We start from the raw sequence: 57,671 nt of genomic DNA, 5'->3' as shown, positions 1-57,671 counted from the left end.
TTCCGAGGCAAAATCATCAATCAGGTACAGGCAGCGTCGCCCACTCTCACGGGTTAAAAACTCGCCCTGCGCCAGGCGCAGCGCACACATCAGGAGTTTGAGCTGCCCGCGTGATAAGGTGTCTTCTACCGGCGCACCGTCGGCACGAATGCGGAAATCCGCCTTGTGCGGGCCGTGTGCCGTGTAGGTCAACATGCGATCGCGCTCGAAGCTTCGCTCCAGCACCTCGGCATAGTCGGTCTCCTTCTCCCAGCCGCGCTGGAAGGAGAAGCTTAAAGAGAACTCGGGTAAAAACTGTTGGCAGGTATCTGCCATATCCTGCGCGATCCCGGCGCTGTACTCGGCGCGCCAGCGGCTGATCTGCTCCGCCAGTGGGATCAGCTCTTTGTCCCACGCCCGCAGTTGGGCATAGCGGGTTACCTGGCGTAGCGCGGCATTGCGCTGCTTGAGCAGCCGTTTAAGGTTGCTCCAGGCGGTAAAGAAGCCTGCTTCGTTATGGAAGCATCCCCAGTCGAGGAAGGCTCTTCTGTATTTGGGGCCGCCGTTGAGTAAAGTAAACCCCTCGGGGGTGATCAGCTGCATCGGCATCATCAGTGCCAGTTCGGCCACTTTGTGCCCGTCGGTGCCGTCGATGCGCACCTTGCTGTCGCCATGCTTGTCTTTGGTCAGACCGATAGCCGTTTCGTGATCCTGGCCCTGCAAACGCCCATGTAAAATGAACGCTTCCTGCTCGTGGCGAATGACGCGGCCAATCTGCAAACTGCGAAACGCCCGACCATGGCCGAGCGTATAGATGGCTTCCAGGACGCTGGTTTTGCCGCTGCCGTTGGCGCCAACCAGGAAATTAAAGCCGGGAGATAAAGCAAGATCCGCGCTTTCGATATTGCGGAAATCTTTAATTAAAAGGCGCGTCAGTGACATATCTGGGTTTCTTCGGCCAGGGCGTAATCGGCGCAGCCAGTTTCAACGCGGACTGCGCACAGACCCTGAAGCGTACACGGAGTACGTGACAGGGGCGAGCACAGCCCAGGTTGAAAGTGGCAAGTAAGATAGCCCGATAGTTATCACTACAGTCTCATTGGCATGACAACATAAGCAGCCGACTGTGATGCGGCATCTTCAATCTGTACGCTCGACACGGAATCCGTCAGCAGAATACGCACGTTTTCGCATTTCAGTGCGTTCAGCACATCCAGCACGTAACTGACGTTAAAGCCGATTTCCATTTCGGTGCCCGCCGCATAGGTGACATCGAGGATCTCTTCGGCTTCTTCCTGCTCCGGGTTGTTAGCCGTAATCTTCAGCTGGTTTTCGCTGACATACAGACGCACGCCGCGGAACTTCTCGTTAGAGAGGATCGCCGCACGAGCAAAGGCCTGCTTGAGAATATCGCAGCCCGCTTCCAGCGTTTTGTCCGGGTTCTTCGGCAATACGCGGCGATAGTCCGGGAAGCGACCATCCACCAACTTAGAGGTGAAGATAAAGTCACCGACATGCGCGCGAATGTTGTTGCTCCCAATCTGCACGCGCAGCGGGGTTTCGCCGCCGTCGAGCATACGCATCAGCTCAATCACGCCTTTACGAGGCACGATCACCGAATGGTTCGGCAAGCTCACGCCAATCGGCATGGAGCAGACCGCCAGACGGTGGCCGTCGGTGGCGACGGTACGCAGCTCTTCACCTTCGGTTTCGAACAGCATGCCGTTTAAGTAGTAGCGAACGTCCTGATGCGCCATCGAGAACTGGGTGGCTTCAATCAGGCGCTTCATGGTTGCCTGCGGCAGGGTGAATTCGACTTCGCTCTGCCAGTCATCGAGGTTCGGGAAGTCGATAGCCGGGAGCGTGGAGAGCGAGAAGCGGCTGCGGCCGGAGCGCACCAGCATGCGATCGCCTTCCAGCTGCACGGCAATCTCTGCCCCTTCAGGCAGGCCACGGCAGATATCAAAGAACTTACGCGCTGGAACAGTGGTAGCGCCCGCTTCGTGAGGCTGAGAAAGCGTCACGCGTGCGACCATTTCCATCTCGAGATCGGTGCCGGTCAGCGACAGCGTGCCGTCTGCGACCTGTAGCAGCAGGTTACCGAGAATAGGCAGCGTCGGGCGGCCGCCTAAGGGGCCACTCACCTGTTGCAGCGGTTTTAATAAGTGTTCACGTTCAACGGTAAATTTCATAGCGTCACGAAGATAATGTTCTGATTAAATTGGAGAAGTCTTCTTTTATGTCGTGGCTTTCTTCACGCAGCTGCTCGATCTTACGACAGGCGTGCAGCACGGTGGTATGGTCACGGCCACCAAAGGCATCACCGATTTCCGGCAGGCTGTGGTTGGTGAGTTCCTTTGCCAGCGCCATCGCCATCTGACGCGGTCTCGCCACCGAGCGGGATCGACGTTTGGACAGCAAATCCGCCACTTTAATTTTGTAGTACTCCGCCACCGTCTTCTGAATATTGTCGATGGTGACCAGTTTTTCCTGCAATGCCAGCAGATCGCGCAGCGCTTCACGCACGAAATCGATGGTGATCGCCCGTCCGGTGAAGTTGGCATTGGCGATGACGCGGTTCAGTGCGCCTTCCAGCTCACGAACATTGGAACGCAGACGCTTGGCAATAAAGAACGCCACCTCACCCGGCAGACGAATGTCGTTCTCGTCGGCCTTTTTCATCAGGATCGCCACGCGGGTTTCCAGTTCCGGCGGCTCGATCGCCACGGTCAGGCCCCAGCCGAAGCGGGATTTCAGACGATCCTCAACCCCGTTGATCTCTTTCGGATAACGATCCGAGGTCAAAATGATCTGCTGATTGCCTTCCAGCAGGGCATTGAAGGTGTGGAAAAACTCTTCCTGAGATCGTTCTTTATTAGCAAAGAATTGAATGTCATCGATCAGCAGCGCATCAACGGAGCGGTAGTAGCGTTTAAACTCTTCGATCGCGTTGTTTTGCAGGGCTTTAACCATGTCCTGAACGAAGCGCTCGGAGTGCATATACACGACTTTGGCATTCGGCTTACGCGCCACGATGCCATTGCCAACCGCGTGCAACAGGTGCGTTTTACCCAGACCGGTGCCGCCATAGAGGAACAGCGGGTTATAGGCGCCGCCCGGGTTATCCGCCACCTGACGGGCCGCCGCGCGCGCCAGCTGGTTCGATTTACCCTCGACGAAGTTATCGAAGGTGTGTTTGACGTTAACGTTGGAGCGGTATGTCGGCTCCGCCGGGGCCGGCACGTTGTCCCAGCCTGAACGCGGCGCTGGGGCGACGCGCGGCATGTGAACCTGCGCGGTTTGCGCGGGTGCTGCGGCGACGTTAACGGTCTCTTTAAGGGTTTGGGTGACCGGCTTTGTGCCCACTTCAAAACGCAGCTGTGGGGCATCGGTACCGCAAAATTCGTTCAGCAGTCCATTGATGTTATTAAGGTATTTGTCCCTTACCCAATCGAGCACAAAACGGTTTGGCGCATACAAAGCCAGCGTGTTATCGCTCAGCTCCGCCTGCAACGGGCGGATCCACATACTGAATTCTGTGGCTGGTAACTCATCCTGCAATCGGGCAAGACACTGCTGCCAAAGCGAAAGTGACACGGCGGACTCCACTCGAACATAAAAAGAAAGCTATTGAATAGTCATGATTGTAGACACACGTCGAAAAGACCCGGCGTTAAGGGGGACGTGCGAACCGCTATTTGCGGTTTTTGCCCGACCAGGATCCTGGGATCCGATCAGGACCGCGGATCATAGCTTAAACTGAGCCAGAGATCTTCTGTTTCTCACAGTTTCTTCCCGATTTATCCACAGGAGGATCGAAACGGGGTAAGTGTAAACGATCCTGAGGATACGCCCCCACGATTTAGGCCGCATATTGGAAAAATTAATGAGTAAAGACGATTTTTTGCTGAAATGATCTAACGAAGATCCTGGACGATCCTTGCGATTTGCCCTGGAGGCCGTATAATTCCCCACCCGGCGCGTGGGACTCTAAGACCTGCGTCTGACGCTGTTCAATTTGCACGCTAAAAACGTGCGGAAAGACGCGGGAAATAAGGAAAGAGAATTGACTCTGGAGTGTACAATTATTACAATCCGGCCTCTTTAATCACCCATGGCTTCGGCGTCCATTGTTCGTTATTCGTTCGGACTCCACAAAAAGTCATTGAATTTATTCAAGTTTAGGTAGAAATCGCCATGAAACGCACTTTTCAACCGTCTGTACTGAAGCGCAACCGTTCTCACGGCTTCCGTGCTCGTATGGCTACTAAAAATGGTCGTCAGGTTCTGGCACGTCGTCGTGCTAAAGGCCGTTCACGTCTGACCGTTTCCAAGTAATTAAGCTAACCCCTGCGTGGTTAAGCTAGCATTTCCCAGGGAGTTACGTTTGTTAACTCCCACTCATTTCACTTTCGTCTTCCAGCAGCCACAACGGGCTGGCACGCCGCAAATCACCATCCTCGGCCGCCAAAATTCGCTGGGGCATCCCCGTATCGGTCTCACTGTCGCCAAAAAAAATGTTAAGCGTGCGCATGAACGCAATCGGATTAAACGTCTGACGCGTGAAAGCTTCCGTTTACGTCAACATGAACTGCCTTCAATGGATTTCGTGGTGGTGGCAAAAAAAGGGGTTGCCGACCTCGATAACCGTGCTCTCTCGGAAGCGTTGGAAAAATTATGGCGCCGCCACTGTCGCCTGGCTCACGGGTCCTGATCGGCCTTATCCGGGTCTATCAACGCCTGATTAGTCCGCTACTCGGGCCACACTGCCGTTTCACGCCAACATGCTCAAGCTACGGAATTGAGGCATTGCGCAGGTTTGGAGTGATAAAAGGCAGTTGGTTGACGGTGAAACGCGTATTAAAATGCCACCCTTTACACCCAGGTGGAGACGATCCCGTCCCTCCAGGACCTTTTGATACCAGAGAACACTAACGATGGATTCGCAACGCAATCTTCTTATCATCGCTTTGTTGTTCGTGTCTTTCATGATCTTCCAGGCTTGGGAGCAGGATAAAAATCCTCAACCTCAGCAGCAGGTCACGCAGACAACGACCACCGCAGCGGGTAGCGCCGCCGACCAGGGCGTACCGGCCAGTGGCCAGGGTAAACTGATTACGGTTAAGACCGATGTGCTTGAGCTGACTATCAACACCCGTGGTGGTGATGTTGAGCAGGCGCAACTGGTAACTTACCCGAAAGAGCTCGGTTCTAACGAGCCGTTCCAGTTACTGGAAACCACGCCGCAGTTTATCTACCAGGCACAGAGCGGCCTGACCGGTCGTGATGGCCCGGATAACCCGGCTAACGGCGCACGTCCGCTGTATAACGTCGATAAAGATGCGTTTGTGCTGGCTGATGGCCAGAACGAACTCGCGATCCCGATGACTTACACTGATGCTGCGGGCAACACCTTCACCAAAACCTTCACCCTGAAACGCGGTGAGTATGCGGTGAACGTGGGCTATAACGTGCAGAACGCCAGCGCGAAACCGCTGGAAATCTCCACCTTTGGCCAGCTTAAGCAAACCATCGATCTGCCGTCGCACCGTGACACCGGAAGCAACAACTTCGCGTTGCATACCTTCCGTGGCGCAGCGTACTCCACGCCAGATACTAAGTACGAGAAATACAAATTCGACACCATTGCCGATAACGAAAACCTGAACGTCAGCTCAAAAGGCGGTTGGGTGGCAATGCTGCAACAGTATTTCGCGACTGCATGGGTGCCAAATAACGCCGGTTCCAACAACTTCTATACCGCAAACCTGAACGGCGTTGCCGCTATCGGCTATAAGTCTGAGCCGGTTCTGGTTCAGCCGGGTCAAACCGGTACGCTGGGCAGCACCCTTTGGGTCGGCCCGGAAATCCAGGACAAGATGGCCGCTGTAGCACCGCACCTGGATCTGACCGTAGATTACGGTTGGTTGTGGTTCATCTCCCAGCCGCTGTTTAAGCTGCTGAAGTGGATCCACAGCTTCCTGGGTAACTGGGGCTTCTCCATCATTGTTATCACCTTTATCGTTCGTGGCATCATGTACCCGCTGACCAAAGCGCAGTACACCTCCATGGCGAAGATGCGTATGCTGCAGCCGAAGATTCAGGCTATGCGTGAGCGTCTGGGCGATGACAAACAGCGTCAGAGCCAGGAGATGATGGCCCTGTATAAAGCCGAGAAAGTGAATCCACTGGGTGGCTGCTTCCCGCTGCTGATCCAGATGCCAATCTTCCTTGCGCTGTACTACATGCTGATGGGTTCCGTTGAGCTGCGCCATGCGCCGTTCGCCCTGTGGATCCATGACCTGTCTGCACAGGACCCGTACTACATCCTGCCGATCCTGATGGGCGTGACGATGTTCTTCATCCAGAAGATGTCACCAACCACCGTGACCGACCCGATGCAGCAGAAGATCATGACCTTTATGCCGGTCATCTTCACCGTGTTCTTCCTGTGGTTCCCGTCAGGTCTGGTGCTGTACTATATCGTCAGCAACCTGGTCACCATCCTTCAGCAGCAGCTGATCTACCGTGGTCTGGAAAAACGTGGTCTGCATAGCCGCGAAAAGAAAAGCTCCTGATTCTGAGTAGGCCGGGTAAGCGAAGCGCCACCCGGCAAAAAGAGCAGTGATGACAGGGCGGTCTATTGACCGCCTTTTTTATTGCATTTAGAAGAGATAAACCATGAGCCATAACGACACTATCGTCGCCCAGGCAACCCCACCGGGACGCGGTGGTGTGGGCATTCTGCGTATCTCCGGCCAGAAGGCGCGCGAGGTGGCAGAAGCGGTGCTGGGTAAACTGCCAAAGCCGCGCTACGCCGACTATCTGCCGTTTAAAGATACTGACGGAACTGCGCTGGATCAGGGCATCGCGCTGTGGTTCCCCGGCCCGAACTCCTTCACCGGCGAAGACGTGCTCGAATTGCAGGGCCACGGCGGGCCGGTGATCCTCGACCTGCTGCTGAAACGCATTCTGACTTTGCCAGGGCTGCGTATTGCCAGGCCGGGCGAGTTCTCCGAGCGCGCCTTCCTGAACGATAAGCTCGACCTGGCGCAAGCCGAGGCGATTGCCGACCTGATCGACGCCAGCTCCGAGCAGGCCGCACGCTCCGCCCTGAACTCACTGCAGGGTGCTTTTTCCGCCCGCGTGAATCATCTTGTGGAAGCACTTACTCACCTGCGCATCTACGTAGAAGCGGCGATTGATTTCCCGGATGAGGAGATCGACTTCCTCTCCGATGGCAAAATCGAAGCCCAGCTTAACGCCGTGATGAGCGATCTCGACGCGGTACGCGCCGAAGCGCGTCAGGGCAGCCTGCTGCGCGAAGGGATGAAAGTGGTCATTGCCGGGCGTCCAAATGCCGGGAAATCGAGCCTGCTGAATGCTCTGGCGGGTCGCGAAGCCGCAATTGTGACCGACATTGCCGGCACCACTCGCGATGTACTGCGGGAACATATTCATATCGACGGTATGCCGCTGCATATCATCGACACCGCGGGCTTACGCGATGCCAGCGACGAAGTGGAGCGCATCGGTATCGAGCGCGCCTGGCAGGAGATCGAGCAGGCTGACCGCGTGCTGTTTATGGTAGATGGCACCACTACGGCGGCGGTCGACCCGGCGGCGATCTGGCCGGACTTTATTGCCCGTCTGCCAGCCAATCTGCCGATCACCGTGGTACGTAACAAAGCCGACGTCACCGGTGAAACGCTGGGCCTCAGCGATGTGAATGGTCACTCACTTATTCGCCTGTCGGCGCGTACCGGCGAGGGCGTAGATGAGCTGCGCGACCATCTGAAGCAGAGCATGGGCTTTGATACCAGCATGGAGGGCGGTTTCCTTGCCCGTCGTCGCCATCTTCAGGCGCTGGAAGAGGCGGCACAACATCTGGATCAGGGCAAAGCACAACTGCTTGGTGCCTGGGCCGGAGAACTGCTGGCGGAAGAGCTGCGTCTGGCGCAGCAGGCGTTAAGCGAGATCACCGGGGAGTTCACTTCGGATGATCTGCTGGGCCGCATTTTCTCGAGCTTCTGTATCGGGAAATAAGCCCGTTTTGCCAGCTGTTAAAAAGCCGCATAACACTCCTGTTATTGTGGCTTTTTCTTTTTTATATTCTCTGAATAAATAGTAAATATATCGGTTATATTCTCTGTGATTACAATCACAATTAATATCTCTGCACATAGACAAATATTCTCATTAGAATAGTGTAGTAACGTGTCTAATGAGGATAAATCAATGATGATTATCTTAAATACATACATCACGTCTAAGTGGTTCAATATTGACAATAAAATTGTCAATCACCATCCGTAATCTCCCTTCGCCTCTTTTTCTCTATGCAACCTGAACAGACTCATAGTCTGTTTATCCGGTATGCCTGAAATCATTGCGCTTATAAAACCGCAATAGTGCCTCTGCACGCCTCTGTTGTGAGAATTAATCTCGCGACTGCGTGGCGTTATAAATGGCTCAGGTTTGCCGCTTTTTATGGTTATTAAAAATAACCACCAGCATCGCTGCGATAAAAACAGGAATTATATAATGGAAAACTTCAAACATTTACCAGAACCCTTTCGCATCAGAGTTATTGAGCCGGTTAAGCGCACTACAAGGGAGCATCGCGAAAACGCGATTATTCAATCAGGCATGAACCCCTTCCTGCTGGATAGCGAGGACGTGTTTATTGATTTACTGACCGACAGCGGCACCGGCGCAGTCACTCAAAATATGCAGGCCGCTATGCTGCGCGGTGACGAAGCCTACAGTGGAAGCCGTAGCTACTATGCACTGTCCAACGCCGTGAAGGAGATTTTCGGCTATCAATATACCATCCCAACACACCAGGGACGCGGCGCTGAGCAGATCTATATTCCTGTCTTAATCAAAAAACGCGAACAGGAAAAAGGCTTAGATCGCACGAAAATGGTCGCCTTCTCAAACTACTTCTTTGATACCACCCAGGGTCATAGCCAGATAAATGGCTGCACCGTGCGCAACGTCTATATTAAGGAAGCGTTTGATACCGGCGTCCGTTACGATTTTAAAGGCAATTTTGACCTACAGGGACTGGAAAACGGCATCGAGGAAGTGGGTGCGAGCAATGTGCCTTATATTGTCGCGACTATCACCAGCAACTCTGCCGGTGGGCAGCCGGTGTCACTGGCGAACCTGAAGGCGATGTATGCGATTGCCAGAAAATACGATATCCCGGTCGTCATGGATTCCGCGCGCTTTGCAGAGAACGCCTACTTTATTCAAAAACGTGAGGCGGAATATAAAGACTGGAGCATTGCAGAAATCACCCGCGAGACCTACAAGTACGCGGATATGCTGGCCATGTCGGCGAAAAAGGATGCCATGGTGCCGATGGGTGGGCTGCTGTGCATCAAGAATGACGATTATTTCGATGTTTATACCGAGTGCAGAACCTTGTGCGTCGTCCAGGAAGGCTTCCCGACTTACGGCGGCCTGGAAGGGGGTGCCATGGAACGCCTGGCTGTCGGCCTGCATGACGGCATGGGCCAGGACTGGCTGGCATACCGGATTAATCAGGTGCAATACCTGGTCGATGGCCTGGAAGCAATCGGCGTAGTTTGCCAGCAGGCGGGCGGCCATGCTGCCTTTGTGGATGCGGGCAAGCTTTTACCGCATATTCCAGCGGAGCAGTTCCCGGCGCAGGCGCTGGCCTGTGAGCTTTATAAAGTCGCAGGCATTCGCGCAGTGGAAATTGGTTCATTCCTGTTAGGCCGCGATCCGAAAACGGGCAAGCAGTTACCTTGCCCCGCAGAATTACTGCGTTTAACCATTCCACGCGCAACCTATACGCAATCCCATATGGATTTCATCGTCGAAGCCTTTAAGCACGTCAAAGAAAATGCGATGAATATTAAAGGATTAACCTTTACCTACGAACCAAAAGTATTACGCCACTTCACTGCCAAACTCAAAGAAGTTTAACTTCACTCCCTGGGTGGCTAAATAATTTTAGCCACCCGAAAAAAACTATATCAACAACATCAAGCTTGCCACATTGATGGGGGCACCATGGAACAAAGTTTAGAGTTAGAAACTAAACACTCCTCGGTATGGGGTGTCATGGTTATAGCAGGTACAGTTATTGGCGGGGGGATGTTTGCTTTACCCGTAGATTTGGCAGGGGCATGGTTTTTTTGGGGCGCGTTTATTTTAATTATTGCCTGGTTTTCAATGCTTCACTCCGGGCTGTTATTACTGGAAGCTAATTTAAACTATCCTGTCGGTTCCAGTTTTAATACGGTTACAAAAGATCTGATTGGTAACAGATGGAATATCGTAAGCGGTCTAACGGTTGCATTTGTTCTTTATATCCTGACGTATGCCTATATCTCCGCCAACGGCGCAATAATAAGTGAAACTATCGCCATGAATCAGGGGACGCACGTCAATCCCCGCATCGTGGGTGTGTGTACAGCGCTGTTTGTCGCGGCCGTGTTGTGGTTTAGCTCATTAGCCGCCAGCAGAATTACCTCGCTGTTTTTAGGCATTAAGATCATCGCCTTTATCGTTGTATTTGGATCATTCTTCTTTCAGGTTGATTACGGCATATTAAGAGATATCAACGTCACATCAGCCAGCCATACCACCTACTTCCCCTATATCTTCATGGCCTTGCCCGTCTGCCTGGCATCGTTTGGTTTTCACGGCAACATTCCCAGCCTCATCATCTGCTATGGGAAGCGGAAAGATAAGCTGATTAAAAGCCTGGTGTTTGGCTCCCTGCTGGCGCTGTTTATCTATCTGTTCTGGCTGTATTGCACGATGGGGAACATTACCCGCGACAGCTTCAACGAGATCATCTCGTCAGGGGGGAACGTCGATTCACTGGTAAAATCCTTCCTCGGCACCCGGCAGCACGGCGTTATCGAATTTTGCTTACTGGTTTTCTCTAATCTAGCCGTGGCCAGCTCCTTCTTTGGCGTCACACTGGGGTTGTTCGACTATCTTGCCGACCTCTTTAAGCTCGACAATTCACCGTCCGGTCGTCTGAAAACGATCATGCTGACCTTCCTGCCCCCCACGATCCTCTATCTGATCTTCCCGAATGGGTTTATCTACGGCATTGGCGGTGCAGGACTGTGTGCGACCATCTGGGCGGTGATTATTCCTGCGGTTCTGGCGTTGAAAGCGCGGAAGAAATTCCCGAATCAGATGTTCACCGTCTGGGGCGGCATGATGATCCCCTCGCTGGTGATCCTGTTTGGTGTCGCGGTCATTATTTGCTGGTTCGGGAATATCTTTAATTTCCTGCCGCGCTTTGGTTGAGCCAGCCTGACGTTTACACGCGGTCTATTCTGAGGTGATTTCCTGTAAGGAAATCACCTTTGTCCAAATGGCAACTCGCCACATTTCCTTTCTCCCCCTATGCTTCATGCCTGTCTTTATGGGGGTGTTATGGCTCGTTTTCTGTTTTGTAGTTTTGCGCTGGTGCTGCTTTATCCATCAGGCATTGATATGTATCTGGTGGGGTTGCCGCACATCGCCCGCGATCTGGGCGCCAGCGAGGCGCAGCTGCATATCGCGTTTTCGGCCTACCTCGCGGGGATGGCGTCGTCGATGGTGTTTGCCGGGAAGGTTGCTGACAAAGCCGGGCGGCAGCCGGTCGCCATTACCGGGGCAGTGATTTTTGCGCTCTCCTCCGTGCTGTGCTCGCTGGCAGAAGAGAGTTCGCTGTTCCTCACCGGGCGCTTTATCCAGGGTGTCGGCGCGGGCGGGTGCTACGTGGTGGCCTTTGCGATCCTGCGCGATACCTTAAGCGCCCAGCGCCGCGCCAAAGTGCTCTCCATGATGAATGGCATCACCTGTATTATCCCGGTGCTTGCGCCAGTGGTGGGCTACCTGATCATGCTGAAATTCCCGTGGCAGAGCCTCTTCTGGACGATGGCGGCGATGGGAATGCTGGTCTTTATCCTGTCGATCACGGTACTGAGAGAAACCCATCCCGGGGCACAAAACAGGGGTCATACCGCGTCGATTCCCCCGGACGAAAAGCTGCTCAACCGCTTCTTTATCAGCCGGTTGTTGATCACCACCCTGAGCGTGGCGGTGATCCTCACCTATGTAAACGTTTCCCCGGTGTTGCTGATGGAGACCTTGGGCTTCGATCGCGGGGAGTATTCCATGGTGATGGCCTTAACCGCGCTGGTCAGTATGGCCGTGTCGTTCTCGACCCCCTTTGCCCTGAATCTCTTTAAACAGCGTACATTGATGCTCACTTCACAGGTGCTGTTCCTGGTGGCCGGGGTGATTCTGGCGACGGCGAGTACCCACGCCCTGATGCTGGCGGGTATTACGCTCATCTGCGCCGGGTTCTCGGTAGGCTTTGGTGTGGCGATGAGCCAGGCGCTTGGCCCGTTCGCCCTGCGCGCCGGGGTGGCAAGCTCGGTGTTGGGTATCGCCCAGGTCTGCGGCTCTTCGCTGTGGATTTGGCTGGCGGCCATAATGGGACTCAATGCGCTGAATATGCTGATCGGGGTGCTGATTGGTTGTAGCATGCTCTGCATTCTCCTCCTTTTGCTTATCCGACCGGCAGCGCATCATGAAGAAGCCCCTCAGCAGTCTCGATCTTAATCTCCTGTTGTGCCTGCAGCTGTTGCTGCAGGAACGCAGCGTAACGAAAGCCGCGAAACGGATGAACGTCACCCCGTCCGCGGTGAGTAAATCGCTGGCGAAGCTGCGCGACTGGTTTGACGATCCGCTGTTTGTGAAGACCCCGCTGGGGCTGCTGCCAACACCGCTGACGGTAAGCCTGGAGCAGGACCTGGCCGACTGGATGCAGATTGGCAACCAGATCCTCGATAAATTCCACCATGACTCTCCCGGCGGCCTTACCTTTGAGCTGGCGGCAGAAACGCCGTTAATGCTGATCCGTTTTAACGCCCTGCTGGCGCAGGTGAACCAGCGTTATCCGCAGGCCACGGTAAAGATGCGCCACTGGGATTACGATTCGCTGGACGCCATCACTCGCGGAGAAGTCGATCTCGGTTTTACAGGGCGCGAAACGCACCCCCGCTCCCGGGAGCTGTTAAAGCTCATGCCATGGTTTATCGACTACGAAATTCTGTTCAGCGACCGCCCCTGCGTCTATCTGCGTGAAGACCATCCCGCGCTTCAGGAGGAGTGGAACCTCGAAACTTTTCTGCGTTACCCGCATATCAGCATCTTCTGGGAGCGCAGCGACACCTGGGCGCTGGATGAAGTGCTAAGAGAGATGGGGCGAACCCGTAATATCGCCATGAGCCTGCCCGGATTCGAGCAGTCCATGTTTATGGCGGCGCAGCCGGGTCATAACTACATTGCCACTGCCCCGCACTACTGCCATCACTACAATCAGCTCCACCAGCGAAAGCTGGTCACCCTGCCGATCCCCATTGATGAAGCGCAGGCCCAGAAACTTACCGTGCCTTTTACGCTGATCTGGCATAAGCGGAATAGCCATAACCCGAAAACGCTCTGGCTGAGAGAGACGATCAAGACGCTGTATAGCCCGCCGCTACGCCAGGCACCTGTTTTCGCCTGAGAAAATGTAAAGTTCCGCCGCAAAACTTTCCTTACTTCCATTTAGCCATTAAAACAATAAGTGAGTTAAGCGATAATGATGTAACCGTTTAACCTAACCACTGACCATTATCATGGAGCGAAAAATGGCTACGCATTTTGCACGAGGGACACTGACCGAGGGGCTGCAGATTTCATCCAGACTCTCTTCATCCTGTCATAACGAAGCGCGGAAGCTTCCTGAACATCGCCGAACACGATTTTTGGCTTCCCGGGCGCTGCTCGCTGAACTCTTGTTTATGCTTTATGGCACCAGCGAGCTGCCGAAGGTGATAACCGAACCCGAGGGTCGCCCTGTTTTTGCCGATCCCGAGCTTCCCCGTTTTTCCATTGCCTATGCCGGCAATATCGTGGGCCTGGCGCTGACGACAGAGGGCGATTGTGGTCTGGATATGGAACTACAACGCGCGTTTCGCGCCCCGGATGGATCCCATGCCCATGACGTCTACCCGCTCTCCAGCAACGAGAACTTATGGGTGCGTAACCAGAACGATCCCTACGAAGCCAGAGCGCAGCTGATCACCCTGCGTCAGAGCATACTTAAGCTTTCAGGCGAGGCCAGTGATTGCGCCAGCCTGCTGCAACTGTTACCTGGCTCCGGCCGTCTGCGGGCCTCCAGAGCCGGACAGGTAGAAGCTTTAAGCGACGCCGAAGACTTCCTGATCTGGTCTATCGCCGTTACTCCGGGCATTGAACGGTTAAAAATTTGGGAGTTTGACAGCCGCCTCGGATGGCACAGCCTGCCGGACGTTCCCGCCCGGGCGAACGAACCGGCCGCACGCCTGATGCGTCTGACCAGTCTTCCGGCAGAAAAAGCCATTATTCTCACCTGACCTTTCATAAAGGAGTCGTGATGTCTGATACGTTGAAGGTTGTTACGTTACTGGGAAGCCTGCGCAAGGGTTCATTTAACGGGATGGTTGCCCGCACGCTGCCGAAACTGGCGCCTGAGGGCATGGAAGTTACCGCCCTGCTGTCGATTGGCGATATTCCACTGTATGACGCGGATGTGCAGCAGGAAGAGGGTTTCCCGGCTGCCGTAGAAGCGCTGGCAGCGCAGATCCGCGAAGCGGACGGCGTGGTGATTGTCACCCCGGAATATAACTACTCGGTGCCGGGTGGCCTGAAGAACGCCATTGACTGGCTTTCTCGCCTGCCAGAGCAGCCGCTGGCCGGTAAACCGGTGCTGATCCAGACCAGCTCAATGGGGGCGATTGGTGGCGCGCGTTGTCAGTATCATCTGCGCCAGATCCTGGTGTTCCTGGATGCGATGGTGATGAACAAGCCGGAATTTATGGGCGGCGTGATTCAGAACAAGGTGGACCCACAGACGGGTGAAGTGATCGATCAGAGCACCCTGGACCATCTGACCGGTCAGCTGAGCGCGTTTGGGAAGTATATCCAGCGGGTTAAAGCGTAGGGGAAGAGTTCAGGGTGAGTGCGGCTGACGCCCTCACCCCGGTCCTCTCCCATAGGGAGAGGATGCAAACACTAAAAACAGCAACCTAAGTTGCTGTTTTTATTTTTTATTATGCATCAATAAACGCAATTTTCAGCACGAACAGCAGCGCAACAACCATCACGCACGGGCTGATTTCACGCCAGCGTCCGGTGCCCGCCTTCATCACGCAGTAAGAGATAAAGCCCAGCGCAATCCCTTCGGTGATGGAGAAGCTAAACGGCATCATCACGGCGGTAATAAATGCCGGAACCGCTTCGGTCAGGTCGTCCCACTTCACGCGCGACAGACTGGAGGTCATCAGCACGCCCACGTAGATCAGCGCGCCAGCGGCCGCATACGGCGGCACCATGCCCGCCAGCGGTGAAAGGAAGATCACCAGCAGGAACAACAGACCCACGACCACCGCGGTCAGACCGGTACGGCCACCAACGGAAACCCCGGAAGAGGACTCGATATAGGCGGTCACGGACGAGGTGCCGATAAAGGAGCCGGTTACGGAAGAGATACTGTCCACGAACAGCGCCTGCTTCATGCGCGGGAATTTGCCCTTCTCATCCGCCAGACCGGCTTTGTCGGTCACACCAATCAGCGTCCCGGAGGAGTCAAACAGGTTTACCAGCATGAAGGAGAAGATCACCCCGGCCAGGCCCAGGTTCAGCGAACCTGCCAGATCGACATGGCCAATCACGGTGGTCACGCTTGGCGGCGCAGAGACAATGCCGTTGTAGTGCACATCGCCCAACATCCAGCCCAGAAGGGTGGTAACGATAATGGAGACTAAAACCGCCGCGTGGATATTGCGTGAGGCCAGAATCGCAATGATAAAGAAGCCCAGCACGCCCAGCAGCACGCTGTGAGAGGTCAGTTTACCGATGCTGACCAGCGTTTCCGGGTTTGCCACGATCACACCGGCATTTTTCAGCCCCATCATGCCAATGAAAAGACCGATACCGCTGGTGATGCCCACACGCAGGCTAACCGGGATATTGGCAATCATCCAGTAACGCACGCGGAAAATGGTCAGGATCAGCAGGCCAACCGCGCCCCAGAAGATCGCGCCCATACCCACCTGCCACGGCAGGCCCATAGCCTGCACCACCACGAAGGCGAAGAAAGCATTCAGACCCATCGCAGGTGCCAGAGCAACCGGCAGGTTAGCGAACAGCCCCATCAGGATGCTGCCGAAGGCGGCGATCAGACAGGTAGTCACGAAGACGGCGCTGGTATCCATGCCAGCAACGCCCAGAATTTGTGGGTTCACGAAAACGATATAGACCATCGTCAGGAAGGTAGTGAAACCCGCGATCACTTCGGTGCGTGCCGTTGTGCCGTGTTCGCGCAGTTTAAACACGCGCTCAAGCAAACCCGCGCCAGAAGACTGGGTAGTGTGTTGTTGACTCATTATCTATTTCCGAACAAGGAGGGAAAATCCGTCGCTATCCTATACCAAAATGCGACAATAGGGGTGGTTGAGAAGCACTTTTTTTCATTGAATTTGCTTATACGGCAACGATTGCGTCTCAACGTAATGCGGTACGTAAACGTTAAACTTGTTAAGAAAGGGAAATGCATGTCTCAGATTGATGCGGTATTTTTCGACTGCGACGGTACGTTGGTCGACAGTGAGGTCATCTGTTCCCGGGCGTATGTCACTATGTTCCAGGAATTTGGTATCACGCTCGATCTCGAAGAGACGTTCAAACGTTTTAAAGGCGTGAAGCTCTACGAAATCATCGACATTATTAACGCCGAACACGGCGTCAGCCTCGCGAAAGCGGATTTGGAGCCTGTTTACCGCGCCGAGGTCGCACGCCTCTTCGACTCAGAACTGGAAGCAATCGCCGGGGCCAGCGCCTTACTGGATGCTATGGCTGTGCCGATGTGCGTGGTCTCTAACGGCCCGGTGAGCAAAATGCAGCACTCCCTTGGCAAGTTACAAATGCTGCACCACTTCCCGGAAAAACTGTTCAGCGGCTACGATATCCAGCGCTGGAAACCCGATCCGGCCATGATGTTCCACGCGGCGAAAGCCATGAACGTTAACGTGGAGAACTGCATCCTGGTGGATGACTCCAGCGCAGGGGCGCAGGCGGGGATCGCGGCGGGCATGGAGGTGTTTTACTTCTGCGCCGATCCGCACAACCCGCCGCTCGACCATCCGAAAGTGACCACCTTTACCGATCTGGCCCAGTTGCCAGAACTGTGGAAAGCACGCGGCTGGCACCTTACCCGCTAAAACGAATAAGCCGTAAAGCGACTCGCTTTACGGCTTTTTGCTATTTAAACAGCTTCTGGACAAATTCCGCGTAGGCAGGTCGCCAGACATCCATCTCATGGTTCAGACCCGGATACTCGTGATAATCGAATGCAATCTGGCGTTTCTCCAGCTCCTGCTTCAGCCCGGCGATATCCTTACCCGTCACCACATCTTTCTCGCCCACCACGACGGTGAAATTGCGTAGCTGCTTATTGATGGCCTGGGGATCGTTAAGTCGTGCGCTGACCCCCGCATCCGGCACCGTAGTGGTGGTCACGCCGCTAAACGTGGCCAGCCAGCCAAAGTGTTCAAGATGATTCATCCCGGAAACCAGCGCCTGATATCCACCCTGCGACAGTCCCGCCAGCGCGCGCCCTTCGGCATCATCGCGCACGTTAAACCGCTGGCTTATCAGCGGAATGATGTCGTTCATTAGCTCCCGATCGGCAGCCTGAGCATTTAGCGGGTAGAACGCTTTGCGACGCTCATTCGGTACGAAGGTTTCAGGAACAATCCCTTCAGCATCGGTTTCCGTGTCCGGTACCACCACCAGCATTGGTTTAATCTTTCCGGCCGCGAGCAGGTTATCCATGATCTGCGCGATACGACCCTGATCGATAGCCGAACGTCCCGTATCACCGAAGCCATGATAGAAATAGAGCACCGGCAGCGGCTTTTCTTTTCCGCTGTAACCCGGCGGCGTCCAGACGAACAGCTGACGCTCCGACTTGAGCGCCGACGAATGATAGGTCAGGGTAATCAGATCGCCATGCGGCACCGGGTTAACATCCAGAATACCGCCCGGTACCAGCACCATGCTGGTGTTCACCTGGCGCTGCGGCTTGGTCATCGCCGTGCCAGTATCAATGCTGCGCACGCCGTCGACGTTGAAGAAGTATTCATACAGATTGGGCTGCATTACCGGTCCTTGCCAGCTCCAGAGCCCCGAGGCGTCTTTGGTCATCGGATGGATATTTTCCGGGGTCGGAACACCCACCACCACCGATACGCTTTTTGCCATCGGAGCGAAGTAGCGAAACGTCACCGTATTGTCGGCATTAACCTGAGTGACATACTGGCTCAGTGGATGAGCAGGATCCGGAGCGGCGGGGAGATCTGCCGCAAACGCCGATGGCCCAAGAGATAAACAGAGCGTAATAACAGATAAAGCTGTTTTCATGCGTTTCATTAATAAATTCCTTAATGCGATCCGGTTACCACCAGATTTCAGCCTGCGCGCCAATGGCAAACTGATCCTTTTTTTGGTCTTCAAAGGTGAAATTATCTAAATCCGTCTCGTCCGCTTTAATATACGTTCCATAAAAACGCAGTTCCGGGCGGGAGGTCAACATACTGGTATTTACTTTGAAGGTATGGAACAGCGTGGCTTTATAGCCTGACTCATAATATTTATTGCCGGTCAGATCGGTATTTTGCTGTCTGAAATAACCCAGCTCAACGCCGGTTTGATTATATTGATCCCAGATATAGGCCGGGCGAACAACGGCGCGAATGGACTCGAAATCGGAATGGGCACCGGTTTCATAGCTGTAAATGTCATTGCCGAAGGAGTAGACCAGCGCATTGGCCATGATGATGTTATCCCGCAGATACATCTCCCCCTGCGAGGCTACCCGTACCGCCGTCCCGTTGGTATGATCGCCGTAATATCTGCCGTTGAAAGTGGTAAAGGGACTGGAACCGGCATAACGCGAGAAGCTGCTGGCAATGGAGTTATTCGCCAGCAGGACGGAAAACTCGTTGAAACCGCCCGTATCCAGTTTTTGCGTTAAGGTGGTGCCGACCATCCAGGTATCTTTCCACGGATAATAGCCGTTATTGTCCTGATTATACTTCTCGCTGGAGCTTTGATTGGCCGCGACGTAGCGCCCGCTGACCATCAGCGAGGCTTTGTCCCACAGCGGCAGCTCCTTATAACGCAGGTCGATGGTATTTGTATTCAGCTGCTGCTTGTTTTTAAGCTGACGGTCATAGTCATCCACGTCTTCACGCACCAGCGCAATATCCACCTTGCCTGGACCCACTTTCCAGTTTTCCAGCCCGACGCCCGCAGCGGCATCCGTTCGTTGGGTTTTCCAGTCCAGCATCTGGATTTCGATCTTCGGCGCGCCATGCTTCCCGACCCAGAAATCCGCCTCCGGGGCAAACGGCAGGAAGCCCTGGGTGGTGACGTACATATCGGAGAATTGCAAATAGTTCTCTCCGCCCGCGTTATCGCCAAACCAGCCGGTGGAGTACTGCTGACTCACGTTGCCATCCAGCATCACAATAGCATCGACGCGTTTATTGCCTTCGTGATAGACCCGCTGCTTAAGCTGTAAGTCGAACCAGCCGGAATATTCGTTGCCCAATCGCCCCAGCGAGCCAATAGCCCAGGATTTTGGGGCGCCATGGGATGCGGTGCCCCAGCCGGAGCGGAAGTAGCCGTTATAGCTGAAGCCAATTTCATCCTTCACGAATTTACTGAAGTCTTTCAGGGTGACAGAGGAATAACTATCCCCGGTATGGGTGTCCTCCGTTTTAACCAGTACGGCATCGGGCTTTTTCGCCGGGCTGGTGGCCTGTGTTTTGACGATCTCCTTATCCTTATATTGCTGAAGCTCTGCCTGGGTCTCTTTTAACGCCTTTTCCAGCAATTCAAGGCGCTGCTCCACCGTTAACGACGCCGCGCCAGCCTGAGCGAGAGGGGTCATCATTAAAATGGCCGAGGTAATAAGGGTTCTCCTGAACATAATACGCGTTCCTGTTTATTTATTTTAAAAATAAAAAAACCTGAAAGCGATTTACCTCCGCATGGAGATAATCACTTTCAGGTTTTGCCCGCTTAATAGCGGTAACAATCCAGTTTTGCTTAATAACGTAATTAGCGCATTAACGTATTTCTGGGGCTTGCGTTAACGTCGGAATGTTTTAAGGGAGAAGAGAAAAGAAAACAACCGGAAAAATATTGAAATGTGACTGTCGGCAATATTATTGCACGAGAGAGAAAAGAGTTATTCGCAGGGGAAATATTTAGATATTTAAATATAACGCCAGCTTAGCTGGCGTTACGGGAGGCATTACTCTTTCGGATCTTTTCCGGCGAGCATTTTGTCCAGTTCATCCCCGCCAACGTGACGGAAATCCTGGCCCTTCACGAAGTAGAAGATGTATTCGCAAATGTTCTGGCAACGGTCACCGATACGCTCGATAGAGCGGGCGCAGAACAGAGCAGTCAGGACGCTTGGAATGGTGCGCGTGTCTTCCATCATGTAGGTCATCAACTGACGCACAATGCCTTCGTACTCCTGATCGACCTTCTTGTCTTCACGATAGATACGTATGGCTTCATCCAGATCCATACGCGCAAAGGCATCCAGCACGTCGTGCAGCATCTGCACGGTGTGACGGCCCAGCGACTCCAGACTCACCAGCAGCGGCTGGTGCTGCTGGGAGAACTTCTCCAGCGCGGTGCGGCAGATTTTGTCCGCCACGTCGCCAATACGTTCCAGCTCGGCGATGGTTTTGATGATCGCCATGACCAGACGCAGGTCGCTCGCCGTCGGCTGACGCTTGGCGATGATGCGTACGCAGGCTTCGTCAATCGCCACTTCCATCATGTTGACGTGTTTGTCGCCTTCCACCACACGCTTCGCCAGCTCGCTGTCCTGGTTGTGCATCGCGGTGATGGCATCAGAAAGCTGCTGCTCTACCATTCCGCCCATGGTCATCACCTGGGTGCGGATACTTTCCAGCTCTGCGTTGAACTGGCCGGAAATGTGTTTATTAAGATTGAGATTATCCATTGCGCACTCCTGAATCAGCCGTAGCGTCCGGTGATGTAGTCTTCTGTTTGTTTCTTCGCGGGCTTGGTGAACAGATCGTCCGTGTTACTGAACTCAATCAACTCGCCCAGGTACATAAACGCCGTATGGTCTGAACAACGCGCAGCCTGCTGCATGTTGTGGGTAACGATCACCACGGTGTAATCCTGTTTTAACTCGGTGATCAGCTCTTCGATACGACCGGTAGAGATCGGATCCAGCGCTGAGCACGGCTCATCCAGCAATAACACTTCCGGGCGAATGGCGATACCACGCGCAATGCACAGACGCTGCTGCTGACCACCGGAGAGAGAGTATCCGCTCTGGTGAAGTTTATCTTTGGTTTCGTTCCATAATGCGGCCTTGGTCAAAGCCCACTGTACACGCTCGTCCATGTCGGCACGGGAGAGCTTCTCAAACAGGCGCACGCCAAAGGCGATGTTGTCATAGATGGACATCGGGAACGGTGTCGGTTTCTGGAACACCATACCCACTTTCGCACGCAGTAGGGCGATATCCTGGGTATTAGTCAGAATGTTGTCGCCATCGAGCAGGATTTCGCCTTCGGCGCGCTGCTCTGGGTAGAGCGAATACATCTTGTTAAAGGTACGCAGCAGCGTGGATTTCCCGCAGCCCGACGGACCGATGAATGCCGTGACCTGGTTCCTGGCGATATCCAGGTTGATGTTTTTCAGGGCATGGAACTTGCCGTAGTAGAAGTTCAGATCACGAACCGAAAGAATACCTGGGGCAGTATCGACCATACTCATTGACTCATTTCCTCATCCGGCGCCGCTGAGTGCCACGCCGTCAATAATTAACCGTGTTTCTTCTTCGCGAAAATAACGCGCGCCAGAATGTTCAGTAACAGTACGCACAGGGTAATAATCAGTACCCCGGCCCAGGCCAGTGACTGCCATTCGGCAAACGGGCTCATCGCAAATTTAAAGATCGTCACCGGCAGGTTGGCGATCGGCTGCATCATGTCCGTGCTCCAGAACTGATTGGAGAGCGCGGTAAAGAGCAGCGGTGCGGTTTCACCGGCAATACGGGCCACGGCCAGCAGTACGCCGGTCAGGATCCCGGAAACGGACGCTTTCAGGGTGATGGCAGAAATCATCTTCCACTTTGGCGTACCCAATGCGTAGGCCGCTTCACGCAGGCTGTCCGGCACCAGTTTCAGCATGTTCTCGGTAGTACGGATGACGATAGGCACCTGCAGCAGCGCCAGCGCAATCACCCCAGCCCAGCCGGAGAAGTGTTCCATCTGTGCCACCACGATGGTGTAGACGAACAGACCGACCACAATCGAGGGGGCAGAGAGCAGAATGTCGTTAATGAAGCGAATCACTTCTGCAATCCAGGACTTACGGCCGTACTCCGCCAGATAGATCCCCGCCATGATGCCCAGCGGCGTACCGAAAACTGTCGCCCACAGGATCAGCAGGCCGCTGCCCGCCAGGGCGTTTGCCAGACCGCCGCCCGCCGTGTTCGGTGGTGGGGTCATCTCCGTGAACAGCGCCAGCGACATGCCGTCGATACCGCGCGTCACGGTGGAGAACAGGATCCAGATCAGCCAGAACAGACCAAATGCCATGGTTGCCATCGACAGCGTCAGGGCGATGCGGTTTTTCATGCGCCGTCTGGCCTGCATTTTGCGGCGAGATTCTGCCAGCTCCACGGTGTTTTGCATTTCAAGCGTTGCCATTAGCGTGCCCCCTCATTTTTCGCGAGGCGCATGATCATCACTTTGGAGATCGCCAGCACGATGAAGGTGATAACAAACAGAATTAAGCCCAGTTCCATCAGCGCGGCAACGTGCAGGCCCGATTCCGCTTCAGCGAATTCGTTAGCCAGCGCCGAGGTAATGCTGTTACCCGGCATGTAGAGCGAGGCGCTGTCGAGCTGGTAGGTGTTACCGATGATAAAGGTCACGGCCATGGTTTCACCCAGCGCACGACCCAGGCCCAGCATAATGCCGCCAATCACCCCATTTTTGGTGAACGGCAGAACGATGCGCCAGATAACTTCCCAGGTGGTGCAGCCGATGCCGTAGGCCGACTCTTTCATCATCACCGGGGTTTGTTCGAAGACATCGCGCATTACCGCCGCGATGTACGGAATAATCATGATGGCGAGGATCACGCCTGCGGCCAGAATCCCGATACCGAATGCCGGACCGGAGAAGAGGGCGCCCACAAACGGGATGGCGGAAAGGACGTTGCCTACCGGCTCCTGGAAGTAAGTCGCGAACAGCGGCGCAAAGATAAACAGGCCCCACATGCCGTAAACGATACTCGGGATCGCAGCCAGCAGCTCGATGGCGATACCCAGCGGACGTTTCAGCCAGTTTGGTGCCAGTTCAGTCAGGAACAGGGCGATACCAAAGCTCACCGGTACGGCAATCAGCAGGGCGATAAATGAGGTCACCAGCGTGCCGTAGATCGGCACCAGCGCACCGTAGATATCGTTCGGCGCATCCCACTCTTTGGTCCACAGGAAGGAGAAACCGAATTTCTGGATGCTTGGCCAGGAGGAGAAAATCAGAGACACGATAATGCCGCCCAGCAGCAATAGCACAATCAGCGCAGCCAGTTTTACCAGCGCGCTGAAAATCATGTCACCTTTTTTACCCGGAGGGTTAAATGCAGGCTTGGTTGCAGCCATAAATTACTCTTCTGTTTGAGACGTCTTACGAATATGCCCGGTGGCGCTAACGCTTACCGGGCCTACAGGTGGAGCCGTAGGGCGGGTTAGCGCCAGCGCCACCCGCCATCTTCGTCAAAAATATCCTGTTAGTACAGCGCTTTACCGCTGCTGTCTTTCACGTTGGTTTTCCATGCAGCACGAATCTGCTCAACCACGCTGTCCGGCAGGCTCGCGTAATCCAGGTCGTTAGCCTGTTTGCCGCCATTTTTGTATGCCCAGTCGAAGAACTTCAGCACTTCAGTGCCCTGCTCTGGTTTCTTCTGATCTTTGTGAACCAGGATGAAGGTGGTGGAGGTGATTGGCCACGCGTCGTCACCTTTCTGGTTCGTCAGGTCCTGAGCGAAAGATTTGCTCCAGTCAGCGCCTTTAGCGGCGTTGGCAAAGTTCTCTTCCGTCGGGCTTACCGGTTTGCCATCAGCAGAGACCAGCTTGGTGTACGCCAGGTTGTTCTGCTTAGCGTAAGCGTATTCTACGTAGCCGATTGAGCCAGGCAGACGCTGTACGAAGGCGGCGATACCGTCGTTACCTTTACCACCCAGACCGGTTGGCCAGTTAACGGTAGAGCCGGAACCGACTTTGGATTTCCACTCTTCGTTCACTTTCGCCAGGTAGCTGGTGAAGACGAAGGAGGTACCGGAACCGTCAGCACGACGAACCACAGCGATGTTCTGCGAAGGCAGTTTCACGCCCGGGTTCAGTTTAGTGATGGCTTCGTCATCCCATTTCTTGATTTTTCCGAGGTAGATATCACCCAGAGTTTTGCCATCCAGCACCAGCTCGCCGGACTTCAGGCCAGGGATATTCACGGCCAGCACAACACCACCGATAACGGTCGGGAACTGGAACAGGCCTTCCTGCGTCAGTTTTTCATCAGACAGCGGAGCGTCAGATGCACCGAAATCAACGGTATTTGCGGTAATTTGTTTAACGCCACCGGAGGAGCCGATACCCTGGTAGTTCACCTTGTTACCAGTCTCTTTCTGGTAGGTATCAGCCCATTTGGCATACACCGGCGCAGGGAAGGTTGCACCAGCACCAGTCAGGCTTGCCTCTGCAAACACAGAGAACGCGCTCATCGATAAGGTCGCGGCGACAACAGTTGCGACAGTGGTACGCATAACTTTCATAATGTCTCCTGCAAGATTTTCGTAAATCATTGTTTAGTGGCTACGATGAGCAAAATAGGACAAACAGGTGACAGACAAATGTACGAAATATGACAGTTTTATGACAGTGAAATTTGCACCAGGAATTTAGCAAAATAAAGATTTAATATCAGCAAGTTAGATAACAACATGACAGATTTTTTTCAGAAAAATTTTCTTTCTGTGACAAAGCAAAAAGTAGCTGAAGATGACGGATTGTCATATACGGAAGCGGGAAAAAACGGATGAAAAAGCGAGCGGGGGCAGGTTAAAAAAGCTCCACCCGAAGGTGGAGCCTGAGGGGATTACTCTACGGTAACGGACTTCGCCAGGTTACGCGGCTGGTCAACGTCGGTGCCTTTAATCAGCGCCACGTGGTACGCCAGCAGTTGCAGCGGTACGGTATAGAAGATTGGCGCAATCACCTCTTCTACATGCGGCATCTCGATGATGTGCATGTTGTCGCTGCTGGTAAAGCCGGCATCCCGATCGGCGAAGACATACAGCACACCGCCACGGGCGCGCACCTCTTCGATGTTGGATTTCAGTTTTTCCAGCAGTTCGTTGTTAGGTGCCACCACGATAACCGGCATATCCGCGTCGATCAGCGCCAGCGGGCCGTGTTTCAGCTCGCCTGCGGCGTAGGCTTCCGCGTGAATGTAAGAGATTTCTTTAAGCTTCAGCGCGCCTTCCAGTGCGATTGGGTACTGATCGCCACGACCGAGGAACAGGGCGTGATGCTTGTCGGAGAAATCTTCCGCCAGCGCTTCAATGCGTTTGTCCTGAGAGAGCATCTGCTCAATACGGCTCGGCAGTGCCTGCAGACCGTGAACGATGTCGTGCTCAATCGCCGCATCCTGGCCTTTCAGACGAGCCAGTTTCGCCACCAGCATCAGCAGAACCGTCAGTTGGGTGGTGAACGCTTTAGTTGAGGCCACACCGATTTCGGTGCCCGCTTTGGTCATCAGCGCCAGATCGGATTCACGCACCAGTGAGGAACCTGGTACGTTACAGATCGCCAGCGAACCGAGGTAACCCAGCTCTTTGGACAGACGCAGTGCCGCCAGGGTGTCAGCGGTTTCGCCGGACTGGGACAGGGTGATCATCAGGCTGTTACGGCGCACAGCCGATTTGCGATAGCGGAATTCAGAGGCGATTTCCACGTCGCACGGCACGCCAGCCAGCGCTTCAAACCAGTAGCGAGAAACCATACCGGAGTTGTAAGAGGTGCCGCAGGCCACGATCTGAATATGCTCGACGTTAGCCAGCATCTCGTTGGCGTTTGCCCCCAGCTCGCTCAGATCCACCTCACCATGGCTGATGCGCCCAGTCAGGGTGTTTTTGATGGCGTTAGGCTGTTCGTAGATCTCTTTCTGCATGTAGTGACGGTAAGCACCTTTGTCACCCGCATCGTACTGCAGGCTGGATTCGATATCCTGACGCTTCACCGGCTCGCCTGCTTTATCAAAGATCGTCACGTCGCGGCGGGTCACTTCGGCAATGTCGCCCTCTTCCATGAAGATAAAGCGACGGGTCACCGGCAGCAGCGCCAGCTGATCGGAGGCGATAAAGTTCTCGCCCATTCCCAGACCGATAACCATCGGGCTGCCCGAACGGGCTGCCAGCAGGGTGGACGGGTCGCGGCTGTCCATGATCACGGTGCCGTAGGCGCCGCGCAGCTGAGGGATAGCACGCAGTACGGCTTCACGCAGCGTACCGCCCTGCGCCAGTTCCCAGTGAACCAGGTGGGCGATCACTTCGGTGTCAGTTTCAGAAACGAAGGTGTACCCGCGTGCAGTGAGTTCTTCGCGCAGCGGCTCGTGGTTTTCGATGATGCCGTTATGCACCACCACAATGTGTTCAGAGACATGCGGGTGCGCGTTGCCTTCCGAAGGTTCACCGTGGGTCGCCCAACGGGTATGGGCAATGCCTGTGCCGCCGTGCAGCGGGGTTTCTTCCGCGGCTTGTGCCAGCATGTTTACTTTACCGAGGCGACGCAGACGGGTCATGTGCCCTTCTGCATCGACCACTGCCAGACCGGCAGAGTCATAACCACGGTATTCCAGACGACGTAACCCTTCGAGAAGGATTTCAGCAATATCACGCTGCGCGACTGCGCCAACAATTCCACACATAGTTTTAGATTCCGAATAGAGGCTTTCGCCTGCGTTGTCGCTGACCTGTATGTGCCCTTTTTGGGCGCCCCGAGCCTTGTAGAGAGTGGGGTTATATTTATTAGATACTGCCTTTGGGCGGGGGATTATGTTATCCCCTCGCCCCAAACACCGCACGATCCCCCCTCCCCTTTGGGGAGCGAGTTAAGGTGAGGGGTAAATCTCTTACTTCTTCTTCACAGGGCGTTTCCAGCCTTGCTTATGAACCTGCGGCACACGGCTGATGACCAGTTCGTTTTCCGCGACATCGCGCGTAACGGTAGTGCCTGCGGCAATGGTTACACCGTTGCCGATAGTCACCGGCGCCACCAGCTGCGAATCAGATCCCACAAACACGTCGTCACCAATAATGGTTTTAAACTTGTTCGCGCCATCGTAGTTGCAGGTGATCGTACCGGCACCGATATTTACGTTGTCGCCAATCTCTGCATCGCCCAGATAGGTCAGATGCCCGGCTTTAGAGCCTTTGCCCAGACGCGCTTTTTTCATTTCGACGAAGTTGCCGACGTGTGCGCCTTCCAGCAACTCTGCCCCTGGGCGCAAACGGGCGAATGGCCCGATCGTGCAGGCGGCTTCAAGGTGGGCATCTTCTACCACGCTGTAAGGGCTGATTTCACAATCGTCGCCAATCACGCTGTTTTTGATCACGCAACCGGTGCCAATTTTGACGCGGTTACCCAGCGTGACGTTGCCTTCCAGAATAACGTTAGTATCGATCTCGACGTCGCGCCCATGATTGAGCACCCCACGCAGATCGAAACGCGCCGGATCGCGCAGCATCACGCCCGCCAGCAGTAATTTTTCTGCCTGCTCGGCCTGATAAATACGCTCCAGGCGGGACAGCTGCAGACGGTTATTCACGCCATCCGTTTCGCTGATACGCGCCGGATGAACGGCAGCAATTTCACGCCCTTCCTGATACGCCATCGCGATGATGTCGGTGATGTAGTATTCGCCCTGCGCATTGTTGTTGTTCAACTGCGAGAGCCAGCGTTTCATGTCTGCGCCATTGGCGATCAGAATACCGGTATTAATTTCCTGGATTTCACGCTGTGCGTCGGTCGCATCTTTATGCTCAACGATGCCCGTCACTTTGCCGTTTTCACGGGTGATACGGCCATAACCGGAAGGATCGTCCAGCTTAACGGTCAGCAGACCAATACCGCCCTGCGGCTTCGCAGCACGCAGACGGGCCAGCGTCTCGACGGAGATCAATGGCACATCACCGTAAAGCATCAGGATATCTTCATCGTCGGAGAAGAACGGGGCCGCCTGCTGCATAGCGTGACCGGTACCCAGCTGTTCTGCCTGTAGCACCCAGTTAAGATTGTCGTCACGCAGCGTCTGCTTCAGCAGATCGCCACCGTGGCCGTAGACCAGGTGGACCTGACTGGCACCCATTTCATTAGCTGCATCAATAACATGCTGCACCATCGCTTTCCCTGCCAGGGTGTGCAGCACTTTTGGAAGATCGGAATACATGCGGGTGCCTTTGCCTGCGGCAAGAATGACCACGCTCATTGCATTGTTCAACATACACGTCCTGACTGTAATTTGAGTGAAAAGTAAAACCCTTTGGCGTTGAAAATTCTACATATTTTGCGCCATAAAATGGAGAGGCGGTAAAACAGGCAACCTCACCGGTTGCGGGCAGTTTAACGGTTCTTTTTACAGCAGAGTAAAGGACTTTGCCTATGGAATATAGCGTCCTTTAGAGAAGTCTCCAGCCCACACAGCATGTTAGCTGTTCTTTCGCGTCATGAATAAAGCCCTTCCTAATCAAAACGCTGTTTTAATTATTGAAATATGTGACATGTAAAAAAGAAACACCGTTTTATTCTGATGATAATAGCGCTCAATTATTACTCAGGAGAATAAGATGAAGTCTAAAATACCTCTGGCCCTGATGATGTGTAGCGCCTTTTCCGCAACGGCTAACGACCAGCCTCATATCTGGAAAGCCATTGCATTTGGGCAATCAACCGATGTGAATTTTTCTTCCAACGTGCTGCCCGAAAAAATTGGCGTCAATAATGTCACTATCGACGGCAAAAAACTTCTGCCGCAGGAGAGTGCCGATCTGGCAAAAGCGATTACGCTGGAAAGTCGTGGTGGAAAAATAGCTAACTCCCACGACGGATTAACCTTTTTCTATACCGAGCTACCGACAGACGAGAATTTCGTTTTACAGGCCAACATCCGGGTCGATCAGTTTGGACCTGAGAATGGCGCAAAACCCGCTGCACAGGAAGGTGCCGGGCTGCTGGTGCGCGATGTTCTCGGCAACCCGCGTCAACAGCCGCTGAAAACCGGTTATGAAGAGTTCCCGGCGGCGTCGAACCTGGTGATGAACGCTATCATGACCCAGGATAAAAAAGATCATCAGCGAGTGAAAATGCAGGCCATCACCCGCGAGGGGATTCGCCATCCGTGGGGCGATGCCGGGGCTGCGATTAAAAAACAGAGTTATAAAGAAGAGGTGGATCTGAGCCAGACCCCCGAGTTTCGCCTCAAACTCCAGCGAACGGACGACGGGTTTATTACCGCGTGGGCACCGCTGGGCAGCGACAACTGGGTGAGTAAAAGCGTGCCACGCGCCGATCTGATTTCAGTGCAAAACCAGGAGCACTATTACGTCGGCTTCTTCGCATCACGTAATGCCAAAATCACGGTCACCCAGGCCTCGCTGACGACAACCCCTGCCCATACCGTGCCTTCAACGCCGTGGCAGGCAGAGCCGCTGCCGCTCCTGGTGCAGCTGGCTTCCGGTAACGTCAGCGCTTCCGGGGATTACCTGTTGCAGGCGCGCGCCAATGAAGACGGGGTATTCAGCGTCCGGCAAAACGAAGTGGTGATCGGTAATGAGAAAGCGGTAAAAGCAGGAGAGATGTACACCCTGCCCACCCGTCTTGAGCAGACCAGCACCTTTACGGTGGCCTTTACCCCCTCTCAGGGCACGCCGGTAAATCAGCAGCTTACCGTGGAACGCGTCGCGAACAGGAATACGGCGCTTCTCTATGCCGCACCAGACGGCAAAGCAGATGCGAAAGGCACACCCGATGCGCCGCTGGATCTCGCCACTGCCATCGCGCTGCTGGCCCCTGGCGGTAAGCTGGTGCTGAAAAGCGGCGATTACCCTCGCAGCGAGATCCCACTCTCTGCCAGCGGCAGCCGCGATAAGATCAAAACGCTGCAGGCTGAGGGTAAAGTGGTGATCCATGGTCTGCTGCTCGACGCCAGTTACTGGCACATCGAGGGAATCGATGTCACGGACAAAAGCCTGCGGGTCCAGGGTAGCCATAACCTGATCGCGCGCGTCACGGCGTATCGCAATGACGACACAGGCATCCAGATATCATCCCCTGAGAAGATCGGTCGCCCGTTGTGGGCAAGCTATAACCGGGTGGTGGATTCTGAATCATATGCCAATGAAGATCCCGGCAAGATTAACGCCGATGGCTTTGCGGTGAAGATGCGGGTGGGGGAAGGTAACCGGCTGGAGAATTGCTATGCCCACGACAACGTCGACGACGGTTTTGATCTGTTTAATAAGATTGAAGATGGGGCAAACGGCGTGGTGGTGATTGAGAACTCGGTCGCCAGCAACAATACCAGTAACGGCTTCAAGCTTGGCGGGGAAGGGCAGCCAGTGGCACACCAGATCCGCAACAGCAAAGCGACGGGCAATCATCTGGACGGCTTCACCGATAACTTTAACCCGGGCAAGCTGGTGGTGGAGAACAACCTTGCGGTGGATAACCAGCGCTTCAACTATATCTTCCGCCCGAGTCCTTACGGAGACGTAACAACACAGGGGACGTTTACCGGCAACCTGTCGATCCGTAATCAGCCAGGTGAGTATGATGATGCGGTCGTGGGAAACATTGATAACACGAATTACTTTATCGTGAAGGGTAAAAGCGTGAATACAGACGGGAAGGTGTTAGACAAGACCCAGGTTAAGGCCCTGTAACCTGAGCGGCGCTTCGCTTATCGCACTACAGTAAGCGTGGCGCCACCCGGCAGGTCAGCAATTACAGATTGAACGTGCCGAAAGAGACGTTCATGTTGCTGAAGAGGGCGATGATTTTGTTGATGGTTTTCATGATGGCATCCTGATGTTTTTGGAGTTCAGTTATGTGACATTCATCACAAAAACGAGTCTACTCCTCAACATTTTGCCGATCAATCTTTTTGTGAGCTAAATCACAAAATAATAAAACACCGTTTTAGTTTCATTTTTAGTGAAACAGAGCCATAAAAAAAGCCAGCCTGGGATCCAGACTGGCTTTCGTACTTTCAAGCCGGTGTTACATCGCTTTTTTGGTCAACTCGATAACGCGCAGTTTCGCGATCGCTTTGGCCAGCTCTGCAGACGCCTGAGCGTAATCCACGTCGCCATGAGAGCTCTTAATGTGCTCTTCTGCTTTACGCTTCGCTTCCAGAGCTCGCGCTTCGTCGAGATCCTGGCCACGAATTGCGGTATCAGCCAGTACGGTCACGCTGCCAGGTTGCACTTCAATAATGCCACCAGACAGATAGATAAACTCTTCATGACCGAACTGTTTAACGATGCGGATCATACCAGGCTTAATGGCGGTGAGCAGCGGGGCGTGTCCCGGGAAAATACCCAGTTCACCTTCGCTACCCGTTACCTGGATTTTTTCGACCAGACCAGAGAACATTTGTTGCTCTGCGCTGACGACGTCCAGGTGGTAAGTCATTGCCATATCACCCTCCGATTAAGGCGTTAAAGTTTTTTGGCTTTTTCCACGGCTTCGTCGATGGAACCCACCATATAGAACGCCTGCTCCGGCAGGTGATCGTATTCGCCTTCCATGATGCCTTTAAAGCCACGGATGGTGTCTTTCAGCGCAACGTATTTGCCCGGGGAACCGGTAAATACTTCTGCTACGAAGAATGGCTGGGACAGGAAGCGCTGGATCTTACGTGCGCGTGCTACCACCAGTTTGTCTTCTTCAGACAGTTCATCCATACCCAGGATGGCGATGATGTCTTTCAGTTCCTGATAACGCTGCAGCAGGGACTGTACGCCACGCGCGGTGTCGTAGTGTTCCTGACCTACTACCAGTGGATCCAGCTGACGGCTGGTGGAGTCCAGCGGGTCAACGGCCGGGTAGATACCCAGAGACGCGATCTGACGGCTCAGTACCACGGTTGCATCTAAGTGAGCAAAGGTGGTGGCTGGTGATGGGTCAGTCAAGTCATCCGCAGGTACGTATACCGCCTGAACGGAGGTGATAGAACCGGTTTTGGTAGAGGTGATACGTTCCTGCAGAACACCCATCTCTTCCGCCAGGGTCGGCTGGTAGCCTACTGCTGATGGCATACGACCCAGCAGTGCGGATACTTCCGTACCGGCCAGGGTGTAACGGTAGATGTTGTCAACGAACAGCAGTACGTCACGACCTTCGTCACGGAACTTCTCAGCCATGGTCAGGCCGGTCAGCGCAACGCGCAGACGGTTTCCTGGTGGCTCGTTCATCTGGCCGTAAACCAGGGATACTTTGTCCAGAACGTTGGAGTCGGTCATTTCGTGGTAGAAGTCGTTACCCTCACGAGTACGCTCACCCACGCCTGCAAACACGGAGTAACCGGAGTGCTCGATCGCGATGTTACGGATCAGCTCCATCATGTTTACGGTTTTACCTACACCCGCACCGCCGAACAGACCAACTTTACCGCCCTTCGCGAACGGACACATCAGGTCGATAACTTTGATGCCGGTTTCCAGCAGTTCCTGAGAGCTGGACAGCTCTTCATAGGAAGGTGCTGAACGGTGGATAGCCCAACGTTCTTCTTCGCCGATGTCGCCTTTCATGTCGATCGGCTGACCCAGGACGTTCATGATACGGCCCAGGGTTGCTTTACCTACTGGTACTTCGATTGGGTGCTCGAGGTCTTTAACTTCCAGACCACGACGCAGACCGTCGGAAGAACCCATGGCGATGGTACGCACAATACCGCCGCCGAGCTGCTGCTGAACTTCCAGCACCAGGCTCTCATTACCATTCTGAACCTCAAGAGCATCGTACACGCGCGGTACGGCATCCTGAGGGAATTCGACGTCAACCACGGCGCCGATTACCTGGACAATTTTTCCAGTAGCCATCTTGAATCCTCTACGAATTAACCTGGTTATACCGCGGATGCACCACCGACGATCTCGGTGAGTTCCTGAGTAATGCTGGCCTGACGAGCTTTGTTGTATACCAACTGCAGCTCTTTAATCAGGCTGCCGCCATTGTCGGTCGCGGCTTTCATCGCCACCATACGTGCGGCCTGCTCGCTGGCCAGGTTTTCTACCACGCCCTGATAAACCTGGGATTCAACATAACGACGCAGCAGGGTATCCAGCAGCGGTTTTGGATCCGGTTCATACAGGTAATCCCAGGCTTTATGCTTCAACTCTGGCTCGTCTGATGCCGGTAATGGCAGCAGCTGAGTGATGGTTGGAGCCTGAGACATGGTGTTAATAAATTTGTTGCTGACAACGTACAGCCTGTCCAGACGGCCTTCATCATAGGCCTGCAACATCACTTTTACCGGGCCGATCAGCTCGGACAGGGACGGGTTATCACCCATACCGGTCACCTGGGCGACAATATTGCCACCTACGGAATTGAAGAAAGAGACGCCCTTAGAGCCGATCATCGCGATATCGCTCTGAACGCCTTTATCGGACCATGCTTTCATATCCGCCAGCAGCTTTTTGAACAGGTTAATGTTCAAGCCACCGCACAAACCACGGTCGGTAGACACCACCAGGTAGCCCACGCGCTTAACGTCGCGTTCTTCCAGGTAAGGGTGCTTATATTCCAGATTACCGCTCGCAAGGTGACCAATCACTTTGCGCATGGTATCTGCATAAGGACGGCTGGCCGCCATACGCTCCTGCGATTTACGCATTTTGGAAGCGGCGACCATCTCCATCGCTTTAGTGATCTTTTGCGTGTTCTGGACGCTTGCGATCTTACTACGTATCTCTTTTGCGCCGGCCATGAGCTTCTCCTCAATGCCTTGCGGTCTGCCCTAAGACAGACCGCCAGACGTTACCAGGACTGGGTTGCTTTGAAGGAATCGAGCAGGCTCTTCAGCTTGCCTTCGATTTCATCGTTATAGCCACCGGACTGGTTGATCTCTTGCATTAACGGAGCGTGGTCACGGTCAGCGTAAGCCAGCAGAGCGGCTTCGAAGCTACCGATTTTCGCCAGTTCTACATCTCCCAGATAACCACGTTCTGCTGCGAACAGTACCAGACCCTGCTGTGCTACTGACATAGGGGCATACTGTTTCTGTTTCAGCAGTTCAGTCACTTTCTGACCGTGGTCCAGCTGTTTACGGGTTGCATCGTCAAGGTCGGATGCAAACTGGGAGAACGCTGCCAGTTCACGATACTGTGCCAGCGCGGTACGGATACCACCGGACAGTTTCTTGATGATCTTGGTCTGCGCTGCGCCACCAACACGGGATACAGAGATACCCGGGTTAACTGCCGGACGAATACCGGAGTTAAACAGGTTGGTTTCCAGGAAGATCTGACCATCGGTAATAGAGATTACGTTGGTCGGAACGAACGCAGAAACGTCACCCGCCTGGGTTTCAATGATTGGCAGTGCGGTCAGAGAACCGGTCTGGCCTTTCACTTCACCTTTAGTGAAGTTCTCAACGTATTCCGCGTTAACGCGGGATGCACGCTCCAGCAGACGGGAGTGCAGATAGAATACGTCGCCCGGGAATGCTTCACGTCCTGGTGGACGACGGAGCAGCAGGGAAACCTGACGGTATGCAACGGCCTGTTTAGACAGGTCATCATAAACGATCAGTGCATCTTCACCGCGGTCACGGAAGTATTCGCCCATTGCGCAACCGGCATACGGTGCCAGGTATTGCAGTGCAGCAGATTCAGAAGCGGTTGCCACAACAACGATGGTGTTAGCCAGCGCGCCGTGCTCTTCCAGTTTACGAACCACGTTAGAAATGGTGGACGCTTTCTGGCCGATAGCCACGTACACACATTTGATGCCGGAATCACGCTGGTTAATGATCGCATCGATTGCCATCGCGGTTTTACCGGTCTGACGGTCACCGATAATCAGCTCACGCTGGCCACGGCCGATTGGGATCATGGCATCAACAGATTTATAACCGGTCTGCACAGGCTGGTCGACGGACTGACGGTCGATTACGCCCGGTGCGATAACTTCGATTGGCGAGAAGCCATCGTTATCAACCGGACCTTTACCGTCGATTGGCGCACCCAGGGTGTTCACCACGCGACCCAGCAGGCCGCGGCCAACTGGAACTTCAAGAATACGGCCAGTACACTTAACCTTCATGCCTTCGGCGAGGTCAGCGTAAGGACCCATCACAACTGCACCTACGGAGTCGCGCTCCAGGTTCAGTGCGATAGCGTAACGGTTACCCGGCAGGGAGATCATTTCACCCTGCATACAATCGGCCAGGCCGTGGATGCGGATAACACCGTCGCTTACAGAAACAATAGTACCTTCGTTGTGAGCTTCACTCACAACACTGAACTGAGCAATGCGCTGCTTGATCAGTTCGCTGATTTCGGTGGAATTCAGTTGCATGCTCCAGTCCCCTTAAGACTGCAAGACGTCTGCAAGGCGCTCAAGACGGCCGCGTACGCTGCCATCAATGACCATATCACCCGCACGGATGATTACGCCCGCCATTACAGACTTATCGATATTGCAATTCAGCTTCACTTTGCGTGACAGACGTTTTTCCATCGCGGCGGTGATTTTCGCAAGCTGTTCGTTACTCAGCTCAGTCGCAGAAGTTACGTGAACTTCAACGGTGGCTTCACTGAGGGCACGCAAGTGCTCGAACTGCTCAAGAACATCCGGGAGCGCTTTCAGACGACCATTTTCTGCCATAACCCGAATCAGGTTCTGACCGTTGGTGTCCAGCTGCTCACCGCAAATGGCGATGAACGAACTGGCGAGGGTTTCCGGTGCCAGTGCACCCGAAAGCATCTCAGCCATATGTTCGTTTTTCGTTACCTCAGCGGCAAACGCCAGCATGTTCTGCCAGCGATCGACATTTTGGTGTTCGATAGCAAAGTCAAAAGCTGCTTTGGCGTAGGGGCGAGCTACCGTAACAAATTCAGACATCAGCCCCTCCCTCCTTACAGTTCAGCGACAAGTTTGTCCACGATGTCGCTGTTAGCAGCTTCATCCACGGAACGTTCGATGATCTTCTCGGCGCCAGCAACAGCCAGAATCGCGACCTGCTTACGCAGCTCTTCGCGAGCACGTTTACGCTCGGCATCAATTTCTGCCTGCGCTTGCGTCACGATTTTAGTACGTTCCTGTTCTGCTTCAGCTTTCGCTTCGTCCAGGATCTGAGAACGACGTTTGTTCGCCTGTTCGATGATTACCTGAGCTTCCGCTTTCGCTTTTTTCAGCTGGTCGGTCGCGTTGGCCTGTGCAAGGTCCAAATCTTTCTTAGCGCGTTCTGCAGAAGCCAGTCCGTCAGAAATTTCTTTCTGACGTTTTTCGATGGCTGCCATTAAAGGCGGCCATACGTACTTCATGCAGAACCAGACAAAGATAACAAACGCGATGGCCTGGCCGAGGATTGTTGCGTTCATGTTCACAGCACAATACCTCTTTAAATTTACAACTGTGGCTTAGGGTTTAAATCTACTTACTACGCGACAGCAAACATCACGTACAGACCCAGACCTACAGCGATCATCGGGATAGCATCCACCAGACCCATAACGATAAAGAACTGAGTACGCAGCAGAGGAATCAGATCCGGTTGACGCGCTGCGCCTTCCAGGAATTTGCCCCCGAGGATGCCGATACCGATCGCAGCACCGATCGCCGCCAGACCCATCATCACAGCGGCAGCCATGTACAGCAGATCCATATTCAGGTTTTCCATGACAGTCTCCAGTTTGTTTCAGTTAAAACGTAGTAGTGTTGGTAAAGAATCAGTGCTCTTCAGACGCCATCGACAGATAGACAATCGTCAGAACCATGAAGATAAAGGCTTGCAGCGTAATGATCAGGATGTGGAAAATGGCCCATGGCACATTCAGAACCCACTGTGACCACCACGGCAGAAGACCCGCGATCAGAATGAAAATCAGCTCACCCGCATACATGTTGCCGAACAGTCGCAGACCGAGAGAAATCGGTTTGGACAGCAGGCTAACGCCTTCCAGGATCAGGTTGATCGGAATAAACGCCCAGTGGTTGAACGGCTGCAAAGTAAGCTCTTTCACGAAGCCGCCTACACCTTTCATTTTGATGCTGTAGAAAAGAATCAGGATGAATACGCCCAGTGCCATAGACAGGGTGATGTTCACGTCAGCAGACGGCACCACACGCAGGGCAGGCAGACCGAAGATATGCTCGCCGATAAACGGCAGCAGGTCGATCGGCAGCAGGTCCATCAGGTTCATCAGGAAGACCCATACAAAGACGGTCAGCGCCAGCGGTGCAATCACCTTGCTCTTGCCGTGGTACATGTCTTTGACGCTGCCATGGACGAAGCCAATGATCATTTCGATGAAGGTCTGGAATTTTCCTGGAACGCCGCTGGTTGCACGTTTGGCAACGCCGCGGAAAATGGCCAGGAACAACAGACCCAGTGCCACCGAGAAGAACATGGAGTCGATATTGATCGTCCAGAAGGTGGCTGGGGGGTTATGCGGATCCACCAGCGAGAATGTACGCAGGTCCAACTGAAGGTTGTTCAGATGGTGACCTATGTAATCCTGCGGCGTCATATTTTCTGAAGCCATGATGCCTTTTACCCTTTGTTATTGATTACAGCTGGCGCCAGAACTTGTACCACCAGCACCAAAACCCACGTCACTATCAGCGGCAGAAATACCACTTTAAAAACAGCCAGCGCCATCACCAGAAGGACAAAGGTCAGCAACACCTTACACACTTCGCCCAGAGCGAAGGACCAGGCCATGCGGCCTTTGGCAGGTGTATGCGCCTGATGACGCCAGGCAAAAATCATAAACAACATATTCGGCACAACGACTGCCAAACCTCCGCTTACCGCAGAGATGCCCCAGAAGGGGTCTTTGAGGCAGAACAGCAATCCGCTTGCTATCACCGCCAGAAACTGAATGAACAGAAGCTTACGAGCAACGTTTCGACTCAAGAGCGACACAGACATCACGTTTTTACTCCTGCTCACTTCGAGGTATGTCGCGTGTCGTATAAAACTTCCTTTAAGGCTCAGAGTCAAGCAGCAAAAAGCGGTCAAATTATACGGTGCGGCCTCGTGATTTCAAACAATAAGTAGCGAAAAGGTGAATAAATGTTTAAATATTTTTCCCCGGCGCTATTTCTTAACTTTTCGTCAAACTGTGAATGACTCGTCAAAACTGCAAACCACGCGGAAACGTTGGCGATAAAGCGTGCACGAGATCACAAAATACACATTTACGATAAGGTTGAATAAATTAATTCAGTAAATCGTTATATTTCATCTTTTTGATATTACAGAGTAATTTCGGTAACTATTTTCAAAACAGCCCTGTATACATCGGAAACCTTTTATTGACATTTATAATAAATATTTAACATTGCAATCTGGTTACCCGATCCTACTTTTAGCAAGCTGATATTTTCAAAGTTTATTATATTGTGGGTTAACTACACCCTCACGTTAACCCAAAGAAAATCCATAGTAAAAAAGCGGTTAAATTAAGACTGGCTATTTCTTAATCGACCGCCCGCTTTTTAACATACTATGAACAGCACAAATTCCACATTTTTTATTATTATTTTAAAAATTGTTTGGCTTAACGATCACCAGGTGGCGCTCACCTTCCAGCTGTGGAACACGCAATTTGATGGCAGACTCCACGGTGAACCCTTCCGGCAATTGCGCGATTTCGTCTTCCGGCAGTATCCCTTTCAGGGCATAGAATCGTCCGTTCTGCGCAGGCAGATGCTTGCACCAGCTGATCATGTCATTGAGTGAAGCAAACGCCCGGCTGATCACGCCGTCGAACGGCGGCTCGGCAGGAAACTCCTCTACCCTACTCTGCACCGGATGGATATTTTCCAGCTTCAGTTCATGCTGAACCTGGCGCAGGAAGCGCACACGCTTACCCAGGCTGTCCAGCAGCGTGAACTGGCACTCAGGACGCACGATTGAGAGCGGGATACCTGGCAGGCCAGGGCCGGTGCCGACATCGATAAACCGCTCACCCTGGAGGTGAGGAGCTACCACGATGCTGTCGAGAATATGACGCACCAGCATCTCATTCGGGTCGCGAACCGAGGTGAGGTTATAGGCCTTGTTCCATTTGTGCAGCATATCGACATACCCCACCAGCTGATTTTTCTGGTGATCGGTGAGCGAAATACCGGCTTGATCCAGCAGACGAGTAAGTTTGTTGAGCACGGTGAATACCTGTTTAAAAAGAATTGCCCGGTAGCGCTACCGCTTACCGGGCCGACGAAATGTTTGGCGGGGATTACGCACTGCGGCGCAACATACCCTGTTTTTTCAGCCAGACCAGCAGAATGGAGATGGCCGCAGGCGTGACGCCAGAAATACGTGAAGCCTGGCCGATCGACACAGGTTTGTGATCGTTCAGCTTCGCGATCACTTCGTTGGAAAGACCCGACACCTGACGATAGTCCAGCATTTCCGGCAGCAGCGTATTTTCGTTGCGCTGCTGTTTCTCGATCTCATCCTGCTGACGGGCAATATAGCCTTCGTATTTCACCTGGATTTCGACCTGCTCGGCAGCCTGTACGTCGTCCAGACCCGGCGCGAACGGTGTCATCTGGATCAGCTGGTCGTAGGTCATCTCCGGGCGACGGAGCAGATCTTCGCCGCTGGCTTCACGGGACAGCGGTGCAGACAGGTGAGCATTCACTTCGTCTACAGATTCGGTGGTTGGGTTAACCCAGGTGGACTTCAGGCGCTGACGTTCACGCTCGATGTTTTCCAGCTTCTCGTTGAAACGCGCCCAGCGCGCATCATCCACCAGCCCCAGCTCACGACCAATTTCGGTCAGGCGCAGATCGGCGTTGTCTTCACGCAGCATCAGACGATATTCCGCACGAGAGGTAAACATACGGTACGGCTCTTTGGTGCCCAGGGTGCAGAGGTCGTCCACCAGCACGCCAAGGTAAGCCTGAGAACGACCCGGCGCCCAGCCCTCTTTCTCGGCAGAGAAGCGGGCAGCGTTAAGACCGGCCAGCAGTCCTTGCGCAGCAGCTTCTTCGTAACCGGTGGTGCCGTTGATCTGGCCTGCGAAGAACAGCCCGTGGATAAATTTGCTTTCCAGGGTCGGCTTCAGGTCACGCGGATCGAAGAAGTCGTACTCAATGGCATAGCCAGGACGGACGATCTTCGCATTTTCCATCCCCTGCATCGAACGGACGATCTGCATCTGTACGTCGAAAGGCAGGCTGGTGGAAATACCGTTTGGGTAGATCTCGTTGGAGGTCAGCCCTTCCGGCTCAAGGAAGATCTGGTGCTGGTTACGATCGGCAAAGCGCATCACCTTGTCTTCGATCGACGGGCAATAGCGTGGGCCGATCCCTTCGATCACCCCGGCATACATCGGGCTGCGATCGAGGTTACTGCGGATCACATCATGGGTTTTCTCGTTGGTGTGCGTGACATAGCACGGCACCTGACGCGGATGTTGAGCCACGTTGCCCATGAACGAGAAGACTGGCATCGGATTGTCGCCATGCTGTTGTGCCAGCACGCTGAAATCAATGGTGCGGGCGTCGATACGTGGTGGCGTGCCGGTTTTCAGGCGGCTGACGCGCAGCGGCAGCTCGCGCAGACGGCGCGACAGCGGAATGGACGGCGGATCGCCAGCACGGCCACCGCTGTAGTTATCCAGTCCGATATGAATTTTGCCATCGAGGAAGGTCCCGACGGTCAGCACGACGGCTTTAGCGCGGAACTTCAGACCCATCTGGGTCACAGCCCCAACGACACGATCGTTCTCGACGATCAGATCCTCAACCGCCTGCTGGAAGATCATCAGGTTCGGCTGATTCTCCAGGGCAGTACGCACCGCCTGACGGTAGAGCACACGGTCTGCCTGTGCACGGGTGGCACGAACGGCAGGGCCTTTGCTCGCGTTTAGTATCCTAAACTGGATGCCGGCATGATCGATCGCGGTTGCCATCAGGCCGCCAAGCGCATCCACTTCTTTTACCAGGTGTCCTTTCCCAATGCCGCCAATCGCCGGATTACAGGACATCTGTCCTAGCGTGTCGATATTGTGTGTCAAAAGCAGGGTCTGTTGACCCATTCGCGCCGCGGCCATTGCGGCCTCGGTGCCTGCATGACCCCCGCCAATGATGATGACGTCAAAAGGATCCTGATAAAACATGGTGGTCTGCCTCGCGTAAAGCGGTAAGAAAATGGATTGAAGCCCGGGCCGTGGATTCTACTCAACTTTAGTCGTTCGAGAAAGCACTGGGATCCTGGCTATTAAAAAGAAGATCTTTTTATTTAGAGATCTGTTCTATTGTGATCTCTTATTAGGATCGCGGGTTTCTGTGGATAAGCCGGATCTCCCGAAGAAGATCATGCGTTTAGAAAGGATCGTTTGCTGTGAATGATCGGTGATCCTGTGACGTATAAGCTGGGATCAGATCGCGATGTTATACACAGCACAAAAAGTCATCAAAGGTTATTCTTGGGATAACTACCGGTTGATCCAAGCTTTTAACCAGAGTTATCCACATCTGATCGCACGATCTTTAATCGTTTTTGAGTAAATTTTTCCATTCAGCCAGCCAAAGCTCCGCTGGATCTTCCGGAATATCGTGATCAAGGATGTTGATCTTCAGCGTTTCGCCGATCTGTTGTGCCCCACAGGACTTCAGTTCGGTCTCGACTTTCTCTACGGCACCGCAAAAGGTGTCATATTCCCGACTGCCGATGCCAATCGCCCCAAACCGGACGTTCGCCAGGTTGGGCTGCTGTTCTTTTAGCTCTTCATATAAAGGAAGAAGGTTGTCCGGGAGATCGCCCGCACCGTGGGTGGAGGTGATCAACAGCCAGATCCCGTCGATCGGCAGATCTTCTAATAACGGCCCGTGCAGCGTTTCAGTGGAAAAACCCGCGTCTTCCAGCTTTTCAGCCAGGTGTTCCGCTACATATTCAGCCCCGCCAAGGGTGCTGCCACTGATAAGAGTAATATCTGCCATAGATCGCTCGCTCATATAAAGAGGGATCATTGTACGCTGTGAGCGAGCTGGGATCTACCTGTGGAAAATGTGGGAATGAATTTGCCCGATCAGGGGCGGATGGTACGCATGATCGGGTTCTGCAGGGAGATCAGCGTCTCGGTGGACTGAATTTCATCAATTGTTTGGATCTTGTTGATAAGTACCTGCTGCAAGGCGTCGATGGATCGGCACATCACCTTAATAAAGATGCTGTAGTGGCCGGTGGTGTAGTAGGCCTCGGTCACTTCATCCAGCGCATTCAGTTTTGCCAGCGCCGAGGGATAGTCTTTGGCGCTCTTCAGAATGATGCCGATAAAGCAGCAGACGTCGTAACCCAGCTGTTTCGGGTTGACGTCGATATGCGCCCCGGTGATGATCCCCGCCTGCTTCATCTTCTCTACGCGCACATGAATAGTGCCCGGGCTGACGCCAAACTGTTTGGCCAGTTCGGCATAGGCAGTACGGGCATTAGCCATCAGGGCCTCAAGGATGCCGCGGTCCAGATTGTCGATCTGATAATTTTCCATAGCTTTTTCTTATGAAGATTAATGAATCACTCTATTTTAGCGGGTAATTTTATCGAATCAAAAGTGAAGTTAGAGTTTTATTGTTGGATTATTGAAAGCGGTTCTTTTTTGTTGCTTAATCAATACCAACAGGACGCAGGAGTATAAATAATGAAAACCGCTTACATCGCACAACAACGCCAGATCAGTTTCGTTAAATCCCATTTTTCCCGCCAGCTGGAAGAGAAGCTTGGTCTTATTGAAGTCCAGGCTCCGATCTTAAGCCGCGTGGGCGACGGGACGCAGGACAACCTGTCTGGTTGCGAAAAAGCGGTACAGGTGAAAGTGAAAACACTGCCAGATGCCCAGTTCGAAGTGGTTCATTCCCTCGCGAAGTGGAAGCGTCAAACCCTGGGACAACACGACTTCAGCGCGGGCGAAGGGCTTTACACGCACATGAAAGCTCTTCGCCCCGATGAAGACCGTCTTACTGCTATTCACTCTGTTTACGTTGACCAGTGGGACTGGGAACGCGTAATGGGTGATGGCGAGCGTCATACCCGTACGCTGAAAGCGACGGTAGAAGCAATTTATGCCGGGATTAAAGAAACCGAAGCGGCAGTCAGTAAAGAGTTTGGTCTGACGCCGTTCCTGCCAGAGACGATCCAGTTTGTTCATAGCCAGGATCTCCTGACCCGTTTCCCGGATCTGGATGCCAAAGGCCGTGAGCGTGCGATCGCTAAAGAGCTGGGCGCCGTATTCCTGATTGGCATCGGCGGCAAGCTGTCTCATGGTCAGCGCCATGACGTCCGTGCGCCGGATTATGATGACTGGAGCAGCGAAGACGAAAGCGGCCTGGCGGGTCTGAACGGGGATATTCTGGTGTGGAACCCGGTGCTGGAAGATGCGTTCGAGCTGTCTTCCATGGGGATCCGCGTCGACGCCGAAGCGCTGCAGCGTCAGCTGGCTATCACCGGTGATGAAGATCGTCTGAAGCTGGAGTGGCACCAGGCGCTGCTGCGTGGCGAGATGCCGCAGACTATCGGCGGCGGCATCGGCCAGTCTCGCCTGACCATGTTACTGCTGCAGCTGTCCCATATCGGACAGGTCCAGTGTGGCGTATGGCCGCAACAGGTTCGTGACAGCGTGGATGCGCTGCTGTAATTAACGTTTCCAGCGCCGCAACAGGCGGCTACGCAACCCGGTATCAAAGCGCCAGATATGATCGAAGATGCGCATGATGCCGGGTTTTCCATGTGTGGACATTGCCACCGCATGGAAACGATGTTGATGTTCCCGCTGCAACACCTTCACTTTACTCACCACCTCATCCGGCAGCCGCTGGGCAATAAAATCCGAGATCACTACCGCATCGGCGTCATACCACTCTCCGCCCTGCATCCGCTCGATGATGGCACGAAAACAGCTGGCGAGATCGGTTCCGCCGCGAAAGCGCTGGCTTAAGAAGCGGATCGCCTGTTCGAGGCCGTGCTGGCCCGACAGCTCGTAGCCCACCACCTCGCTGGAAAACAGCATAATGAAACAGCGCCGTCTGTCAGCCAGCGCCACCCGCATCAGCGCCAGGCAAAAGGCTTTGGCGCACTGTTCATTAAAACCGCCCATCGAACCGGAGGTATCCACGCAGACAATAAACGGCCCACGCGGCTGTTCGTCGAAATCCTGATGTACGGCCGGGCGTTGGCTGACCTTCTCTCGCCAGGCATCGCCATGCAGCCGGTAGGTCAGGAGCTGCTTCTCCACCAGCCGACGGTAAAATTCATATTCCAGTTCCGTAATGCCCAGGGTGGCCAGTTCGGGTGGCAGCAGGCGCAGAATATCGTCGCTCTGCTGCAGTCCGTCCACTTGCTCCGGCACTGTCGCCGGTTCGCGTACCAGAGTGCGGAAGGTTTCCAGCGGGGCATCCTTTTTTGGCACCGACTTTGCCTCCCGCGAACGTCCCAGCTGTTCCGCGAGCTGCATCAGCTCCGGCTGCTGGGCGAGGAAGTCGCCATAGCGGACAATTAACTGATAATCCCCACGCTTTAACTGACCGGCGCTCATATCCCACAGCCGTCCGGCCGCGTTTTCATTCTCCACCAGCACGGGTTCCAGCGCACCGGCTAAGGTCATGCGCTCCTGCACTTCGCTGAGCAGCTGTTCGCGCTCTTCTTCCATCAACTGCTGATTGAGGGAGGTAGCCTGCACCACCAGGCTCAACCGCCAGCGCTGTAAAAACAGGGTATGCAGGGCGGGCGTAAAGGTGGCGTTATCCACGACCAGTTGTCGCGCCTGGCTGGCGTAGGGGGAGTGAAGCCTGTCCAGCAGGGTTAAAATTTGCGGGAGCTGGACGATCAACTGAGGCGTGGAGAGCAGCTGGCTCTGCTGATAACACATCACCTCTTCGGTGAGTTCTGGCGGTACGCGGGTCTCTTTCAGTCTTTTGCGTAAATTGTCCTGCCAGCGCGGGAGATCGTCTGTAATGGCGGTTTTAAGCCGCGGGAACTTTTCAAAAAAGATCGCCAGTTGCGGCGAAGCCAGCAGGGTAAGGATGAGCTCTTCGATCATGCCCTCCTCACCGACGGCAAGCATAACGTTGAGTGTGTCCAGCGTCAGCATTGACGCGCCTGTTTGATCTGCGCGCTTACGTCCTGCAGGCTGGACTCAATTCTCCCCAGCCAGTCGCTGTGGATAAACAGGCATTTTTGCTGCTCGCTAAAGCGGGTGTGCTGAAGGTGCCACTGATTATCCAGCGCTTCCAGCTGCTGTTTGATCTCTTCCGGGACGCTATCAGAGGCGGTGCCGGGCAGCGCAAGGCGCGATCCCTGCAGGCTGATGTCGCGGATCACCAGATGCAGACTGCCGTCCACTTCCATATTAAGCTGCTGGGCAAAGCCAATGCCGTTGAGTTTGCCGCGGATCTCGCCACCTTTACTCAACCACAGCGACAGGGCTTCACGCTCAACCGTGATGTGAATGACTTGCATATCATGGAGCTTGAGGGGCTGCTGGAGGAGCAGCGTCAGCGTGGTATCGCTCAGTTCGGCCGGTAATTCGTAATGCGGGCGACGGGCGAACATACCGCTCTGACGATTAACGCGCAGGGCAGTTTTATCGCTTTGCTGCTGCTGAAGCTGAAGGCGGCGCTGGGTGATGGCCCCGAGCTGGTTCAGCATCTCCTGCTGTCCCCAGGCGTGCCCGGTCATCAATATTTCCAGCTGCTGCTGCATCAGATGCATACCGTTGGCGTCATGCCACAGGCAATCCTTCAGCAGGATCAAATCAATAGGCGCAACCGCATCGCGACCGCTAAACAGGGCGCTGGCCTGCAGCAGGCGAATGGCTTTCTTCCAGCGACGATCGGAGACGTAAGGCGCGCCCGGCAGGGCATCAAGCTGTTGGCGCAGCATATAGACAAGGTCAAATACCGCATCTGGCAGTTTGATTTTGCCGATGTCCTGCTGCCACTGCTGGTACTCCTCGTCCGTCACCTGCAGTGTGGCGGGCACCGGGTTATCGTTTTCATCCTGCTGGCTAATCAGCAGCGAGCGGAAGTTCGCTTTGTCCTGCACTTTGTCGAGCCACAGGCGGATCAGCATGCGGTCATATAAGGCTTCGAGACTGCTGTCGGCTTCCGGCAGTTCGTTGGAGGCCGCCACCAGCAGGCGCATCGGGATTTTCTCCTCAAACGCGCCGTTGCGGAACCGGCGTTCGTTGATGGCTGTGAGCAGGGTGTTCAGGATCGCCGGGCCGGCTTTCCAGATTTCATCGAGAAAAACGATCTCCGCTTCCGGCAGATAACCTGCCGTCAAACGCTCATACCGTCCTTCATCTTTTAAGGCCTGGATAGAGAGCGGACCGAACACCTCTTCCGGGGTGGAAAAGCGGGTCATCAGATACTCAAAAGCTCTGGCATGCTGAAACGCGAATTTCAGCCTGCGGGCAATCAGGCTTTTTGCGATACCGGGCGGCCCCAGCAGAAAGACACTTTCGCCGCTCAGTGCTGCCAGTAAACAAAGGCGGATGGCATGGCTACGTTCAAATAGCCCTTTTTCCAGCGCGCCGCTGAGACGGGAAATTCTTTCTGCTAATAAATGAGTGTGAGCCATAATTGTTTTGCATCCTTCGCCGTAAACCCGGCTAATTGAAGCGAGTATAGACGTTTCGTTCTGGGCTGGTAATAGCCTGAACTACGGTGCTATTTTCTTTGCGCTATGTTAATGCGGGTACATTTAGGGGTACGATTCTACGATTAATCGTGCATACTGTGCGCTTTTTGTGGGCCAAGGGACTAAGCACACATTTGTTATATAAACGAAAAGACTAGTCTATGAGCACTGATAATAAGCAATCATTACCCGCAATCACACTCGCGGCGATTGGGGTTGTCTACGGTGATATCGGCACCAGCCCGCTTTATACGCTTCGTGAATGTTTGTCCGGTCAGTTTGGTTTTGGCGTCGAACGCGACGCTGTGTTTGGTTTTTTGTCTCTCATCTTTTGGCTCCTGATCTTAGTTGTCTCCGTTAAATATCTCTCCTTCGTTATGCGCGCAGATAACGCCGGTGAAGGTGGGATCCTGACCTTAATGTCGTTGGCCGGGCGCAACACCTCGCCCAAAATGACCTCCTTCCTGGTGATTATCGGCCTGATTGGGGGCAGCTTCTTCTATGGCGAAGTGGTTATCACGCCGGCTATCTCGGTGCTGTCGGCAATCGAAGGGCTGGAGATTGTTGCGCCGCAGCTTGAAGAGTGGGTCGTTCCGCTGGCCATAATTGTGCTGACCTTGCTGTTTGTGATCCAGAAACACGGTACCGGGCTGGTGGGGAAACTCTTCGCGCCGATTATGCTGGCCTGGTTCCTGATCCTGGCGGTGCTGGGATTACGCAGCATTATTGCTAACCCGGACGTGCTGCATGCCCTGAATCCGATGTGGGCAGTACACTTCTTCCTCGAATACAAAACCGTGTCGTTTATCGCGCTGGGTGCTGTGGTGCTGTCTATCACCGGGGTGGAGGCGCTGTATGCCGATATGGGGCACTTCGGTAAACTGCCTATTCGTGTAGCATGGTTTATTGTGGTGCTACCGTCGCTGGTGCTGAACTACTTTGGCCAGGGGGCGCTGCTGCTCAAACACCCGGAAGCGATAAAGAACCCGTTCTTCCTGCTGGCGCCGGAGTGGGCGCTGGTGCCGATGCTGATCCTCGCGACGCTGGCAACCGTGATTGCTTCTCAGGCGGTGATTTCCGGCGTCTTCTCCCTGACGCGCCAGGCAGTGCGTCTTGGCTATCTGTCGCCGATGCGCATCATTCATACCTCAGAGATGGAGTCCGGCCAGATTTACATCCCGTTCATTAACTGGCTGCTCTATTTCGCGGTGGTGATTGTTATCGTCAGCTTCGAGCACTCCAGCAACCTGGCGGCAGCCTACGGTATTGCCGTTACGGGGACGATGGTCCTGACCTCAATCCTCTCCACCACGGTGGCGTACCGGAACTGGCACTGGAATAAATTCCTGGTGGCGATGATTCTGGTGGGCTTCCTGTGTATCGATATTCCTCTGTTCTCGGCTAACCTCGACAAAATTATCTCCGGCGGCTGGCTACCGCTGACGCTCGGCTTAGTCATGTTCATTATCATGACGACCTGGAAGAGCGAGCGTTTCCGCCTGCTGCGCCGGATGCACGAACACGGTAATTCTCTGGATGCGATGATCGTCTCGCTGGAGAAATCTCCGCCGGTTCGCGTACCGGGCACCGCCGTGTATATGTCGCGTGCGCTGAACGTCATTCCGTTTGCCCTGATGCACAACCTCAAGCACAACAAAGTGCTGCATGAGCGGGTGATCCTGCTGACGCTGCGTACCGAAGATGCACCTTATGTCCACAACGTCCGCCGCGTGCAGATAGAGCAACTGTCGCCCACCTTCTGGCGGGTGGTGGCAAGCTACGGCTGGCGTGAAACGCCGAACGTAGAAGAGGTGTTCCACCGTTGCGGTCTGGAAGGCTTAAGCTGCCGAATGATGGAGACCTCGTTCTTTATGTCGCACGAGTCGCTGATCATTGGCAAACGTCCGTGGTATCTGCGTCTGCGCGGCAAACTCTACCTTATCCTCCAGCGTAATGCCCTGCGTGCGCCCGACCAGTTCGAGATCCCGCCTAACCGGGTGATTGAGTTAGGCACCCAAGTCGAGATTTAAGTCCTGGTACGGCCTGATGCCCTTACCTTAACCCTCTAAAACAGAGTGTGGGTGCAAACATAAAAAACGGTAACCAGAGGGTTACCGTTTTGCATTTAACTCCCCCGCATTTCACTTAGCGAAACGTTTCGACGGCGATCACAAATCTGCAACGCCATGATGGTTTTCTGCGCATCGGTAAGATTAAACTGGCTTCAGCGAAACGTTTCGCTAGTGGAGCAAGAATATGAAGAAAGGCACGGTACTCAACTCTGAAGTCTCATCGGTTATCTCCCGTCTCGGGCATACCGATACGCTGGTCGTGTGTGATGCAGGTTTACCCATCCCTCATAGCACAACGCGTATTGATCTGGCTTTAACGCAGGGCGTGCCCTCGTTTATGCAGGTGCTGGATGTAGTGACAACCGAGATGCAGGTTGAGGAAGCCATTCTCGCAACGGAAATCAAACAACATAATCCGCAGCTCCACGAAACGTTGCTTGGCCATATCAAGCAACTGCAACAACACCAGGGAAACACCATAAAAATTAGTTATATAACGCACGAACAGTTCAAGAAAAATACCGCTGAAAGCCAGGCGGTTATCCGCAGCGGGGAGTGTTCCCCGTATGCGAATATCATTCTCTGTGCTGGCGTCACTTTCTGAGGCCACCATGGACGCACTACTGCAACTGAAAGGGATCGATAAATCGTTCCCGGGCGTCAAAGCCCTCTCCGGTGCCGCACTCAACGTTTATGCTGGCCGCGTGATGGCGCTGGTCGGTGAAAACGGCGCAGGCAAATCCACGATGATGAAAGTGCTGACCGGCATCTATCAACGCGACGCCGGTTCACTGTTATGGCTGGGGAAAGAGACCACCTTCAACGGCCCGAAATCCTCTCAGGAAGCCGGAATCGGCATCATCCACCAGGAGTTAAACCTGATCCCGCAGCTCTCCATTGCGGAGAACATCTTCCTTGGCCGTGAGTTCGTTAACCGCTTTGGCAAAATCGACTGGAAACAGATGTATGCCGAAGCCGACAAACTGCTGGCGAAGCTGAACCTGCGCTTCAAAAGCGATCGGCTGGTGGGCGAACTTTCCATTGGCGATCAGCAGATGGTGGAGATCGCGAAAGTTCTGAGCTTTGAATCCCGGGTTATCGTGATGGATGAGCCGACTGACGCCCTCACTGATACCGAAACCGACTCCCTGTTCCGCGTGATCCGCGAGCTGAAAGCCCAGGGGCGCGGCATTGTCTATATCTCCCACCGTATGAAAGAGATCTTCGAGATCTGCGACGACGTGACGGTATTCCGCGACGGGCAGTTTATTGCCGAGCGTGAAGTGGTGACGCTGACCGAAGACTCGCTGATTGAGATGATGGTGGGACGTAAGCTGGAAGATCAGTACCCACGCATTGATAAGCAGCCGGGTGATATTCGTCTCAAGGTCGATAACCTGTGCGGCCCGGGCGTAAATAATGTCTCCTTTACGCTGCGCCAGGGCGAAATCCTCGGCGTGGCCGGGCTGATGGGCGCCGGGCGTACCGAGCTGATGAAGGTGCTGTATGGTGCCAGCCCTCGCACCAGCGGATACGTTACGCTTGATGGCCATGAGGTTGTTACCCGTACGCCGCAGGATGGCCTGGCGAACGGTATCGTCTACATCTCCGAAGACCGTAAGCGCGATGGCCTGGTACTGGGCATGTCGGTGAAAGAGAACATGTCCTTGACCGCGCTGCGCTACTTCAGCCGCAGCGGCGGGGGCCTGAAACATAAAGACGAGCAGCAGGCCGTTAGCGATTTTATCCGCCTCTTTAACGTCAAAACGCCGTCGATGGAACAGGCTATCGGTCTGCTGTCCGGCGGCAACCAGCAGAAAGTGGCGATTGCCCGCGGTCTGATGACCCGTCCGAAAGTGCTGATCCTCGATGAGCCAACCCGTGGCGTGGATGTCGGGGCGAAGAAAGAAATTTATCAGCTCATCAACCAGTTTAAGGCTGACGGGCTGAGCATCATTCTGGTCTCTTCCGAGATGCCAGAGGTATTAGGCATGAGCGATCGCATTATCGTCATGCATGAAGGGCATCTCGGCGGTGAATTCAGTCGCGAGCAGGCCACCCAGGAAATTCTGATGGCTGCCGCTGTGGGCAAGCTTAATCGCGTGGATCAGGAGTAAGAAGATGACTACCCAGGCTGTTTCTGGACGCCGTTATTTCACTAAGGCATGGCTGTTGGAACAAAAATCGCTGATTGCCCTGCTGGTGCTGATCGCGATTGTCTCCACCATGAGTCCGAACTTTTTTACCGTTAATAACCTGTTCAACATTCTTCAGCAAACGTCCGTAAACGCCATTATGGCGGTGGGGATGACGCTGGTGATTTTGACGTCGGGTATCGACCTGTCCGTCGGTTCCCTGCTGGCGCTCACCGGCGCGGTTGCTGCTTCAATTGTAGGGATTGAAGTCAACGCGCTGGTGGCCGTAGCAGCGGCGCTTGCGCTGGGAGCCGCAATTGGGGCCGTCACCGGAATGATCGTGGCGAAAGGCCGCGTGCAGGCCTTTATCGCCACCCTGGTGATGATGTTACTGCTGCGCGGTGTGACCATGGTCTATACCAACGGTAGTCCGGTGAACACTGGCTTTACCGACAACGCCGATCTGTTTGGCTGGTTCGGTATCGGTCGCCCGCTGGGTATCCCGACGCCGGTCTGGATCATGGGCCTGGTGTTCCTTGCAGCGTGGTACATGTTGCATCACACCCGCCTGGGTCGTTATATCTATGCTCTGGGCGGTAACGAAGCGGCAACGCGTCTGTCCGGCATCAGCGTCAATAAAGTCAAAGTTATCGTCTACTCCCTGTGCGGCCTGCTGGCTTCGCTGGCGGGCATTATCGAGGTGGCACGTCTCTCCTCTGCTCAGCCAACGGCGGGTACGGGTTATGAGCTGGATGCCATCGCTGCGGTCGTACTGGGCGGCACCAGCCTGGCAGGCGGTAAAGGTCGTATCGTGGGGACGCTGATCGGTGCGCTGATCCTCGGCTTCCTGAACAATGGTTTGAATTTGTTAGGTGTTTCTTCCTATTACCAGATGATCGTCAAAGCGGTAGTGATTTTGCTGGCGGTACTGGTAGACAACAAAAAACAGTAACTGACGACACTACAGGACATCTTTGATATGAACATGAAAAAACTGGCTACCCTGGTTTCTGCTGTCGCGCTGAGCGCAACTGTGAGTGCAAACGCCATGGCGAAAGATACCATCGCGCTGGTGGTTTCTACCCTCAACAACCCGTTCTTCGTCTCCCTGAAGGATGGCGCGCAGAAAGAAGCCGACAAACTGGGCTACAACCTGGTGATCCTGGATTCCCAGAACAACCCGGCAAAAGAGCTGGCTAACGTGCAGGACTTAACCGTTCGCGGCACCAAAATTCTGCTGATCAACCCAACCGATTCCGACGCGGTAGGTAACGCCGTGAAGATGGCAAACCAGGCTAACATCCCGGTGATCACCCTTGACCGTCAGGCCTCTAAAGGCGAAGTGGTTAGCCACATTGCCTCTGATAACGTGCTGGGCGGCAAAATCGCCGGTGACTACATCGCCAAGAAAGCAGGCGAAGGTGCCAAAGTTATCGAACTGCAGGGCATCGCCGGGACTTCCGCAGCGCGTGAGCGTGGCGAAGGCTTCCAGCAGGCTGTGGCTGCCCACAAATTCAACGTGCTGGCCAGCCAGCCAGCAGACTTTGACCGCACTAAGGGTCTGAACGTTATGCAGAACCTGCTGACCGCTCACCCGGACGTTAAAGCGGTATTCGCACAGAACGATGAAATGGCGCTGGGCGCGCTGCGTGCACTGCAGACCGCAGGTAAATCTGATGTGATGGTGGTTGGATTTGACGGTACGCCGGATGGTGAAAAAGCGGTAAACGATGGCAAACTGGCTGCGACCATTGCTCAGCTGCCGGAGCAGATTGGCGCGACTGGCGTGCAGACTGCTGACAAAGTGCTGAAGGGCGAGAAAGTTCAGGCTAAATACCCTGTTGACCTGAAACTGGTCATCAAGCAGTAATATGCGATTCAGGCAGCCGACGGTTGCCTGAAGGGCAACATATAAAGAAAAGAGTGGCATACGCCACCGGGTTATCCCGGTGGCACTCTCTGATGGACACTTCAATGATGAAAACCGCAGGTAAGCTCGTCGTCCTTGGCAGTATTAATGCCGATCACATTCTTAACCTTGACGCTTTCCCGACACCGGGCGAGACCGTAACGGGTAATCGCTATCAGGTCGCCTTTGGCGGCAAGGGCGCAAACCAGGCGGTTGCCGCCGGACGCAGCGGTGCCAACATCGCCTTTATCGCCTGTACCGGCGATGATGATACTGGTGAGCGTGTGCGCAAACAGCTGGCAAGCGACAACATCGATATTGCGCCGGTCAGCGTGGTAGAAGGCGAATCAACCGGCGTGGCGCTGATTTTCGTCAACGCGGAAGGTGAGAATGTCATCGGTATTCACGCGGGTGCGAATGCGGCGCTGACCTCTGAACGCGTGGTGGCGCAGCAGGAGTGTATTGCACAGGCCGATGCCCTACTGATGCAACTGGAGACGCCGGTAGAAAGCGTGCTGGCGGCTGCGCAAATTGCCCATAAAAATCACACCACTGTCGTACTTAATCCCGCCCCTGCCCGTGTATTATCAGACGAGCTGCTGGCGCTGGTGGATATCATTACCCCTAACGAAACCGAAGCCGAAAAGCTGACGGGTATTCGCGTTGAAAACGATGACGATGCGGCGCGCGCGGCGAAAGCCTTGCATCAGAAAGGCATCAGTAAGGTCATCATTACCCTTGGCAGCCGTGGCGTATGGGCCAGCGTCGAGGGAGAAGGTCGTCGCGTTCCTGGCTTTAAGGTGAAAGCAGTCGATACCATCGCCGCTGGCGATACCTTTAATGGTGCGCTGGTTACGGCGCTGCTGGAAGGTGAGCCGCTGGATAACGCGATTCGTTTTGCCCATGCGGCGGCAGCCATTGCCGTGACCCGTCCAGGGGCGCAGCCTTCTGTTCCATGGCGCAATGAGATCGATGAATTTTTAAGTCAGCAGAGGTAGCGTTTGGCCACAATGAAAGATGTCGCTCGCGTGGCGGGCGTCTCTACTTCGACGGTCTCCCATGTCATTAATAAGGATCGCTTCGTCAGCGAGGCGATCCGGGAGAAGGTCGAAGCCGCAGTGAAATCCCTCAATTATGCGCCTTCCGCCCTGGCGCGCAGTCTGAAACTTAACCAGACCCGCACCATCGGCATGCTCATTACCGCCAGTACCAACCCCTTTTACTCTGAGCTGGTGCGCGGTGTGGAGCGCAGCTGCTTTGAGCGCGGCTACAGCCTGGTGCTCTGTAATACCGAAGGCGACGAACAGCGCATGAACCGCAACCTGGAGACGCTGATGCAAAAGCGTGTCGACGGGTTATTACTGCTGTGTACCGAAACGCATCAACCCTCACCCGAGATTATGCAGCGCTACCCCTCCGTTCCTACGGTGATGATGGACTGGGCACCGTTCGACGGTACCAGCGACCTGATTCAGGATAACTCGCTGCTGGGCGGGGACATGGCGACGCAACATCTGATTGATAAAGGCCATACCCGTATCGCCTGCATTACCGGCCCGCTGGATAAAACTCCGGCCCGTCTGCGTCTGGAAGGTTTTCTGGTGGCCATGGCGCGCGCCGGTCTACCTGTCCCGGACGGATATCAAATTACCGGTGACTTTGAATTTAGCGGTGGTTTCGAGGCGATGCAGTCGTTACTGGCGCAGAAAGAGCGTCCGCAGGCAGTCTTTATCGGTAATGATGCAATGGCGGTGGGGGCTTATCAGGCGCTTTATCAGGCGGGACTTCGTATCCCGGACGACATCGCCGTGGTGGGATATGACGATATCGAACTGGCGAAGTATATGACGCCGCCGCTCACTACCATTCATCAGCCCAAGGATGAACTGGGCGAGCTGGCGATTGATGTATTGATCCATCGTATCGCCCAGCCCGCACTGCAACAGCAGCGGCTGCAGCTTACTCCTGTTCTGATGGAACGGGGCTCGGTTTAGGTTTGTGCCGTTCTTTTATGAGGTTCTGACCGTCTTTCGGTTTTAACAGCATAAAGACCAGTGCAGAGACAACCGTCAGCACACCCATAGTGATAAAGGTTGAGTGAAATTGTTCGACAGTGTTGTTGCTGTCGAACCCTTCGTAAAAGCGCAATACCGCCGCACTGACCGCAACCCCCAGACTGATTGAAAGCTGCTGAGTGACTGCCAGCATGCTGTTACCGCCGCTTGCATTCTCATCGCTGAGATCGGCAAGGGTAATGGTGTTCATTGAGGTGAACTGGATGGACATTGCCATCCCCAGCACAAACAGCGGCAGGATCAGCATCCACACCGGCAGCGCTGCCGACTGCAGTGAGAATTGCGCAATCATCACGCCGATAAATACCGTCACACCGACCAAGGTTCTGCGGTATCCCAGCCGTCGTAACAATTGGGTCACCCCGGATTTAGCCAGAATCGAACCCACCGCCGTAGGCGCCATCATGCAGCCTGCTATCAACGCCGGATAACCGAACCCGACCTGCAGCATTAGCGGCATAAGGAAAGGAACACAGCCTGTGCCCAGCCGCGAAGCGATGTTTCCGGCAATGCCTACCGAAAAAGTACGTGTGTTAAACAGCGAGAGCGAAATCAGCGGCGTAGGGTGACGACGCGCATGACGTATATAAAGAAGAAAAAGAAGAATGCCGCTGAAGATGATGGAGACGGCCAGCCAGGTTGCCACTACTTTCTCACCGAACAGCTCCATGCCGCTGGAAAATAGCACCAGGCTCAGGCCAAACAGGAAGAATCCGCCCATATCGAATTTGCGCCGCGGAGTCGTGAAGTTCGGCATAAACTTGCGGGCATAGAAAAGACCGGCGATCCCAATGGGAATATTAATGAGGAATATCCAGTGCCAGCTGGCCCAGGTAACCAGAACGCCCCCCAGTACCGGCCCGAGGATCGGCCCGACCAGGCCCGGCATAGTGACGAAGTTAAGCACCGGCAACAGTTCGCTGCGCGGATAGGCCCTTAGCAGTGCCAGGCGCGCGACCGGCATCATCATTGCACCGCCTACGCCCTGAATCACCCGGAAGATAACCAGCTCACCCAGCGAACTGGAGAGGGCGCAAGCCAGCGACCCCAGCGTAAATAACGTTACCGCCAGCATAAAGACACGCCGTGTGCCGAAGCGATCGGCCAGCCAGCCGCTCACCGGGATCAGCATCGCAACGGTCAGGGTATAACTAATGATGGCTGACTGCATGGCCAGCGGAGAACGGTTAAGGCTTTCGGCAATCGCCGGAAGGGCGGTGTTTAGGATGGTGGCGTCCAGCGCCTGCATAAAGAAAGCCATCGCCGCAATCCATGGCAAACCCGCCATGCTGCGTGCTTTTTTTACTGTCATTCGAATTCCTGTTGTTTATTGCTATCGTGCCGGTGTGGCAAGCAGTGCCTGGCTGGCCGCCATAGCACGCAGCCCATCGCTGTCCTGAATGGCATCAACGATAGCCTGGTGTAAATCCAGCTTCACCACCTCGTCCTGCGTTATAGACGTAAAGTAAGTGTGGTAGACAGAATGAAAGAGCGAGGCGAAAGAGGTCAGGAACGGATTACCGCTCATCTCATAGATATGCTCGTGCCAGGCCATATCCACTTCTATCCAGCGCTCCCGGTTAAAGTGCTTTTTCAGATGCACCATCTCATCCATTAAAGTATTTAACCGCGCTTTTTGCTCTGCCGTTCCGATCGTGGCGGCCAGCAGGCAGGCCTGAGGCTCCAGGCTGCTGCGCATGACCAGGAAATGCTCGATAACCTGATGGAAGTTATCTTCCGTCATCCACCAGGAGAGCAATTCTTGATCGAGGAAGTTCCAGTTGCTCTGGGGCATCACGCGTGTACCGATACGCGGACGAGGAAGCACCATCCCTTTCGCTGTTAAGGTTTTCACGGCCTCACGCACAGCGGTTCGGCTCACGCCAAACTGCTCACCGAGTTCCAGTTCGCCCGGCAGGATGCTACCTGGCATGTATTCACCAGCCAGGATCCGCTGTGCCAGTTTTTCTGCCAGCACATATGAAAGGTTCTTTTGTGCCGCCAGCTGTTGCGCGCTCAAAGGCATAACGCATATTCCTTGATTCTTAATGCTAGTAAGTATGCCATCTGCAGGATGGTTGTGGTTGGTAAAACGACAATTAGCGCAATTTTTGGCTTAAAGGCGGGTGTTTTGGTGAAAAAAAGCACGGTTGGTTATTTTTTTTAAATTTACTCTTGTCACTGCCGAAGAACTCCCTATAATGCGCCTCCACTGACACGGAACAACGGATTACAAACCGCCGTGACAGCAGGCTTCAGAGATGAACGCCGGCAGAGAAAAGCAAAAATAATCGCTTGACTCTGAATGAGGAAAACGTAATATACGGGACCTCGCAACGGTGAGCGAAAGCCGCGTTGCACTGCTCTTTAACAATTTATCAGACAATCTGTGTGGGCACTCAAAGTGACATGGATTCTTAATG

At 54.1% G+C, this 57,671-nt stretch carries 52 protein-coding genes (1 of these 52 running past the window's edge); 22 read left to right on the top strand and 30 right to left on the bottom strand.

Going from position 1 to position 57,671, the window contains the following annotated elements; all coding sequences use genetic code 11:
• The 3 genes from recF to dnaA form a co-directional block, all read right to left on the bottom strand.
• Positions 1 to 921, bottom strand: the 5' portion of a protein-coding gene (gene recF / locus ABIE02_RS19235) for a DNA replication/repair protein RecF (RefSeq protein ID WP_032615541.1). The gene continues 153 nt to the left of window position 1, outside the view; 921 of the gene's 1,074 nt are visible here — the first part of the coding sequence; its start codon is at positions 919 to 921; its stop codon lies beyond the left edge, outside the window.
• A gap of 146 nt (positions 922 to 1,067) precedes the next feature.
• Positions 1,068 to 2,171, bottom strand: coding sequence for a DNA polymerase III subunit beta (gene dnaN, locus ABIE02_RS19230; protein ID WP_032615539.1), 1,104 nt, complete (start codon positions 2,169 to 2,171; stop codon positions 1,068 to 1,070).
• Between the two features lie 4 nt (positions 2,172 to 2,175).
• A complete protein-coding gene (gene dnaA / locus ABIE02_RS19225) occupies positions 2,176 to 3,576 on the bottom strand; it encodes a chromosomal replication initiator protein DnaA (RefSeq protein WP_032615537.1) in 1,401 nt (466 codons plus the stop codon).
• Positions 3,577 to 4,176: 600 nt separating this feature from the next.
• Between dnaA and rpmH the strand changes: the two genes are divergently transcribed.
• The 12 genes from rpmH to ABIE02_RS19165 all read left to right on the top strand — a co-directional run bounded on the left by rpmH (position 4,177) and on the right by ABIE02_RS19165 (position 14,995).
• On the top strand, positions 4,177 to 4,317 hold the full coding sequence (gene rpmH, locus ABIE02_RS19220) for a 50S ribosomal protein L34 (RefSeq protein ID WP_003849659.1): 141 nt from the start codon (positions 4,177 to 4,179) through the stop codon (positions 4,315 to 4,317).
• A gap of 16 nt (positions 4,318 to 4,333) precedes the next feature.
• On the top strand, positions 4,334 to 4,693 hold the full coding sequence (gene rnpA, locus ABIE02_RS19215) for a ribonuclease P protein component (protein WP_014072458.1): 360 nt from the start codon (positions 4,334 to 4,336) through the stop codon (positions 4,691 to 4,693).
• Positions 4,657 to 4,914, top strand: a complete 258-nt coding sequence (gene yidD, locus ABIE02_RS19210; protein ID WP_015585463.1) for a membrane protein insertion efficiency factor YidD — start codon at positions 4,657 to 4,659, stop codon at positions 4,912 to 4,914. The genes rnpA and yidD overlap by 37 nt, the downstream gene beginning before the upstream one ends.
• A 2-nt stretch (positions 4,915 to 4,916) precedes the next feature.
• Positions 4,917 to 6,557 carry a membrane protein insertase YidC gene (yidC, locus tag ABIE02_RS19205; protein WP_032615531.1) on the top strand — a complete coding sequence of 547 codons (1,641 nt, stop codon included), beginning with the start codon at positions 4,917 to 4,919 and terminating at the stop codon, positions 6,555 to 6,557.
• A gap of 103 nt (positions 6,558 to 6,660) precedes the next feature.
• The gene (gene mnmE / locus ABIE02_RS19200) at positions 6,661 to 8,025 is read left to right on the top strand and encodes a tRNA uridine-5-carboxymethylaminomethyl(34) synthesis GTPase MnmE (protein WP_032615530.1); all 1,365 of its coding nucleotides are present in this window, start codon (positions 6,661 to 6,663) and stop codon (positions 8,023 to 8,025) included.
• A 192-nt stretch (positions 8,026 to 8,217) separates the two neighbouring features.
• Positions 8,218 to 8,295: a tryptophanase leader peptide gene (gene tnaC / locus ABIE02_RS19195; RefSeq protein WP_350028380.1), complete on the top strand. Its 78-nt coding sequence runs from the start codon at positions 8,218 to 8,220 to the stop codon at positions 8,293 to 8,295.
• A gap of 228 nt (positions 8,296 to 8,523) precedes the next feature.
• Positions 8,524 to 9,939, top strand: a complete 1,416-nt coding sequence (gene tnaA / locus ABIE02_RS19190; protein WP_032615529.1) for a tryptophanase — start codon at positions 8,524 to 8,526, stop codon at positions 9,937 to 9,939.
• An 87-nt stretch (positions 9,940 to 10,026) separates the two neighbouring features.
• Positions 10,027 to 11,283, top strand: a complete 1,257-nt coding sequence (gene tnaB, locus ABIE02_RS19185) for a low affinity tryptophan permease TnaB (protein ID WP_151586780.1) — start codon at positions 10,027 to 10,029, stop codon at positions 11,281 to 11,283.
• A 129-nt stretch (positions 11,284 to 11,412) separates the two neighbouring features.
• Complete coding sequence (locus ABIE02_RS19180) at positions 11,413 to 12,588, top strand: MFS transporter (RefSeq protein ID WP_164541175.1); 1,176 nt, start codon at positions 11,413 to 11,415, stop codon at positions 12,586 to 12,588.
• Entirely contained in the window at positions 12,557 to 13,537 is a 981-nt protein-coding gene (yidZ, locus tag ABIE02_RS19175) for an HTH-type transcriptional regulator YidZ (protein ID WP_032615525.1), read from the top strand. Before ABIE02_RS19180 ends, yidZ begins: the two co-directional genes overlap by 32 nt.
• Before the next feature lie 124 nt (positions 13,538 to 13,661).
• Positions 13,662 to 14,408, top strand: a complete 747-nt coding sequence (locus tag ABIE02_RS19170; protein ID WP_032615523.1) for a 4'-phosphopantetheinyl transferase family protein — start codon at positions 13,662 to 13,664, stop codon at positions 14,406 to 14,408.
• Positions 14,409 to 14,428: 20 nt separating this feature from the next.
• Complete coding sequence (locus tag ABIE02_RS19165) at positions 14,429 to 14,995, top strand: NADPH-dependent FMN reductase (RefSeq protein WP_336995119.1); 567 nt, start codon at positions 14,429 to 14,431, stop codon at positions 14,993 to 14,995.
• A gap of 109 nt (positions 14,996 to 15,104) precedes the next feature.
• Here ABIE02_RS19165 and ABIE02_RS19160 read toward each other — a convergent pair whose 3' ends face one another.
• Entirely contained in the window at positions 15,105 to 16,439 is a 1,335-nt protein-coding gene (locus ABIE02_RS19160; RefSeq protein WP_141242333.1) for an NCS2 family permease, read from the bottom strand.
• Between the two features lie 168 nt (positions 16,440 to 16,607).
• Between ABIE02_RS19160 and yieH the strand changes: the two genes are divergently transcribed.
• Positions 16,608 to 17,273, top strand: coding sequence for a 6-phosphogluconate phosphatase (yieH, locus tag ABIE02_RS19155; protein ID WP_032615520.1), 666 nt, complete (start codon positions 16,608 to 16,610; stop codon positions 17,271 to 17,273).
• A gap of 40 nt (positions 17,274 to 17,313) precedes the next feature.
• Here yieH and ABIE02_RS19150 read toward each other — a convergent pair whose 3' ends face one another.
• The 9 genes from ABIE02_RS19150 to glmU form a co-directional block, all read right to left on the bottom strand.
• On the bottom strand, positions 17,314 to 18,483 hold the full coding sequence (locus tag ABIE02_RS19150) for an alpha/beta hydrolase (protein WP_373407758.1): 1,170 nt from the start codon (positions 18,481 to 18,483) through the stop codon (positions 17,314 to 17,316).
• A 25-nt stretch (positions 18,484 to 18,508) separates the two neighbouring features.
• Positions 18,509 to 20,047: a carbohydrate porin gene (locus ABIE02_RS19145; RefSeq protein ID WP_148569680.1), complete on the bottom strand. Its 1,539-nt coding sequence runs from the start codon at positions 20,045 to 20,047 to the stop codon at positions 18,509 to 18,511.
• 327 nt (positions 20,048 to 20,374) lie between these two features.
• Positions 20,375 to 21,100, bottom strand: coding sequence for a phosphate signaling complex protein PhoU (gene phoU, locus ABIE02_RS19140; protein WP_032615518.1), 726 nt, complete (start codon positions 21,098 to 21,100; stop codon positions 20,375 to 20,377).
• Positions 21,101 to 21,114: 14 nt separating this feature from the next.
• Positions 21,115 to 21,888, bottom strand: coding sequence for a phosphate ABC transporter ATP-binding protein PstB (gene pstB, locus ABIE02_RS19135; RefSeq protein WP_032615517.1), 774 nt, complete (start codon positions 21,886 to 21,888; stop codon positions 21,115 to 21,117).
• 47 nt (positions 21,889 to 21,935) lie between these two features.
• Entirely contained in the window at positions 21,936 to 22,826 is an 891-nt protein-coding gene (gene pstA / locus ABIE02_RS19130; protein WP_032615516.1) for a phosphate ABC transporter permease PstA, read from the bottom strand.
• Positions 22,826 to 23,785: a phosphate ABC transporter permease PstC gene (gene pstC, locus ABIE02_RS19125; RefSeq protein ID WP_032615515.1), complete on the bottom strand. Its 960-nt coding sequence runs from the start codon at positions 23,783 to 23,785 to the stop codon at positions 22,826 to 22,828. Before pstC ends, pstA begins: the two co-directional genes overlap by 1 nt.
• 128 nt (positions 23,786 to 23,913) lie before the next feature.
• Positions 23,914 to 24,954 carry a phosphate ABC transporter substrate-binding protein PstS gene (pstS, locus tag ABIE02_RS19120; RefSeq protein ID WP_032615514.1) on the bottom strand — a complete coding sequence of 347 codons (1,041 nt, stop codon included), beginning with the start codon at positions 24,952 to 24,954 and terminating at the stop codon, positions 23,914 to 23,916.
• 323 nt (positions 24,955 to 25,277) lie between these two features.
• Positions 25,278 to 27,107 carry a glutamine--fructose-6-phosphate transaminase (isomerizing) gene (gene glmS / locus ABIE02_RS19115; protein ID WP_032615513.1) on the bottom strand — a complete coding sequence of 610 codons (1,830 nt, stop codon included), beginning with the start codon at positions 27,105 to 27,107 and terminating at the stop codon, positions 25,278 to 25,280.
• Between the two features lie 204 nt (positions 27,108 to 27,311).
• The gene (gene glmU, locus ABIE02_RS19110; protein WP_032615512.1) at positions 27,312 to 28,682 is read right to left on the bottom strand and encodes a bifunctional UDP-N-acetylglucosamine diphosphorylase/glucosamine-1-phosphate N-acetyltransferase GlmU; all 1,371 of its coding nucleotides are present in this window, start codon (positions 28,680 to 28,682) and stop codon (positions 27,312 to 27,314) included.
• Between the two features lie 343 nt (positions 28,683 to 29,025).
• Here glmU and ABIE02_RS19105 point away from each other — a divergent pair, with 343 nt between their 5' ends.
• Positions 29,026 to 31,119, top strand: coding sequence for a right-handed parallel beta-helix repeat-containing protein (locus ABIE02_RS19105; protein ID WP_336995120.1), 2,094 nt, complete (start codon positions 29,026 to 29,028; stop codon positions 31,117 to 31,119).
• Between the two features lie 337 nt (positions 31,120 to 31,456).
• Here ABIE02_RS19105 and ABIE02_RS19100 read toward each other — a convergent pair whose 3' ends face one another.
• The 13 genes from ABIE02_RS19100 to asnC form a co-directional block, all read right to left on the bottom strand.
• Positions 31,457 to 31,876 (bottom strand): F0F1 ATP synthase subunit epsilon, encoded by a 420-nt coding sequence (locus tag ABIE02_RS19100; RefSeq protein ID WP_032615508.1) that lies wholly within the window; start codon positions 31,874 to 31,876, stop codon positions 31,457 to 31,459.
• A gap of 20 nt (positions 31,877 to 31,896) precedes the next feature.
• On the bottom strand, positions 31,897 to 33,279 hold the full coding sequence (gene atpD / locus ABIE02_RS19095) for a F0F1 ATP synthase subunit beta (protein WP_032615506.1): 1,383 nt from the start codon (positions 33,277 to 33,279) through the stop codon (positions 31,897 to 31,899).
• Positions 33,280 to 33,305: 26 nt separating this feature from the next.
• On the bottom strand, positions 33,306 to 34,169 hold the full coding sequence (gene atpG / locus ABIE02_RS19090; RefSeq protein WP_032615504.1) for a F0F1 ATP synthase subunit gamma: 864 nt from the start codon (positions 34,167 to 34,169) through the stop codon (positions 33,306 to 33,308).
• A gap of 50 nt (positions 34,170 to 34,219) precedes the next feature.
• Complete coding sequence (atpA, locus tag ABIE02_RS19085) at positions 34,220 to 35,761, bottom strand: F0F1 ATP synthase subunit alpha (RefSeq protein ID WP_032615502.1); 1,542 nt, start codon at positions 35,759 to 35,761, stop codon at positions 34,220 to 34,222.
• A gap of 12 nt (positions 35,762 to 35,773) precedes the next feature.
• A complete protein-coding gene (gene atpH, locus ABIE02_RS19080) occupies positions 35,774 to 36,307 on the bottom strand; it encodes a F0F1 ATP synthase subunit delta (RefSeq protein WP_032615500.1) in 534 nt (177 codons plus the stop codon).
• Positions 36,308 to 36,321: 14 nt separating this feature from the next.
• Complete coding sequence (gene atpF, locus ABIE02_RS19075; protein WP_032615498.1) at positions 36,322 to 36,792, bottom strand: F0F1 ATP synthase subunit B; 471 nt, start codon at positions 36,790 to 36,792, stop codon at positions 36,322 to 36,324.
• Between the two features lie 53 nt (positions 36,793 to 36,845).
• Positions 36,846 to 37,085: a F0F1 ATP synthase subunit C gene (gene atpE / locus ABIE02_RS19070; RefSeq protein ID WP_000429386.1), complete on the bottom strand. Its 240-nt coding sequence runs from the start codon at positions 37,083 to 37,085 to the stop codon at positions 36,846 to 36,848.
• Between the two features lie 49 nt (positions 37,086 to 37,134).
• On the bottom strand, positions 37,135 to 37,950 hold the full coding sequence (atpB, locus tag ABIE02_RS19065; protein ID WP_032615496.1) for a F0F1 ATP synthase subunit A: 816 nt from the start codon (positions 37,948 to 37,950) through the stop codon (positions 37,135 to 37,137).
• A gap of 8 nt (positions 37,951 to 37,958) precedes the next feature.
• Positions 37,959 to 38,339, bottom strand: a complete 381-nt coding sequence (gene atpI / locus ABIE02_RS19060; RefSeq protein WP_059306914.1) for a F0F1 ATP synthase subunit I — start codon at positions 38,337 to 38,339, stop codon at positions 37,959 to 37,961.
• A 615-nt stretch (positions 38,340 to 38,954) separates the two neighbouring features.
• Positions 38,955 to 39,578 (bottom strand): 16S rRNA (guanine(527)-N(7))-methyltransferase RsmG, encoded by a 624-nt coding sequence (gene rsmG / locus ABIE02_RS19055; protein ID WP_032615492.1) that lies wholly within the window; start codon positions 39,576 to 39,578, stop codon positions 38,955 to 38,957.
• A 73-nt stretch (positions 39,579 to 39,651) separates the two neighbouring features.
• On the bottom strand, positions 39,652 to 41,541 hold the full coding sequence (gene mnmG, locus ABIE02_RS19050; RefSeq protein ID WP_032615490.1) for a tRNA uridine-5-carboxymethylaminomethyl(34) synthesis enzyme MnmG: 1,890 nt from the start codon (positions 41,539 to 41,541) through the stop codon (positions 39,652 to 39,654).
• A 373-nt stretch (positions 41,542 to 41,914) separates the two neighbouring features.
• Complete coding sequence (gene mioC, locus ABIE02_RS19045; RefSeq protein WP_032615616.1) at positions 41,915 to 42,364, bottom strand: FMN-binding protein MioC; 450 nt, start codon at positions 42,362 to 42,364, stop codon at positions 41,915 to 41,917.
• Positions 42,365 to 42,453: 89 nt separating this feature from the next.
• Positions 42,454 to 42,912, bottom strand: a complete 459-nt coding sequence (asnC, locus tag ABIE02_RS19040) for a transcriptional regulator AsnC (RefSeq protein ID WP_059306915.1) — start codon at positions 42,910 to 42,912, stop codon at positions 42,454 to 42,456.
• A 150-nt stretch (positions 42,913 to 43,062) separates the two neighbouring features.
• On the opposite strand from asnC, the gene asnA reads away from it, so the two are divergent.
• Positions 43,063 to 44,055, top strand: coding sequence for an aspartate--ammonia ligase (gene asnA / locus ABIE02_RS19035; RefSeq protein WP_059306916.1), 993 nt, complete (start codon positions 43,063 to 43,065; stop codon positions 44,053 to 44,055).
• Here the strand turns inward: asnA and viaA are convergent, their stop codons facing one another.
• Positions 44,056 to 45,507 (bottom strand): ATPase RavA stimulator ViaA, encoded by a 1,452-nt coding sequence (viaA, locus tag ABIE02_RS19030; RefSeq protein ID WP_263755639.1) that lies wholly within the window; start codon positions 45,505 to 45,507, stop codon positions 44,056 to 44,058. It abuts the gene before it with no gap.
• Positions 45,501 to 46,997 (bottom strand): ATPase RavA, encoded by a 1,497-nt coding sequence (ravA, locus tag ABIE02_RS19025; RefSeq protein ID WP_032615482.1) that lies wholly within the window; start codon positions 46,995 to 46,997, stop codon positions 45,501 to 45,503. Before ravA ends, viaA begins: the two co-directional genes overlap by 7 nt.
• Positions 46,998 to 47,218: 221 nt before the next feature.
• Between ravA and kup the strand changes: the two genes are divergently transcribed.
• From kup to rbsR, 7 genes are all read left to right on the top strand, one after another.
• Entirely contained in the window at positions 47,219 to 49,087 is a 1,869-nt protein-coding gene (gene kup, locus ABIE02_RS19020; protein WP_059306918.1) for a low affinity potassium transporter Kup, read from the top strand.
• A 226-nt stretch (positions 49,088 to 49,313) separates the two neighbouring features.
• Positions 49,314 to 49,733, top strand: a complete 420-nt coding sequence (gene rbsD, locus ABIE02_RS19015; protein ID WP_032615478.1) for a D-ribose pyranase — start codon at positions 49,314 to 49,316, stop codon at positions 49,731 to 49,733.
• Between the two features lie 7 nt (positions 49,734 to 49,740).
• Positions 49,741 to 51,246 carry a ribose ABC transporter ATP-binding protein RbsA gene (gene rbsA / locus ABIE02_RS19010; RefSeq protein ID WP_032615476.1) on the top strand — a complete coding sequence of 502 codons (1,506 nt, stop codon included), beginning with the start codon at positions 49,741 to 49,743 and terminating at the stop codon, positions 51,244 to 51,246.
• A gap of 4 nt (positions 51,247 to 51,250) precedes the next feature.
• Positions 51,251 to 52,216, top strand: a complete 966-nt coding sequence (gene rbsC / locus ABIE02_RS19005; protein WP_032615473.1) for a ribose ABC transporter permease — start codon at positions 51,251 to 51,253, stop codon at positions 52,214 to 52,216.
• Between the two features lie 27 nt (positions 52,217 to 52,243).
• The gene (rbsB, locus tag ABIE02_RS19000) at positions 52,244 to 53,134 is read left to right on the top strand and encodes a ribose ABC transporter substrate-binding protein RbsB (RefSeq protein ID WP_032615470.1); all 891 of its coding nucleotides are present in this window, start codon (positions 52,244 to 52,246) and stop codon (positions 53,132 to 53,134) included.
• Positions 53,135 to 53,241: 107 nt separating this feature from the next.
• Entirely contained in the window at positions 53,242 to 54,171 is a 930-nt protein-coding gene (gene rbsK / locus ABIE02_RS18995; protein ID WP_077226498.1) for a ribokinase, read from the top strand.
• 3 nt (positions 54,172 to 54,174) lie between these two features.
• On the top strand, positions 54,175 to 55,167 hold the full coding sequence (gene rbsR / locus ABIE02_RS18990; RefSeq protein ID WP_072250849.1) for a ribose operon transcriptional repressor RbsR: 993 nt from the start codon (positions 54,175 to 54,177) through the stop codon (positions 55,165 to 55,167).
• Here the strand turns inward: rbsR and mdtD are convergent.
• Complete coding sequence (mdtD, locus tag ABIE02_RS18985; RefSeq protein ID WP_077226422.1) at positions 55,133 to 56,560, bottom strand: multidrug transporter subunit MdtD; 1,428 nt, start codon at positions 56,558 to 56,560, stop codon at positions 55,133 to 55,135. The two genes, rbsR and mdtD, sit on opposite strands and share 35 nt — an antisense overlap.
• A 21-nt stretch (positions 56,561 to 56,581) precedes the next feature.
• Positions 56,582 to 57,274, bottom strand: a complete 693-nt coding sequence (locus ABIE02_RS18980; RefSeq protein WP_059306920.1) for a FadR/GntR family transcriptional regulator — start codon at positions 57,272 to 57,274, stop codon at positions 56,582 to 56,584.
• Positions 57,275 to 57,671 lie beyond the last annotated feature (397 nt).

The organism is Leclercia sp. 1548 (assembly GCF_050435045.1).
GTDB classification, from domain to species: domain Bacteria; phylum Pseudomonadota; class Gammaproteobacteria; order Enterobacterales; family Enterobacteriaceae; genus Enterobacter; species Enterobacter adecarboxylatus.
Note: the sequence above shows the minus strand (reverse complement) of the source record. Positions and strands in the feature narration are given on the sequence as shown.

Bases quoted from the DNA above. Each gene is read 5' to 3' on its own strand.
- ABIE02_RS18980 (WP_059306920.1), bottom strand. From the start codon at position 57,274: ATGCCTTTGAGCGCGCAACAGCTGGCGGCACAAAAGAACCTTTCATAT.
- rbsD (WP_032615478.1), top strand. From the start codon at position 49,314: ATGAAGAAAGGCACGGTACTCAACTCTGAAGTCTCATCGGTTATCTCC.
- mnmG (WP_032615490.1), bottom strand. From the start codon at position 41,541: ATGTTTTATCAGGATCCTTTTGACGTCATCATCATTGGCGGGGGTCAT.
- tnaB (WP_151586780.1), top strand. From the start codon at position 10,027: ATGGAACAAAGTTTAGAGTTAGAAACTAAACACTCCTCGGTATGGGGT.
- mdtD (WP_077226422.1), bottom strand. From the start codon at position 56,560: ATGACAGTAAAAAAAGCACGCAGCATGGCGGGTTTGCCATGGATTGCG.
- kup (WP_059306918.1), top strand. From the start codon at position 47,219: ATGAGCACTGATAATAAGCAATCATTACCCGCAATCACACTCGCGGCG.
- ABIE02_RS19105 (WP_336995120.1), top strand. From the start codon at position 29,026: ATGAAGTCTAAAATACCTCTGGCCCTGATGATGTGTAGCGCCTTTTCC.
- atpD (WP_032615506.1), bottom strand. From the start codon at position 33,279: ATGGCTACTGGAAAAATTGTCCAGGTAATCGGCGCCGTGGTTGACGTC.
- rbsA (WP_032615476.1), top strand. From the start codon at position 49,741: ATGGACGCACTACTGCAACTGAAAGGGATCGATAAATCGTTCCCGGGC.
- glmS (WP_032615513.1), bottom strand. From the start codon at position 27,107: ATGTGTGGAATTGTTGGCGCAGTCGCGCAGCGTGATATTGCTGAAATC.
- glmU (WP_032615512.1), bottom strand. From the start codon at position 28,682: ATGTTGAACAATGCAATGAGCGTGGTCATTCTTGCCGCAGGCAAAGGC.
- mioC (WP_032615616.1), bottom strand. From the start codon at position 42,364: ATGGCAGATATTACTCTTATCAGTGGCAGCACCCTTGGCGGGGCTGAA.
- atpG (WP_032615504.1), bottom strand. From the start codon at position 34,169: ATGGCCGGCGCAAAAGAGATACGTAGTAAGATCGCAAGCGTCCAGAAC.
- yidZ (WP_032615525.1), top strand. From the start codon at position 12,557: ATGAAGAAGCCCCTCAGCAGTCTCGATCTTAATCTCCTGTTGTGCCTG.
- dnaN (WP_032615539.1), bottom strand. From the start codon at position 2,171: ATGAAATTTACCGTTGAACGTGAACACTTATTAAAACCGCTGCAACAG.
- ABIE02_RS19180 (WP_164541175.1), top strand. From the start codon at position 11,413: ATGGCTCGTTTTCTGTTTTGTAGTTTTGCGCTGGTGCTGCTTTATCCA.
- atpI (WP_059306914.1), bottom strand. From the start codon at position 38,339: ATGTCTGTGTCGCTCTTGAGTCGAAACGTTGCTCGTAAGCTTCTGTTC.
- atpA (WP_032615502.1), bottom strand. From the start codon at position 35,761: ATGCAACTGAATTCCACCGAAATCAGCGAACTGATCAAGCAGCGCATT.
- atpB (WP_032615496.1), bottom strand. From the start codon at position 37,950: ATGGCTTCAGAAAATATGACGCCGCAGGATTACATAGGTCACCATCTG.
- ABIE02_RS19170 (WP_032615523.1), top strand. From the start codon at position 13,662: ATGGCTACGCATTTTGCACGAGGGACACTGACCGAGGGGCTGCAGATT.
- ABIE02_RS19150 (WP_373407758.1), bottom strand. From the start codon at position 18,483: ATGAAACGCATGAAAACAGCTTTATCTGTTATTACGCTCTGTTTATCT.
- ABIE02_RS19145 (WP_148569680.1), bottom strand. From the start codon at position 20,047: ATGTTCAGGAGAACCCTTATTACCTCGGCCATTTTAATGATGACCCCT.
- asnC (WP_059306915.1), bottom strand. From the start codon at position 42,912: ATGGAAAATTATCAGATCGACAATCTGGACCGCGGCATCCTTGAGGCC.
- viaA (WP_263755639.1), bottom strand. From the start codon at position 45,507: ATGCTGACGCTGGACACACTCAACGTTATGCTTGCCGTCGGTGAGGAG.
- yidD (WP_015585463.1), top strand. From the start codon at position 4,657: ATGGCGCCGCCACTGTCGCCTGGCTCACGGGTCCTGATCGGCCTTATC.
- pstB (WP_032615517.1), bottom strand. From the start codon at position 21,888: ATGAGTATGGTCGATACTGCCCCAGGTATTCTTTCGGTTCGTGATCTG.
- rpmH (WP_003849659.1), top strand. From the start codon at position 4,177: ATGAAACGCACTTTTCAACCGTCTGTACTGAAGCGCAACCGTTCTCAC.
- rbsK (WP_077226498.1), top strand. From the start codon at position 53,242: ATGAAAACCGCAGGTAAGCTCGTCGTCCTTGGCAGTATTAATGCCGAT.
- asnA (WP_059306916.1), top strand. From the start codon at position 43,063: ATGAAAACCGCTTACATCGCACAACAACGCCAGATCAGTTTCGTTAAA.
- ravA (WP_032615482.1), bottom strand. From the start codon at position 46,997: ATGGCTCACACTCATTTATTAGCAGAAAGAATTTCCCGTCTCAGCGGC.
- ABIE02_RS19165 (WP_336995119.1), top strand. From the start codon at position 14,429: ATGTCTGATACGTTGAAGGTTGTTACGTTACTGGGAAGCCTGCGCAAG.
- pstC (WP_032615515.1), bottom strand. From the start codon at position 23,785: ATGGCTGCAACCAAGCCTGCATTTAACCCTCCGGGTAAAAAAGGTGAC.
- atpE (WP_000429386.1), bottom strand. From the start codon at position 37,085: ATGGAAAACCTGAATATGGATCTGCTGTACATGGCTGCCGCTGTGATG.
- rbsC (WP_032615473.1), top strand. From the start codon at position 51,251: ATGACTACCCAGGCTGTTTCTGGACGCCGTTATTTCACTAAGGCATGG.
- rbsB (WP_032615470.1), top strand. From the start codon at position 52,244: ATGAACATGAAAAAACTGGCTACCCTGGTTTCTGCTGTCGCGCTGAGC.
- ABIE02_RS19100 (WP_032615508.1), bottom strand. From the start codon at position 31,876: ATGGCAATGACTTACCACCTGGACGTCGTCAGCGCAGAGCAACAAATG.
- ABIE02_RS19160 (WP_141242333.1), bottom strand. From the start codon at position 16,439: ATGAGTCAACAACACACTACCCAGTCTTCTGGCGCGGGTTTGCTTGAG.
- mnmE (WP_032615530.1), top strand. From the start codon at position 6,661: ATGAGCCATAACGACACTATCGTCGCCCAGGCAACCCCACCGGGACGC.
- phoU (WP_032615518.1), bottom strand. From the start codon at position 21,100: ATGGATAATCTCAATCTTAATAAACACATTTCCGGCCAGTTCAACGCA.
- atpH (WP_032615500.1), bottom strand. From the start codon at position 36,307: ATGTCTGAATTTGTTACGGTAGCTCGCCCCTACGCCAAAGCAGCTTTT.
- pstA (WP_032615516.1), bottom strand. From the start codon at position 22,826: ATGGCAACGCTTGAAATGCAAAACACCGTGGAGCTGGCAGAATCTCGC.
- pstS (WP_032615514.1), bottom strand. From the start codon at position 24,954: ATGAAAGTTATGCGTACCACTGTCGCAACTGTTGTCGCCGCGACCTTA.
- yieH (WP_032615520.1), top strand. From the start codon at position 16,608: ATGTCTCAGATTGATGCGGTATTTTTCGACTGCGACGGTACGTTGGTC.
- yidC (WP_032615531.1), top strand. From the start codon at position 4,917: ATGGATTCGCAACGCAATCTTCTTATCATCGCTTTGTTGTTCGTGTCT.
- tnaA (WP_032615529.1), top strand. From the start codon at position 8,524: ATGGAAAACTTCAAACATTTACCAGAACCCTTTCGCATCAGAGTTATT.
- tnaC (WP_350028380.1), top strand. From the start codon at position 8,218: ATGATGATTATCTTAAATACATACATCACGTCTAAGTGGTTCAATATT.